The organism is Chelativorans sp. Marseille-P2723 (assembly GCF_902809845.1).
Taxonomy (GTDB): Bacteria; Pseudomonadota; Alphaproteobacteria; order Rhizobiales; family Rhizobiaceae; genus Chelativorans.
This window is the reverse complement of the sequence record NZ_CADDWI010000008.1, coordinates 618,800-676,470: the sequence shown is the minus strand read 5'-3', so window position 1 is coordinate 676,470 and position 57,671 is coordinate 618,800. Positions and strand designations below refer to the sequence as shown.

Annotated in this window: 50 protein-coding genes, 4 tRNA genes and 1 riboswitch (2 of these 55 running past the window's edge); of the genes, 24 read left to right on the top strand and 30 right to left on the bottom strand. The window is 59.0% G+C overall.

The window, feature by feature from the left end:
• The 6 genes from HUS57_RS05030 to HUS57_RS05005 form a co-directional block, all read right to left on the bottom strand.
• Positions 1-489: the beginning of a DEAD/DEAH box helicase gene (locus HUS57_RS05030; protein ID WP_173932289.1), read on the bottom strand. Its footprint begins 930 nt before the window's first position; only the first 489 of its 1,419 coding nucleotides appear in the window; it begins with the start codon at positions 487-489; the stop codon falls past the left edge of the window.
• A 205-nt stretch (positions 490-694) separates the two neighbouring features.
• Positions 695-1,471, bottom strand: a complete 777-nt coding sequence (locus HUS57_RS05025; protein WP_173931796.1) for an NAD kinase — start codon at positions 1,469-1,471, stop codon at positions 695-697.
• Positions 1,472-1,560: 89 nt separating this feature from the next.
• On the bottom strand, positions 1,561-2,196 hold the full coding sequence (locus tag HUS57_RS05020) for a sulfotransferase family 2 domain-containing protein (protein WP_173931795.1): 636 nt from the start codon (positions 2,194-2,196) through the stop codon (positions 1,561-1,563).
• Between the two features lie 773 nt (positions 2,197-2,969).
• On the bottom strand, positions 2,970-3,641 hold the full coding sequence (locus HUS57_RS05015) for a hypothetical protein (protein WP_173931794.1): 672 nt from the start codon (positions 3,639-3,641) through the stop codon (positions 2,970-2,972).
• Between the two features lie 438 nt (positions 3,642-4,079).
• Positions 4,080-4,155, bottom strand: a tRNA-Thr gene (locus HUS57_RS05010).
• Between the two features lie 305 nt (positions 4,156-4,460).
• Complete coding sequence (locus HUS57_RS05005) at positions 4,461-5,306, bottom strand: RNA methyltransferase (RefSeq protein ID WP_173931793.1); 846 nt, start codon at positions 5,304-5,306, stop codon at positions 4,461-4,463.
• 191 nt (positions 5,307-5,497) lie between these two features.
• Here HUS57_RS05005 and HUS57_RS05000 point away from each other — a divergent pair.
• The 7 genes from HUS57_RS05000 to HUS57_RS04970 all read left to right on the top strand — a co-directional run bounded on the left by HUS57_RS05000 (position 5,498) and on the right by HUS57_RS04970 (position 10,056).
• A tRNA-Tyr gene (locus HUS57_RS05000) sits at positions 5,498-5,582 on the top strand.
• Positions 5,583-5,586: 4 nt separating this feature from the next.
• Positions 5,587-5,660: transfer RNA gene (locus HUS57_RS04995), tRNA-Gly, on the top strand.
• Positions 5,661-5,846: 186 nt separating this feature from the next.
• A tRNA-Cys gene (locus tag HUS57_RS04990) sits at positions 5,847-5,920 on the top strand.
• Positions 5,921-6,249: 329 nt separating this feature from the next.
• Complete coding sequence (locus tag HUS57_RS04985; RefSeq protein WP_173931792.1) at positions 6,250-7,014, top strand: TIGR04290 family methyltransferase; 765 nt, start codon at positions 6,250-6,252, stop codon at positions 7,012-7,014.
• A 190-nt stretch (positions 7,015-7,204) separates the two neighbouring features.
• On the top strand, positions 7,205-8,305 hold the full coding sequence (locus HUS57_RS04980; RefSeq protein WP_173931791.1) for an inositol-3-phosphate synthase: 1,101 nt from the start codon (positions 7,205-7,207) through the stop codon (positions 8,303-8,305).
• Positions 8,305-8,922 carry a histidine phosphatase family protein gene (locus HUS57_RS04975; protein WP_173931790.1) on the top strand — a complete coding sequence of 206 codons (618 nt, stop codon included), beginning with the start codon at positions 8,305-8,307 and terminating at the stop codon, positions 8,920-8,922. Before HUS57_RS04980 ends, HUS57_RS04975 begins: the two co-directional genes overlap by 1 nt.
• A gap of 216 nt (positions 8,923-9,138) precedes the next feature.
• Positions 9,139-10,056 (top strand): beta-xylosidase, encoded by a 918-nt coding sequence (locus HUS57_RS04970; RefSeq protein ID WP_173931789.1) that lies wholly within the window; start codon positions 9,139-9,141, stop codon positions 10,054-10,056.
• 279 nt (positions 10,057-10,335) lie between these two features.
• Here the strand turns inward: HUS57_RS04970 and parE are convergent, their stop codons facing one another.
• The 5 genes from parE to HUS57_RS04945 all read right to left on the bottom strand — a co-directional run bounded on the left by parE (position 10,336) and on the right by HUS57_RS04945 (position 17,714).
• The gene (gene parE / locus HUS57_RS04965; RefSeq protein WP_173931788.1) at positions 10,336-12,378 is read right to left on the bottom strand and encodes a DNA topoisomerase IV subunit B; all 2,043 of its coding nucleotides are present in this window, start codon (positions 12,376-12,378) and stop codon (positions 10,336-10,338) included.
• A gap of 192 nt (positions 12,379-12,570) precedes the next feature.
• Positions 12,571-15,363, bottom strand: coding sequence for an aminomethyl-transferring glycine dehydrogenase (gene gcvP / locus HUS57_RS04960; protein ID WP_173931787.1), 2,793 nt, complete (start codon positions 15,361-15,363; stop codon positions 12,571-12,573).
• A 99-nt stretch (positions 15,364-15,462) separates the two neighbouring features.
• Positions 15,463-15,831 carry a glycine cleavage system protein GcvH gene (gene gcvH, locus HUS57_RS04955; RefSeq protein WP_173931786.1) on the bottom strand — a complete coding sequence of 123 codons (369 nt, stop codon included), beginning with the start codon at positions 15,829-15,831 and terminating at the stop codon, positions 15,463-15,465.
• A 7-nt stretch (positions 15,832-15,838) separates the two neighbouring features.
• The gene (gene gcvT, locus HUS57_RS04950) at positions 15,839-16,933 is read right to left on the bottom strand and encodes a glycine cleavage system aminomethyltransferase GcvT (protein ID WP_173932288.1); all 1,095 of its coding nucleotides are present in this window, start codon (positions 16,931-16,933) and stop codon (positions 15,839-15,841) included.
• A gap of 145 nt (positions 16,934-17,078) precedes the next feature.
• Positions 17,079-17,164, bottom strand: a riboswitch (glycine riboswitch).
• A gap of 94 nt (positions 17,165-17,258) precedes the next feature.
• On the bottom strand, positions 17,259-17,714 hold the full coding sequence (locus HUS57_RS04945) for a YaiI/YqxD family protein (protein ID WP_173931785.1): 456 nt from the start codon (positions 17,712-17,714) through the stop codon (positions 17,259-17,261).
• 195 nt (positions 17,715-17,909) lie between these two features.
• On the opposite strand from HUS57_RS04945, the gene dnaE reads away from it, so the two are divergent.
• Both dnaE and HUS57_RS04935 read left to right on the top strand, forming a co-directional pair.
• Entirely contained in the window at positions 17,910-21,428 is a 3,519-nt protein-coding gene (dnaE, locus tag HUS57_RS04940; RefSeq protein WP_173931784.1) for a DNA polymerase III subunit alpha, read from the top strand.
• A 180-nt stretch (positions 21,429-21,608) separates the two neighbouring features.
• Positions 21,609-21,995, top strand: a complete 387-nt coding sequence (locus tag HUS57_RS04935) for a MerR family DNA-binding transcriptional regulator (protein WP_173931783.1) — start codon at positions 21,609-21,611, stop codon at positions 21,993-21,995.
• Between the two features lie 90 nt (positions 21,996-22,085).
• Here the strand turns inward: HUS57_RS04935 and HUS57_RS04930 are convergent, their stop codons facing one another.
• A complete protein-coding gene (locus tag HUS57_RS04930) occupies positions 22,086-22,565 on the bottom strand; it encodes an isoprenylcysteine carboxylmethyltransferase family protein (protein WP_173931782.1) in 480 nt (159 codons plus the stop codon).
• Positions 22,562-23,551, bottom strand: coding sequence for a heparan-alpha-glucosaminide N-acetyltransferase (locus HUS57_RS04925; protein ID WP_246727739.1), 990 nt, complete (start codon positions 23,549-23,551; stop codon positions 22,562-22,564). Before HUS57_RS04925 ends, HUS57_RS04930 begins: the two co-directional genes overlap by 4 nt.
• A gap of 161 nt (positions 23,552-23,712) precedes the next feature.
• Here HUS57_RS04925 and HUS57_RS04920 point away from each other — a divergent pair, with 161 nt between their 5' ends.
• Complete coding sequence (locus tag HUS57_RS04920; protein WP_173931781.1) at positions 23,713-24,543, top strand: aldo/keto reductase; 831 nt, start codon at positions 23,713-23,715, stop codon at positions 24,541-24,543.
• Between the two features lie 21 nt (positions 24,544-24,564).
• On the opposite strand, the gene bmt is transcribed toward HUS57_RS04920, so the two are convergent.
• Complete coding sequence (gene bmt, locus HUS57_RS04915) at positions 24,565-25,581, bottom strand: betaine--homocysteine S-methyltransferase (RefSeq protein ID WP_173931780.1); 1,017 nt, start codon at positions 25,579-25,581, stop codon at positions 24,565-24,567.
• 276 nt (positions 25,582-25,857) lie between these two features.
• Here bmt and HUS57_RS04910 point away from each other — a divergent pair, with 276 nt between their 5' ends.
• The 10 genes from HUS57_RS04910 to chrA all read left to right on the top strand — a co-directional run bounded on the left by HUS57_RS04910 (position 25,858) and on the right by chrA (position 35,790).
• Entirely contained in the window at positions 25,858-26,160 is a 303-nt protein-coding gene (locus tag HUS57_RS04910; protein WP_173931779.1) for a Dabb family protein, read from the top strand.
• 279 nt (positions 26,161-26,439) lie between these two features.
• Positions 26,440-27,636, top strand: a complete 1,197-nt coding sequence (locus tag HUS57_RS18080) for a septal ring lytic transglycosylase RlpA family protein (protein ID WP_173931778.1) — start codon at positions 26,440-26,442, stop codon at positions 27,634-27,636.
• A 36-nt stretch (positions 27,637-27,672) separates the two neighbouring features.
• Positions 27,673-28,890 (top strand): D-alanyl-D-alanine carboxypeptidase family protein, encoded by a 1,218-nt coding sequence (locus HUS57_RS04900; RefSeq protein ID WP_246727738.1) that lies wholly within the window; start codon positions 27,673-27,675, stop codon positions 28,888-28,890.
• Between the two features lie 161 nt (positions 28,891-29,051).
• Positions 29,052-29,726: a dTMP kinase gene (gene tmk / locus HUS57_RS04895; protein ID WP_173931777.1), complete on the top strand. Its 675-nt coding sequence runs from the start codon at positions 29,052-29,054 to the stop codon at positions 29,724-29,726.
• Entirely contained in the window at positions 29,719-30,780 is a 1,062-nt protein-coding gene (locus HUS57_RS04890) for a DNA polymerase III subunit delta' (protein ID WP_173931776.1), read from the top strand. The genes tmk and HUS57_RS04890 overlap by 8 nt, the downstream gene beginning before the upstream one ends.
• Positions 30,781-30,853: 73 nt before the next feature.
• The gene (metG, locus tag HUS57_RS04885; protein WP_173931775.1) at positions 30,854-32,410 is read left to right on the top strand and encodes a methionine--tRNA ligase; all 1,557 of its coding nucleotides are present in this window, start codon (positions 30,854-30,856) and stop codon (positions 32,408-32,410) included.
• On the top strand, positions 32,410-33,204 hold the full coding sequence (locus tag HUS57_RS04880) for a TatD family hydrolase (protein WP_173932285.1): 795 nt from the start codon (positions 32,410-32,412) through the stop codon (positions 33,202-33,204). The genes metG and HUS57_RS04880 overlap by 1 nt, the downstream gene beginning before the upstream one ends.
• Before the next feature lie 2 nt (positions 33,205-33,206).
• Positions 33,207-34,019: an MBL fold metallo-hydrolase gene (locus HUS57_RS04875; protein ID WP_173931774.1), complete on the top strand. Its 813-nt coding sequence runs from the start codon at positions 33,207-33,209 to the stop codon at positions 34,017-34,019.
• A gap of 16 nt (positions 34,020-34,035) precedes the next feature.
• Complete coding sequence (locus HUS57_RS04870; RefSeq protein WP_173931773.1) at positions 34,036-34,506, top strand: YbaK/EbsC family protein; 471 nt, start codon at positions 34,036-34,038, stop codon at positions 34,504-34,506.
• A 39-nt stretch (positions 34,507-34,545) separates the two neighbouring features.
• Positions 34,546-35,790, top strand: coding sequence for a chromate efflux transporter (gene chrA / locus HUS57_RS04865; protein ID WP_173931772.1), 1,245 nt, complete (start codon positions 34,546-34,548; stop codon positions 35,788-35,790).
• Between the two features lie 1,001 nt (positions 35,791-36,791).
• On the opposite strand, the gene HUS57_RS04860 is transcribed toward chrA, so the two are convergent.
• The 3 genes from HUS57_RS04860 to HUS57_RS04850 are packed head-to-tail and all read right to left on the bottom strand — an operon-like array spanning position 36,792 to position 39,592.
• Positions 36,792-38,132, bottom strand: a complete 1,341-nt coding sequence (locus HUS57_RS04860) for an ATP-binding protein (protein ID WP_173931771.1) — start codon at positions 38,130-38,132, stop codon at positions 36,792-36,794.
• Positions 38,129-38,794, bottom strand: coding sequence for a response regulator transcription factor (locus tag HUS57_RS04855; RefSeq protein WP_173931770.1), 666 nt, complete (start codon positions 38,792-38,794; stop codon positions 38,129-38,131). The genes HUS57_RS04860 and HUS57_RS04855 overlap by 4 nt, the downstream gene beginning before the upstream one ends.
• Before the next feature lie 54 nt (positions 38,795-38,848).
• A complete protein-coding gene (locus tag HUS57_RS04850) occupies positions 38,849-39,592 on the bottom strand; it encodes a L,D-transpeptidase (protein ID WP_246727778.1) in 744 nt (247 codons plus the stop codon).
• A gap of 148 nt (positions 39,593-39,740) precedes the next feature.
• Here HUS57_RS04850 and dsbD point away from each other — a divergent pair, with 148 nt between their 5' ends.
• Genes dsbD through HUS57_RS04835 form a run of 3 tightly spaced genes read left to right on the top strand, consistent with a single transcriptional unit; the run spans position 39,741 to position 42,974 of the window.
• Positions 39,741-41,540: a protein-disulfide reductase DsbD gene (gene dsbD, locus HUS57_RS04845; RefSeq protein WP_173931769.1), complete on the top strand. Its 1,800-nt coding sequence runs from the start codon at positions 39,741-39,743 to the stop codon at positions 41,538-41,540.
• Position 41,541: 1 nt separating this feature from the next.
• Positions 41,542-42,348 (top strand): TlpA disulfide reductase family protein, encoded by an 807-nt coding sequence (locus tag HUS57_RS04840; RefSeq protein WP_173931768.1) that lies wholly within the window; start codon positions 41,542-41,544, stop codon positions 42,346-42,348.
• 20 nt (positions 42,349-42,368) lie between these two features.
• Positions 42,369-42,974: a DsbA family protein gene (locus HUS57_RS04835; RefSeq protein WP_173931767.1), complete on the top strand. Its 606-nt coding sequence runs from the start codon at positions 42,369-42,371 to the stop codon at positions 42,972-42,974.
• A gap of 341 nt (positions 42,975-43,315) precedes the next feature.
• On the opposite strand, the gene HUS57_RS04830 is transcribed toward HUS57_RS04835, so the two are convergent.
• The 7 genes from HUS57_RS04830 to HUS57_RS04800 form a co-directional block, all read right to left on the bottom strand.
• A complete protein-coding gene (locus HUS57_RS04830; RefSeq protein ID WP_173931766.1) occupies positions 43,316-44,293 on the bottom strand; it encodes a hypothetical protein in 978 nt (325 codons plus the stop codon).
• Between the two features lie 116 nt (positions 44,294-44,409).
• On the bottom strand, positions 44,410-45,855 hold the full coding sequence (locus HUS57_RS04825) for an MBOAT family O-acyltransferase (protein WP_173931765.1): 1,446 nt from the start codon (positions 45,853-45,855) through the stop codon (positions 44,410-44,412).
• A gap of 49 nt (positions 45,856-45,904) precedes the next feature.
• The gene (locus HUS57_RS04820) at positions 45,905-46,339 is read right to left on the bottom strand and encodes a hypothetical protein (RefSeq protein WP_173931764.1); all 435 of its coding nucleotides are present in this window, start codon (positions 46,337-46,339) and stop codon (positions 45,905-45,907) included.
• On the bottom strand, positions 46,336-46,764 hold the full coding sequence (locus tag HUS57_RS04815; RefSeq protein WP_173931763.1) for a hypothetical protein: 429 nt from the start codon (positions 46,762-46,764) through the stop codon (positions 46,336-46,338). Before HUS57_RS04815 ends, HUS57_RS04820 begins: the two co-directional genes overlap by 4 nt.
• A gap of 12 nt (positions 46,765-46,776) precedes the next feature.
• Complete coding sequence (locus tag HUS57_RS04810) at positions 46,777-47,073, bottom strand: type II toxin-antitoxin system MqsA family antitoxin (RefSeq protein WP_173931762.1); 297 nt, start codon at positions 47,071-47,073, stop codon at positions 46,777-46,779.
• 93 nt (positions 47,074-47,166) lie between these two features.
• Positions 47,167-48,144 (bottom strand): transketolase C-terminal domain-containing protein, encoded by a 978-nt coding sequence (locus tag HUS57_RS04805; protein ID WP_173931761.1) that lies wholly within the window; start codon positions 48,142-48,144, stop codon positions 47,167-47,169.
• Positions 48,145-48,194: 50 nt separating this feature from the next.
• Positions 48,195-49,403, bottom strand: a complete 1,209-nt coding sequence (locus HUS57_RS04800) for a thiamine pyrophosphate-dependent dehydrogenase E1 component subunit alpha (protein WP_173931760.1) — start codon at positions 49,401-49,403, stop codon at positions 48,195-48,197.
• A 937-nt stretch (positions 49,404-50,340) separates the two neighbouring features.
• Here HUS57_RS04800 and mazG point away from each other — a divergent pair.
• Positions 50,341-51,150: a nucleoside triphosphate pyrophosphohydrolase gene (mazG, locus tag HUS57_RS04795; protein WP_173931759.1), complete on the top strand. Its 810-nt coding sequence runs from the start codon at positions 50,341-50,343 to the stop codon at positions 51,148-51,150.
• 1 nt (position 51,151) lies between these two features.
• On the opposite strand, the gene hflX is transcribed toward mazG, so the two are convergent.
• The 6 genes from hflX to HUS57_RS04765 form a co-directional block, all read right to left on the bottom strand.
• Entirely contained in the window at positions 51,152-52,531 is a 1,380-nt protein-coding gene (hflX, locus tag HUS57_RS04790; RefSeq protein WP_246727737.1) for a GTPase HflX, read from the bottom strand.
• Positions 52,532-52,780: an RNA chaperone Hfq gene (gene hfq, locus HUS57_RS04785; protein ID WP_173932282.1), complete on the bottom strand. Its 249-nt coding sequence runs from the start codon at positions 52,778-52,780 to the stop codon at positions 52,532-52,534.
• 127 nt (positions 52,781-52,907) lie between these two features.
• On the bottom strand, positions 52,908-53,774 hold the full coding sequence (locus HUS57_RS04780) for a D-amino-acid transaminase (protein ID WP_173931758.1): 867 nt from the start codon (positions 53,772-53,774) through the stop codon (positions 52,908-52,910).
• 33 nt (positions 53,775-53,807) lie between these two features.
• Entirely contained in the window at positions 53,808-55,184 is a 1,377-nt protein-coding gene (gene trkA / locus HUS57_RS04775; protein ID WP_173931757.1) for a Trk system potassium transporter TrkA, read from the bottom strand.
• A 7-nt stretch (positions 55,185-55,191) separates the two neighbouring features.
• Entirely contained in the window at positions 55,192-56,553 is a 1,362-nt protein-coding gene (locus HUS57_RS04770) for a sigma-54 dependent transcriptional regulator (protein WP_173931756.1), read from the bottom strand.
• On the bottom strand, positions 56,543-57,671 hold the final stretch of the coding sequence (locus HUS57_RS04765; protein ID WP_173931755.1) for a PAS domain-containing sensor histidine kinase. Its footprint extends 1,154 nt past the window's final position; 1,129 of the gene's 2,283 nt are visible here — the last part of the coding sequence; its start codon lies beyond the right edge, outside the window; it ends in the stop codon at positions 56,543-56,545. Before HUS57_RS04765 ends, HUS57_RS04770 begins: the two co-directional genes overlap by 11 nt.

Below are 57,671 nucleotides of genomic sequence, written 5' to 3'. Positions count from 1 at the left end.
GAATCCCATGTCCAGCATGCGATCCGCCTCGTCAATGACGAGAATTTCCACGCCTGTAAGAAGCAGCTTGCCGCGCTCGAAATGATCCAGTAGGCGGCCCGGCGTGGCGATCAACACATCGGCACCACGCTCAAGCTTGCGCTCCTGCTCATCGAAGGAGACACCACCTATCAGCAGTGCAATATTGAGGCGGTGGTTCTTGCCGTATCTGGTGAAGTTCTCTTCCACCTGAGCGGCAAGTTCACGCGTTGGTTCGAGAATGAGCGTACGCGGCATACGCGCCCGAGCGCGGCCGCGTTCCAGTCTTGTCAGCATCGGCAGCACGAAGGAAGCGGTCTTGCCCGTTCCCGTCTGTGCAATCCCGAGCACGTCCTTCCCCTTAAGCGCATGGGGAATGGCCCCCGCCTGAATAGGCGTTGGAGTGGTGTAGCCTGCGTCATTCACTGCGGAAAGGACCTTTTGCGAAAGCCCGAGGTCCGCGAATGTCACAACGTCTTGTGCGATTTCCTGTGTGTCCGACACTTAAGTCTTTGCTGCTCGTTGGCCTGCGATGCTTGCTGCGCCGCAATCAGCACTTGACGCGGCCTAAGGTGTGGCAAGCCTAATGTCAACACCGAGAGTGACCGAAGCGCTCCGCTGTTTAGTGATTAAAGCTTCTTGGCAACATAGCAAGTCGCTCGTGTAGATGAATCTGCTAATAGCGGAATTGTTCCGAAAGGATGCGCTCGTCCCAGGAGTGGCTGGCATCGAAAAGAGTTGTTGCGGTGAAATCGCGGGATTCGCGTACTGTTACGGATATTACCGATTTTATCTCGGTATGATCAGCCACAGCGTTGACCGGGCGCTTCTCCGTCTCGAGAATTGAAAATTCGACCACCGACTGGTTGGGCAGGAGCGCGCCCCGCCACCGCCTCGGACGGAAAGGGCTGACAGGGGTGAGTGCCAGGAGCGGAGCATCCAGCGGCAAAATCGGACCGTGTGCGGAAAGGTTGTAGGCCGTCGACCCGGCTGGCGTCGCAACCATGATTCCGTCGCAGATCAACTCGTCGAGTCGCACCTTTCCATCAACGGTAATGCGGATCTTGGCGGCCTGGTAGGACTGACGAAGAAGCGAGACCTCGTTGATTGCAAGCGCCTCGAACGTCTCCCCCGCCGCATCCTTGGCCTCCATCTCCAGCGGCCGGATGGTTTCAGGGATGGCCTCCGCGATCCGCTCGCGCAAACCCTGCTCATGATATTCGTTCATGAGGAAGCCCACGGTGCCGCGATTCATCCCATAGATCTGTTTGCCTGTGCCCATTGTTTCGCGCAAAGTCTGGAGCATGAAGCCATCGCCGCCAAGAGCGACGATTACATCGGCATTCTCCAACCTTTCCTGGCCATAAAGCGCGGAAAGCCGGGCGGCGGCCTGCTGGGCATCATCGGTGTCCGCGGCGACAAAGGCCAAGGCGAGCGCTGATGGGTCTTTCATGAGGGGAAGAATGGCTCCAGAGGTTGCCGTAAGGGCTCAACTGGTATCACGAGGGCTACCTTATGCAAAGGCGCAGCCGGCGCAGAGACTCACTGGCGCGCTAGCGCCATCGCTTCGGCGCGGGAACGCTGCACTCGAATCTTCCTGCGCATGGCGTAGTCCACGCGATAAGCACTCTTGATCTTAAGGCGTGTGAGCCATTTAATTTCAGGATAAGGAAGATCGGGTGGGATCTGATCTTCCGCTGGCAAGGCAACTTCCGGCAAGCCGATCTCGCCAAGCATCTCGTTGAGTTGCTCCTCCAAACGCTCATACTCAAGTACATGGGTTACGCCAATCGAGCCATCGGAACGCTTCAAGCGTTCAACCTGCGGCATTGATCGTTCCGGAAAGGTGCGGCACCAATCTGACAGGAATTCGTCGAATGTCATGTTCCCCGTGTAAAGGGCACCATCCTTGAAGCCTGGATGAGCATGGCTACGGTAAAGTGATACAAGCCAATCAACCGGATCGCGCATGACAGCGAAAATCGTGAACTCCTCCAAGGGAACTTTGTCAAAGATCCAGGCGAAGCGCGTTTCAATGTCCGCAATCCCAAGATACTTTCCCCATTCCGCTTGGGGAAGGCTGATTTGCGCATGCGGGCGAAGCGCATTGTGAATGCAGGTGGATCCCACCTTCACGTTGGCCACATGAATAAACTTGTACGCAAGGCTGATCAGCATTGTCGTCCCATTGCCGATTCTCGAGAATGAGTCATCATGGCAGGAAGGAGCGGTTTTTGAAGTGGCGTTCCGCCGCGTATATGCCAATGCTCAAGGCACAATTTGTTACCGTTCTTTCCCGGCTGGTGTCCGCGCCTAGCCAGATACAGGGAGGATCAGGAACATTGTCGCTGATGACTAAGAGCGGAAATAGGTGACGTTTTGTACCGAATACATGGCTGACACTTATGGCTCGGCTGGAGGTATTGATGGTTAAGAAAGAGTGTTCGGTGATGGAGGAACGCCTTCATTTTGCCGCAGCCTACTCAGGGCAAGGATGAGGGGGGCGGGCCAAACACCTTGCATCCGCCTTTGGAATAGCTGGGAAGTGCCGCCGTTTCGTAAGCGACGTCATCCGTCTCGGTAATAAAGAAACTGTTGCCAGGATGTCGGGAGCGGTTACCACGCAAATAGTTTTCTTGTTCTGGATCATGGCCTTCGCCGCCCGTGTTTGAGGCAGAGGGCTATGTGAGACAGCTCCGTCATCCCGGTATATGACGGGATCGGCCTCAAAGGCGACAACATCGGCGGCTTCAGGGGACGGACGGCAAGCAACCGATCACTCGGTATCGGCTTCATGAGCGCTGGTCTCAAGGAGGTGACCGGACTTGAAGAACCTGCAAACTAGATCGATGAACAGCCACTCATGCAATTCGCTCGGCCGGCACAGTAACGGCGTTCCTGCTGATGCTGTCGGCAAGAGTCCTCGTTTCCGATCGAGATGTACCATTCGCTTATTTTGGGACGTATCCGTATTCGGCCGCCATTTCACGAAGTTCCGCGAGTTTGGACGGGAAAAGTTCCTCTATTCGTTCCCAGCTTGCAGGCACTCGCCTCGTGGCCGCTGGACGTGCATTAATGTTGGACGGGAGGTTGTCGATCAACTTGGTGGCGGCTGGGTTTGCGCCGATAGCTTCGCAGAATAGTGTTGAAGATTGTCCCTTGCTGGTAAAGTCTTCCAGTCGCAGAAGAATTTTCTCTCGACCGAAGGCGCGATTGTAGCGAAGCCAATAGTTCACTGCGCGCCCTAAGCGGATAACTGCATTATCCGCACCTTCGGGAATGAAGTCCGGCTCGCCCAATTTGCTTTCAATAAACTTGAACAGGGAATCGAGGTGCGTAGTGGCGGATTCAATTGCCTTCACCGGTTCACGCACCAAGTGAAATTGTACAGCCTTTTTCGCTGCATACTTAGGAGTTAGAAGTGACCACTTCCATCCAATGAGCCCATCATAATTGGCAAAGAGCCGCGGGTTTGCAGCAATGTACTTTATCCCTAGTTTCTGCGGGAACGGCCAATCATCGCCCATCTCGTGCAAAACGGAGATACCCATACTCGACAACGCGCGAGCAACATACTTACTGCCGCTGCGCCCGCAGCACGAAATGTGAAATGTTTTCTTCATTCTAAGCCTATGGAGTGATGATCCCGGGTAGGTTTTAGTCGCATGGTGCGCGGCGGGATTCAACCGGTCAACCCAGCTAGTAACCAAACAGAACCAAGTTTCTCATTCCCATGGTTACTGTAGACAGCTAGGGGCGTCGGTGCGAGACAAGAGAAAATGGGCCTGTTGTCTCCGTTGAGGAACCGCGAGCGGCATTAACATTGAATTCGGATTTCCCCGAGGGCGGCATGCGCAAGAGCTTCCTCGGAACAAAAAGAAGCTCATTCGCTTACCGAAGAAGGGGAAGACCACCAGAACACTCTTTACGGGTTTCAGGAGCGCAATGAATCCGACCGCTTTGGGTGTGCGATTCTTTACATGGTGGCTCGGCGATCGTTGTTTCCCGCCTTGCTCTCATTGCATTGGCCTGAAAGGCCAATCTGCCAAGTATTTTAGGTATGGTGCCCCCGGCAGGACTCGAACCCGCGACCCCCTGATTACAAATCAGGTGCTCTACCAACTGAGCTACAAGGGCATGGTCACGCGCATAGCATAATCGCGCGCGGAGTGAAATGCATTCTTCTCAGCAAAAGCATCCGGTTCTTCCGATAGAATGGCCGATCAGCTCGTTACCGAATCCTGCCGATGGCGTTCGCATTCCTGGCTTCCGCCACGTTCCGGATCCTCCTGACTCGTCTGTGCGGACACTGAAAGAGCGAATGAGGTCGTACTAACAATTGACGCACCGACCAGGAGGATTGCAGCGATGTGTCTGCGCATCGAACGCTTCCTCTATAACGCGCAAATAAAATACTCCAATGTGCGGACATTTGCACGAGCTTATCGCCGGCCCGGTACGGCTGTTTTCCTCCTAGCCTGGCGGGCGATGTAAAGCGCTACGGCAGCGGCGTTGGACACATTGAGGGAACGAATAGCGCCCGGCATGTCCAAGCGGGCGAGAGCCCGCACCGTTTCACGGGTTTTCCGGCGGAGACCTTTGCCCTCTGCGCCCAGGACCAGCGCAAGCCGGCCTGTACCCAGCGCTTCCTCTAGCGGGCCAGGCGCATCCGAATCGAGACCGACCGTGTGGAAGCCCGCGGCGTGAAGCTCCTCCAGGGATTCGGCAAGGTTGCGTACTTCTATATGGTCGATGTGTTCCAATGCACCAGAGGCGGCTTTCGCGAGAACGCCAGATTCCGCGGGGCTATGGCGGGCGGTAGTCACGAGCGCATCCACGCCGAACGCAACCGCCGAGCGCATGATGGCACCAACATTGTGCGGATCCGTGATCTGATCGAGCACTAGGACGAGGGAAGCTTTCCCGAGCGCCGAAAGCGTCTTTGGGGTACGGATCTCCGCTTCGATCAGGACACCTTGATGAACCGCGTCGGCGCCCGTCAACGAATCGATGGCTTTGGGCTCGACAAGCTCGGCCGGGAAGGGAAGGGCGGTAATGTCGGCAATTTTCAGACGCTGCGCTGCATTCCGCGTCACCCACATGCGCCGGATGGATCGCGCCGGATTGTCTAGCGCGGCGCGCACCGTGTGCAAGCCGTACAGGCGCACCAGGCCTTCATCAATTTCCGATGGGCCACCGCCTCCTTCTGAAGCGCGAGCACGGTGGGCTCGCCGCAACCTGGCGTAGTGGCTGTCCTTGGGAGTTCCTGTCTTGCGATCCTCGCTCATTCCTCTCCTATAACGGTCCGCGTGCGTGCAGACTATGTAGAAAGCAGCGATGGGGAAAATTCCCCTCAAATGCGCCTTGGCCCTGTTGACAGGGCAAGGCTCGCTGGCCATAAGGCGCATCGGAAAACGGTCGTGCCATTGAATGGCGGACCTAGATTTCCCAGATACGCGTTGCATGAATGCAGCCGTGAGGAGGGGTGTCCGAGTGGTTAAAGGAGACGGACTGTAAATCCGTTGGCTATGCCTACGCTGGTTCGAATCCAGCCCCCTCCACCACTCTGCGGGTATAGCTCAATGGTAGAGCAGCAGCCTTCCAAGCTGAATATGCGGGTTCGATTCCCGCTACCCGCTCCATTTGTTTGATGACTTGAAAGCACGGCGCCGAGCATTGCGGCTGGCCAGACGCTGTTGAGCAAGGCAAATGCTGTCGGCGAACCCGATCCGATCGCCAGAGCTGTTCATTGTCCAGTATAGGCGATCAGGGCGCTTGACGGGTGAGCCTGCCCAACCTATTGAACTCGTGACGCCAATCTGCGGCGTGGCCTCGTGGCGGAGTGGTTACGCAGAGGACTGCAAATCCTTGCACCCCGGTTCGATTCCGGGCGAGGCCTCCAATCAGCCACAGATGGTTCCGGGTTGCTCCGCGCCTAAAGTACCTTGCGTAGAGACGTATCGCGCTCATTGCGGTCTTTGGCGAGCAAGTACAGGATGAATTTGTGACGGCAGCCTTGGCCTTAATCTGTCCAACGGCCTCCCGATAGAAGCAGAACAACCTCCCTCCTTATCCGGCAAAGCCCTGACGCTGCCTCCTGCCGTCGGCGGAACATTCTATTTTCCGGCCTGTTCGGCATGCAAGGCCTTCTGATGCCTGACTTTGCCAGACCGGAAGAGCCCGGAACGTTTTGCTCCTGCTCTTCCTAACCACCACGGTAAAGAGGAAGAGATGAACACCCGTTTTCGCCCAGATGAGATTTCGCAGCGTATTGCAGAGTTGGGACCCTGGTTCCAGAACATGACGATAGGTGGGGTGGAAACGGCGCCCGATCATTTCTTAGGCGATTATCCGAACTGCAAGTGGAAGCGTTTCTGCCATGTCATTCCCCACGACCTTAGTGGCCAGACCGTTCTCGACATTGGCTGTAATGCAGGCTTCTACTCGATCGAGATGAAACGCAGAAATGCGCGCAGGGTGGTAGGAATTGATTCTGACCCGCAGTATCTGCGCCAGGCAGCCTTTGCAGCGCGACATGCGGGAGTGGACATTGAATGGCGGCAGATGTCGGTCTACGAAGTCGGGCGGTTGGAAGAAAAATTCGATCTCGTGATCTTCATGGGCGTTCTCTATCACCTGCGCTATCCGCTTCTGGCTCTTGATCTGATCCATGAGCACGTCGCAGGCGATAAACTGCTCTTCCAGTGCCTTCAACGAGGGGAGAATGGGGTTGCGGAAGTCGCTGCCGATTATCCCTTTGGTGAATGGGATATTTTTGACTGGCCGGATTTTCCGAAGCTGCATTTCATCGAGCACTGCTATTCAGAAGATCCCACAAATTGGTTTTTTCCCAACCGGGCGGCAGTAGAGGCAATGCTGCGTAGTTCGGGTTTTCAGATCAATGCTCATCCGGAGCCGGAGGTTTACCTTTGCACCCGTGGCCGGCGCGGCTATGCGGTTGATCCTCCGCCCGCTATTGCGTCTCAGGCGAAGTGAACAATCTCTGCTTAACATGGTTCGGCAGCAGCAGTGATGGAGCGGCTCACCCATGTGCGCCGCTGCACCTAACACCTTCTTGCTCTGGAACAAAGATCCACCTGTAACGGTTCGAACATGACCGGAAGGACCGTACCGGGCAAATTCCAGTTCGCCTTGACGGCCTTCTATACAGAATGGAGGCGAGAGAATGGATGGCGCACAAGTGCGTGTGGGGATCGTGGGTGTCGGCAACTGCGCGTCGTCGTTTGTACAAGGACTTTCCTACTACCGGGGTCTGCGTTCGAATAACCCGATCCCGGGTATCATGAACGCCGATATTGGTGGATATCTGGTTGACCATGTGGTCATCAGTTCCGCATTCGATGTGGGTGCCTCTAAAGTCGGACGCGATGTTGCAGAGGCCATCTACGCGCCTCCCAATAACACGATCCGTTTCGCAGATGTGGGACCAACAGGCGTAACGGTGGAGCGGGGCAGGACCCTCGACGGTCTTGGCAAATATCTGCGGGAGGAGATCGAGGAATCGGACGCGTCAGAGGCTGATGTCGCCGACGTACTGACCAGAACGCGCACGGATGTTGTCGTTTCCTACCTGCCAGTCGGCTCTGAGAAGGCCGCACAATATTATGCCGGCGAGGCGTTGAAGGCCGGTTGCGCCTTCGTTAACTGCATGCCCGTCTTCATCGCTTCGCATCCAGAATGGCAAAAGCGATTTGAAGAACGGCGCGTTCCCATTATCGGCGACGATATCAAGAGCCAGTTCGGCGCTACCATCGTGCATCGCGTATTGACGAACCTTTTCCGCGACCGCGGCATACGCCTCGATCGTACCTATCAGCTTAACTTCGGAGGCAATACGGACTTCCAGAACATGCTGGAAAGGGAAAGGCTCGAATCTAAGAAAATTTCCAAGACCCAGTCTGTGACGAGCCAACTGGGCGTACCCCTCGAACCGGGAAATATCCACGTCGGGCCAAGCGATCATGTGCCGTGGCTGACGGATCGCAAATGGGCGTATATCCGCATGGAAGGCACGACCTTTGGCGGTGTTCCGATCAATTGCGAGTTGAAGCTCGAAGTTTGGGATTCGCCCAACAGCGCCGGCGTTGTGATCGATGCTGTGCGCTGCGCGAAGCTGGCAATGGATCGGGGCGAGGGAGGGGCGTTGGTCGGGCCCTCCAGCTATTTCATGAAATCCCCACCCCAGCAATTTACTGACTCAGAGGCACGGCAGCGAACACTCCGCTTCATCGCAGGTGACGAGCTTCCCGCCGGTCTCAAACAGTGATGACAGTCTTCCACCTCCTACGCCACGCATCCCATGGCGAACTTGGGACGATCCTTACCGGACGCCGTTCGCAAATCGCTCTCACGGCAGCTGGCCGCTTGGAAGCACGGCGGCTCGGACGACACATCGCAAGACTTCAAGTCGACGCGCTGAAGACAAGCCCGCGCCTTCGTGCCCGCCAGACAGCCGAAATCATCGCCATGGAGACCGGTCTGGAAGCCGGAATAGCCGAGGAACTCGACGAGATAGATTTCGGATGCTGGTCGGGCCTTCCGTTCGAGGCGCTTTCAGCGGATCCTACCTGGAGGCAATGGAACGCTGAGCGAGATATCGCGGCAACGCCTGCCGGCGACACCATGGAAAAGGTAGCACTTCGCTTCGGCGATCTGGTGAACCGGCTACGGCAGGAACATGCTGGCCTGACGGTGGCGCTGGTGAGCCACAGCGATGTCATCAAGGCCGGGCTCTGTCATTTCCTCAACTGGCGTTTTTCCAGTGTACACGATTTTGAAATCCGCCCCGCATCGCTCACCACCCTTGTGTTCGGCGAGGAAGGTTGCAGCTTGCATCTGCTGGACTATAGCCCGCTCTCGGCCGGTACGGAGACGGCAGCATGAGGCTGTTGATCTTCAGCCTTAAGTTTCCTCTTCCTGGAAGATTGGCTCGAAACACAGTGGGGAGGGCGAACGTACTCCTGCGTCGGTGCACTGCAAAGCTGATCCGCGCCTGTTCGGTCGACCGCGCAGCCGTAAACGGCGAGCCGCAAAGTGCATCCCGCGCGTCAGCACCGGTGCGGCCATAGTTTCAAGCAAGCGAAATGAGGGATCTGAGTAATGATTGAAGCCGCGATGATCTGGAACGAGCCGAACAACAAGTCCCATTGGGACCTGGAAATCGATCCGGAATGGAACATGTTCGCCGAAATGGCGATGGGTGCTGCTGATGCAATCCAGCGCGTCAACTCCGACGTGGTCCGCGTTTTGGGAGGTATCTCGCCTATCGACCCACTGTTCATTCGTAATATGCAGGGCAAAGGCGTTCTCGATCATGTCGATGCCATTGCAGTGCATGGCTTTCCTCTGGACTGGAACCTCTGGCAGATCGATGAATGGCCGGCAAAGCTCGCTGAAATTCAGGCGCTGACGCACTTGCCGGTCTGGGTGAGTGAGGTGGGCGTATCCACTTTCGGCGCTGATGAAGTCCAGGAATGGGGGCTTGAACGTACCGCCACTCTTCTGAAAGGGCGTGCGCCGCGCATCCAGTGGTACAGTCTTTTCGACCTGCCTCAGGCTTGGGGTGCCACTACTCGCCACAGGGAAGCGGAGGGCTCTTCCTACTACCGCCATTTCTATATGGGTCTCATCCGCGAGGATGGCACACCCAAGCCGGCCTTGGAAAAGTTTGCCAGGCACACGCCAGAACTTGGCATCTGCCAATGGTTCCACTTCGAAGACCCTCGCCTCGATGAAGCCGTCGTCTGGCTAAAGCGGCTGGGAGTGAAACATCTTCGCACTGGTCTTTCCTGGGCGGATAGCTTCCGGCCCAATGCGCTTGACTGGTTCGACAGGCAGATGGAGAAACTTGCCGATTTCGATGTAACGCTCACCTTCTGCTTTACGCCAGAACATCGCGGCATCGCACCCCATCACACTAGCGCGCCGCTGGTACCGGAAGAGTTCGCCGAGTTTTGCGCCACCATGATCGAGCGCTATGCCGGGCGCGCCGAACGCCGCATCAAGGGCGCCGCCTGACGTAAACGGGGCATGTCTACCGTCCCGCCCCGTCGCCTGCGGGAGCCTTCTTAATAAGGCTCTGCCCGAGGGGAAGGTACAATGGCCGCCAGAGTTGGTGGCGGCCCATTACGCTCGTCCGATGACTTGAATTGCATTTCGCAACGTCAAGACGCTATACGTCTAGAGGACCTGCCCGCGCTATCTGGACATTCGCAAGCTAACCGGCAAAACCCGATGCCTGCCTTGCGATTGACCCGCATCGATCGGCGGACCCAAGCAAGGCGGGGCCTCGCTAGTCTAAATGTCCAGTTCCTCTACAAATTCCGCGTTCTCCTGAATGAAGCGGAAGCGGGCCTCAGGCTTCGTTCCCATCAACGCATCGACAGCATTGCTCGTTGCCTCCGAGCTTTCCAGCACCTCCACGCGCAGAAGAGTGCGGTGCCTGGGGTCCATTGTGGTTTCCTTGAGCTGTTTGGGCATCATCTCGCCGAGGCCCTTGAACCGGTTGATCTCCACCTTGCCCCGACCCGTGAACTCCGTCGTCAGCAGTTCATCCTTGTGCGCGTCGTCGCGCGCATACATGGTCTTGCCGCCCTGGCTGATGCGGTAAAGCGGCGGCACTGCCAGAAACAGATGGCCGCCGGTTATGAGTTGCGGCATCTCCTGGTAGAAGAAGGTGATGAGAAGGGAGGCGATATGCGCCCCGTCGACATCGGCATCCGTCATGATGATAACGCGTTCGTAACGCAAGTCGTCTTCGCGATATTTTGAGCGCGTACCGCAACCCAACGCCTGGACGAGATCGGCAATCTGCTGGTTGGAAGCAAGCTTGCCCGACCCTGCGCTGGCAACGTTCAGAATTTTGCCGCGCAGAGGCAGAACGGCTTGGGTGGCGCGGTCGCGCGCCTGCTTGGCGGAACCGCCTGCTGAGTCACCCTCGACGATGAAAATCTCTGCGCCCGCGGCCGCACCCACCGTACAATCGGCCAACTTTCCGGGCAGGCGGAGCTTGCGAACTGCCGTCTTGCGGCTCACCTCCCTTTCCTGCCGGCGGCGAAGACGCTCGTCCGCCCGTGCGATCACCCAGTCGAGCAGCTTGGTGGCTTCGGTTGGATTATCGGCGAGCCAGTGATCGAAGGGGTCGCGGACCGCATTTTCCACCATACGCATAGCGGCGGCAGTCGCCAGCTTATCCTTCGTCTGCCCTACGAATTCCGGTTCCCGAATGAAGACCGAGAGCATGCCCGCCGCGGAAATCATCACATCTTCAGCGGTGATGGCGGAGGCCCGCTTGTTACCGATGAGCTCGGCGTAGCCGCGCAGCCCCTTCAACAGCGCATTACGGAAACCGAGTTCGTGTGTTCCTCCCTCGGAGGTCGGAATTGTATTGCAATAGGAGTTGAGCAAGGCGTCGCCGCCATACCAGGTGACCGCCCATTCGACGGCGCCATGACCGCTGGATTTTTCTGTCCGCCCCGCAAAAACCTCCTGCGTTACCTGGAATTCGCCGGCGAGCGTAGCAGAAAGGTAGTCCTTCAGACCTCCGGGAAAGTGAAAGCTGGCCTTCTCTGGCGTTTCGTCATTTTTCTTAAGGAGGGATGGGGCGCAGTTCCAGCGTATCTCTACCCCGCCGAACAGGTAGGCCTTCGAGCGGGCCATCCGGTAGAGACGGGCGGGTTCGAACTTCGCAGCTGCGCCGAAGATCTCCGGGTCTGGCTTGAAGCGCACCCTCGTGCCGCGGCGGTTATGCACTTCGCCCAAGCTTTCAAGCGGCCCATGAACCTTTCCTCGCGAGAAGCGCTGGCGGTAAAGCCGGCGGCCACGCGCGACTTCCACCTCCAGTGACTCTGAAAGGGCATTGACGACAGATACGCCCACGCCGTGCAGGCCGCCCGACGTCTCATAGACCTTCGAGTCGAATTTGCCGCCCGCATGAAGCGTCGTCATGATGACTTCAAGCGCGGACTTGTCCTTGAATTTCGGATGCGGGTCGATTGGAATGCCACGGCCATTATCCGTGACGGTGAGGAAGCCGTCTTCATCGAGGTCCACCTCGATAAAGGTTGCATGGCCTGCGACAGCCTCGTCCATCGAGTTGTCGATGACTTCGGCGAAAAGATGATGCAGCGCTTTGTCATCCGTGCCGCCAATGTACATGCCAGGCCTGCGCCGTACGGGCTCAAGGCCTTCCAGAACCTCGATGTCCGCTGCGCTGTAGCCTTCCTCGCGCGCGGGCGAGGAAGCTTCTGACCCCCTACGCGTCGAAATGATCGGGTCCGGCTGCCTTACGCGCTCTGCAGTCGAAGTCAGGCCGGCAAAAAGATCGTTTGTATCGTCCATCAAACAGGTTTCCCCATCACCCGCGAATCATCCTTGATCTTGCCATGCTTGGCAGGGCAAAGCGAAGGCCGTTCCGGTTCCGTTCAGTGGGTGCGAGGCGTTCCTTACAGGACAGACGGCCATTCGCCAACAGCATAATGCGGCGTGCTCCTTAACGAGAGCGCACCGCCTTCGTTAATGTCAGGCTGAATGTCAGCTTGCCAAAGCCTCCATCGGAGGGCATGCGCAGACGAGATTGCGGTCGCCAGCCACATTGTCGATGCGGGAGACGGGCGGCCAATACTTCACGCTCCATTCCATCCCCCCCTTAGGGAAGGCAGCCTCCTGCCGCGAATAGGGATGCTCCCAGCCATCCGCCATCAACTCGGCGGGGGTGTGCGGGGCGTTGACCAGCGGATTATCGTCCCGCGGCCATTCGCCCTTTGCAACGCGCTCGGCTTCGCGGGCGATAGAGATCATCGCTTCGCAGAAGCGATCAAGCTCGCTCTTTGGCTCCGATTCGGTAGGCTCCACCATCAGTGTGCCGGCCACCGGCCAACTCATGGTGGGAGCATGAAAACCGTAGTCGATCAGGCGCTTGGCAATGTCCTCAACGTTGACGCCCGCCCGATCCTTAAGCACCCTCGTGTCCAGGATGCATTCATGGGCCACGCAGCCGTTGCGGCCTGCATAGAGCACCGGATAGTGCTCATTGAGCCGTTTGGCGACGTAGTTTGCGGCAAGGATTGCCGTTTCCGTGGCGCGCTTGAGACCTTCAGCACCCATCATGCGGATATACATCCACGTGATCGGCAGTATGGAGGCGCTGCCAAAAGGAGCGGCCGCCACCGCATTGGAGGTGCCAAGCGCCACATGACCCGGCAAAAATTGTTTTAGATGCGCTTTGACGCCAATGGGACCAACGCCGGGACCGCCGCCACCATGGGGGATGCAGAAGGTCTTGTGTAGGTTCATGTGGCAGACATCGGCACCCAGGTCTCCCGGCCGGGCAAGCCCCACCATTGCATTCAGATTCGCCCCGTCCAGATAGACTTGCCCGCCATGCGCGTGGACAAGCTCGCACATTTCGCGCACGCCTTCCTCGAACACGCCATGGGTCGAAGGATAGGTGATCATCAGTGCGGCTAGCCGGTCGGAATGCTCGGCTGCCTTTGCGTTGAGATCCTCAACGTCAATGTCGCCGTTCTCGGTGCAGCGCACCACTACCACGCGCATTCCCGCCATCGCAGCGGACGCCGGATTGGTGCCATGCGCGGAGGAAGGAATAAGGCAGACATCCCGCTCCGCTTCGCCGCGCTCGCGGTGATAACGACGAATGGCGAGCAGCCCCGCATATTCGCCCTGACTGCCAGCATTGGGCTGCAAAGACACTGCATCGAAGCCTGTGATCTCGGCTAGCCAGCCCTCAAGCTCGGCGGTCATGCGGCGATATCCGCCGGTATGCGCTTCTGGCGCGAAGGGATGCAGGCCGTTCACCTCGGGCCAACTGACGGGTATCATCTCCGCGGCGGCATTAAGCTTCATGGTGCAGGAGCCGAGCGGTATCATTGCCCGATCGAGCGAAAGGTCCTTGTCTGAAAGCTGGCGCAGGAAGCGCATCATCTCCGTTTCTGAGCGGTACTCGTGGAATGCGGGCTGAGTGAGGAAACCTCTTCCGCGGGGCTCCGACGGCGCAATGCTGGCGGCCTGTTCCGGCGCAGTGACGCCGAAAACGGCGGCAATGGCCTTAAGGTCCTCATCGTTGGAAGTCTCGTCAAAGGAGATGGCAAGCCGGTCCTCGTCAAGGACCCTCAGGAGTCTGCCACCCGCTTCGGCTTCCGCGGCGATGGCTGCGGCCCTGCCTGGCACGGATACCGTTACTGTATCGAAAATCCGTTCTCCGGCCATGTCGAGCCGTGCAGCCTTTAGTGCGGCATGAAGACGTGCGGCCAAACCATGCGCATGTAGGGCAATTTCCGTGAGGCCATCTGGCCCGTGCCATATTGCGTAGGCCGCTGCCATATTGGCGAGCAGCGCCTGGGCAGTGCAGATATTGGAAGTCGCCCTGTCGCGGCGGATATGCTGCTCGCGCGTCTGTAGTGCGAGACGATAGCCGGCCCGCCCATGAGCGTCGACCGATTGGCCAACCAGCCGCCCCGGCATCAGCCGCGTCAGCCGCTCGGACACGGAGCAATAAGCTGCATGTGGACCGCCGAATCCCATAGGCACACCGAAGCGCTGCATGGAGCCAACAGCGATTTCCGCTCCAAGGGCTGCCGGCGTTTCACTTAGAAGGAGACCGAGCGGATCGGCCACAAAAATAACGATAGCGTCTTTCTTCTTTGCTTGGGCGATGGCTGCGGAGTGATCTTCGTAGACGCCGAACGTGTCACCCCATGGGACGATGAGGGCGAACGTATCATCATCGATGGTGTCGGTCGCAACCTCCAGGCCAAGCGGCTCGGCGCGGGTCTCCACGACATCGCGGGTTTGCGGATGAAGTGCGCCTGCGATCACCAGCCTGTTGCGGCGGGAGCGGTGGTGCCGCCAGGCGATCCCCACGGCCTCGGCAACGGCGGTGCCTTCGTCCAGCAGCGATGCCGAGGCGACAGGCAAGCCTGTGAGTTCAGTCACCAACGTCTGGAAATGGAAAAGCATCTCCAGCCGGCCTTGGCTGATTTCCGATTGGTAGGGGGTGTAGGCTGTATACCAGGCCGGGCTTTCGAACAGGTTGCGCTGGATCACGGCCGGCACGTGGCAACCATGATAACCCGCCCCGATGAAGCTCTTGAGCACCCGGTTTTCACGCATATACCCCTGAAGCTCCGCAAGCGCTTCTGCTTCGCTCGCTGGTTCCGGAAGGGCGAGGGGACGCTTTAGCCGAATGGAATTAGGAACAGCGTGGCTGATCAGCGTCTCCAGTGAGGGAACGCCGAGGGCGGCGAGCATAGCCTTCTTGTCATCGGAACCAGGGCCGATATGGCGCCTGGAAAACGGTGCTGTCATGCTGAAATCTCCTGGGCGGGGTGCGCGGCGCGCTGGCCTATACGCGCTTCCGCTTCTGATCGTTTGCCAAGGCAGCCATTCCGCCTGCCATTCAATGCTCTACTCTATGGATGCCTTGTAGGCGTCCTCATCCATCAGCCCCTCAAGCTGGCTTTCATCGGTGATCCGCATCTTCCACAGCCAGCCGTCACCCATGGGCGCGCTGTTGACGAGCGATGGGTCGGACGAAAGAGCCTCATTGACTTCCGTTACCTCGCCATCCGCCGGGGCATATACATCGGATGCAGCCTTAACAGATTCAACCACGACGGCGGTATCTCCCTTCGCAAGCGATTTTCCGCTCTCGGGCAACTCTACATATACGAGGTCGCCGAGCTGTTCCTGTGCATAATCCGTTATGCCAACCGTTGCCGTGCCACCCTCAATGCGAATCCATTCGTGATCTTTGGTGAAATAGGTCTTGCTCATTGACTCTTTATCCTTTGCGGTATCGGTGGGGCATGAAGGGCAGGGGGTGCACCCGCAGAGGCACGCGGTTGCCGCGCACATCGGCAAAAAGGATTGTGCCCGGCTCACGAAGAGCTCTGGACACATACCCCATGGCCACGGGATGACCTGCTGAGGGCCCGAATCCGCCGGAAGTGACCCGGCCAACAGCCTCGCCGGCTTCGTTCATAAGTATGGCTCCTGCACGAACGGGCTGACGCCCCTCCGGCTTGAGCCCGACCCGCGTCTCCTCGACTCCCTTGGCAAGCAGGCCGCGCAATGCGTCGGCGCCCACAAAGCTGCCTTCCTCGCGAAGCTTCTTCGGGATCGCCCACAGTATGGCGGCGCGTGCCGGGTCCATGTTCTCGTCAAGATCCTGACCATACAGGCAAAGCCCGGCCTCAAGCCTCAGGCTGTCGCGAGCGGCAAGTCCGGCCCACATCACACGTTCGTCAGAGAATAATTTTTCAACGAACGCCTGCGCATGGGAAGGCGGCAGGGCAATTTCGAAACCATCCTCGCCCGTGTAACCTGATCGGGTAACGAACCAGTCCTGCTGCGGCTCAACAGCTGACATGAAGCTGAGATCCGACAAGTCGAGGCCTGCGCCAATCAGCACGCTTTCTGCTTCAGGCCCCTGAAGGGCAAGAAGAACCCGGTCAAGCGGCTTCAGTGAAACATTAAAACCCCTGGCTAATCCGCTGAGAATACGATGGTCTTTTTCGGCGTTCCCGGCATTCGCCACGATCATGAAACGATCGGTGTCCAGCCGCGTAACGATAATATCGTCAAGGATGCCGGCCTGCTCGTTCAGCAACATGCTGTATTTCGACCGGCCTGATTCCAAGGCCACGGCATCCAGCGGGCAAGCCAGTGAAAGAAAGGCGCAAGCATCAGCGCCCTCCACCTCGAAAAGGCGCATATGCGATATATCGAAAAGCCCGGCCTTTTCCCGCGTGTGCTGATGTTCTTTCATCACGCCGGCCGGATAGGTGAGCGGCATGCGCCAGCCGGCAAATGCGCCAAAACGCGCCCCAGCCTCCTCATGCATGGTCTCAAGCGGAAGTGTCTTCAAGTCCCTCATCATTCCTCCAAAGTTGCACGCACGCCGCTCGCGGCGGACGTGCTAGTGCCCCTCTGTCGGAAGCCTGAGAGACTCGCGCAACGGACTTTCGTCAGCAACGCTTACACCTTCGGCGCGGGAATAACCCCGACTTTCCAGAGTGTCTGACCCGTCTACGGTTCCTTTGCCTGAGAGATTTCGGGCGGTTTCCCCTTCGGCGGCAGCAACGCTGCTCTCTCCCACAGACAGGCAGGGCTAGCGCCCTCAACGGCCTTTACCTAGCGTAGGCGAGCGGACTTGTCACCTGCCACGGATGCTGGAACGAGAATTCCTGTGAAAACAGCGCTCATCTCTCTTCTTTCAAGGCACGCCGAGCGATCTTCTCCAACGCCTGAAGAAAGGCGCTGCGATCCTTTGCGGTGAAGGCAGAGTTGTAGCCCTTTATCTCTCCGGATTCCCGCAGGTCCTGTTTCAAATTGCGCATGGCAACGTCCATGCCGATGCTTTCGCGTGTGAAGACGCGGCCGGTCGGGCCGATTACATGCAGCCCGTTCTCTACCAGCCGCGCGGCAAGCGGCACGTCCGCCGTAACCGCAATATCACCGGCATTGGCGTTCTCCACGATCCAGTCATCCGCAGCGTCCGCCTTGCCGGGAACCACGACGTGGCGCACCATTGGATCGCGCGAGGGGCGAAGCCCGCCATTGGAGACGAAGATCACCGGCAGGCCGTGCCGCTCTGCCACGCGTACCACCTCCGCCTTCACGGGGCAGGCATCGGCATCTACATGGATGGAGATCATGGCAGGTCCAAGGTTAGCTTGCGTGGCGCATGGCTTAGAAGAATATTGCCTTGAGGGAAAGGGATGATGGATCGAGGAACCGGTGCCCGGCGCGGCAGAAAATCCCATGTGGCCTTCCCCAGGGAGGACTCGACCTTAGCTAAACGATCCGAAAGAATGAGCGCGGGTAACAAATCCGACTGAGAGAACGAATCGATGACGAGCGAAAGGCGATCGCGGGATCCCCTGATGGCCGAAGTTCTGCGGCTCCAGGCACGTCCGGAGAGGCACTTCATTCATCTGCGTGTGCATTCTGCCTATTCGCTTCTTGAAGGTGCGCTGCCGCTTGGCAAGATCATCAATCATGCCGTTAAGGACGAGGCGCCGGCGATCGCCATTACTGACACGAATAACCTTTTCGGCGCGCTTGAATTTGCGCAAAAGGCTGTGAAGGATGGCGTACAGCCCGTCATCGGCTGCCAGATCGGCATCAGCTTCAACGATGCTTTTGCCGAAGGGCGGCAGGGGAATGTGCGCAGACGGACGAGCGAATATGACCCGCTTGTTCTCATTGCGGCGACGGAAGGCGGCTACCAGAATCTCGTGCGGCTGGTCAGCCGCGCATACCTTGAGAACGAGGCCGGCGCAGCCGTTCATGTGCCCGCGGATTGGCTTGCCTTGCACCAAGAAGGCATCATCTGTCTAACGGGAGGCCCCCGCGGGCCTTTAGGAGCGGCCCTCAAGGCCGACCAGACCGAAGTTGCCGAGGCGCGCCTTCTGTTTCTCAAGGAGACCTTCGGCGACCGTCTTTACGTCGAACTGGAGCGACTTGCGGGTTATGATCGCGGGCTGGAGGCAGCGACCGTCAATCTTGCCTATCGGCACGATCTGCCGCTGGTCGCCACCAATGAGGCCTTCTTCCTGACCCGCGATGATTTCGAGGCGCACGACGCGCTGATCGCCATTGCCGAGGGCACGGTGATTGCCGTGGACGACCGCCGCAGGCTCACGCCCGACAATTATCTGAAGTCGCAAGCGGAGATGGCCGCTCTCTTCGCGGATCTGCCGGAGGCCATCGACAATACGGTCGAGATCGCGCAGCGATGCTCTTATTTTCCAAAGACCCGCGCACCCATTCTTCCCCGCTTCACCGGCGGCAATGCCGAAGATGCCGAAGCAGCCGAGAAGGCGGAGGCGGAAGAGTTGCGCCGCCAGGCGCGCGAGGGTCTCGAATGGCGGCTTTCCACGCAGGGGCTCGCCGAAGGCCACAGCCGCGAGGAGTATGTCGAGAGGCTGGAATACGAGCTTGGCATTATCGAAAGGATGAAGTTCCCCGGATACTTCCTTATCGTGTCGGACTTCATCAAGTGGGCCAAGGCGCATGAAATACCGGTCGGACCTGGCCGCGGATCGGGCGCGGGCTCGTTGGTCGCTTATGCGCTCACCATCACCGATGTCGACCCGCTGCGGTTCTCGCTGCTTTTCGAGCGCTTCCTCAATCCCGATCGCGTTTCGATGCCGGACTTCGACATCGATTTCTGCCAGGACCGACGCGAAGAGGTGATCCGCTACGTCCAGGATAAATACGGACGCGATCAGGTCGGCCAGATCATCACCTTCGGAACGTTGCAGGCGCGCGCCGTGCTGCGCGACGTGGGCCGCGTGTTGCAAATGCCCTACGGGCAGGTCGACCGGCTCTGCAAGATGGTTCCCTCCAACCCGGCCAATCCCACGCCGCTCCATAAGGCCGTTGAGGATGAGCCGCGCTTCGCCGAGGAGGTAGAGAAGGAACCCATTGTCGGCACGTTGCTCGAAATCGCACAGAAGCTGGAAGGTCTCTATCGCCATGCCTCGACGCACGCCGCGGGCATCGTTATCGGCGACAGACCGCTCTATAATCTGGTACCGATGTACCGCGACCCGCGTTCCGACATGCCGGTCACGCAGTTCAACATGAAATGGGTGGAGCCGGCGGGCCTGGTGAAGTTCGACTTCCTGGGCCTCAAGACGCTCACCGTGCTCGATAAGGCGGTGAAGCTCATCCGCCGGCGCGGAATCGAGATCGACCTGTCGAAAATCCCGCTCGACGACCCCGAAACCTACGCGATGTTGTCGCGCGGCGAGACGGTCGGCGTGTTCCAGGTGGAAAGTGCAGGCATGCGCAAGGCGCTGATCGGCATGAAGCCTGACCGCATCGAGGATATCATTGCTCTGGTGGCGCTCTACCGGCCCGGCCCCATGGAGAATATCCCCACCTACAACGCCCGCAAACACGGCGAGGAGGAGATCGCCTCCATCCACCCGAAGATCGACCACTTGGTGAAGGAGACGCAAGGCGTCATCGTCTATCAGGAGCAGGTGATGCAGATCGCCCAAGAGCTCTCAGGCTATACGCTGGGCGAGGCCGATCTGCTCCGCCGCGCCATGGGCAAGAAGATCCGCGCCGAGATGGACAAGCAGCGCGTGCGCTTCGTCGAGGGTGCCGTCGAGCGGGGTCTTGAGAAGGCACAGGCCGATTTCATCTTCGACCTGCTGGCGAAGTTCGCCGATTATGGCTTCAACAAGTCGCACGCCGCCGCCTATGCCATCGTCTCCTACCAGACGGCTTATCTGAAGGCGCATTATCCGGTGGAATTTCTGGCCGCCTCCATGACGTACGACATGGCCAATACGGACAAGCTCAATGACTTCCGGCGCGACGCCATCCGTCTCGGGATCGAGGTGGTTTCGCCATCGGTCATGACAAGCTATCGCGATTTCGAGGTGGGCGAAAACCGCATTTATTACTCGCTCGCCGCCATCAAGGGCGTAGGCGATGCCGCGGTGGAGCACATCGTGGAGCGACGGAAGGAAAAGCCATTCACAAGCCTGGAAGACTTTTGCGCCCGTGTCGACCCAAAGATCGTCGGAAAACGGGTGCTGGAAAGCCTGATCCAGGCCGGTGCGCTTGACTGTTTCGGCCATGACAGGGCCGCGCTCTTCGCCGGCGTCGACCGGCTCATGGGCATGGCGTCCCGCGCGGCCGAAGATGCGGCCATGGGGCAGGGCGACATCTTCGGTTCCGCGGCGCTGGAGCCTCAAAAGCTGCACTTGCCGGCCGGCGAATCATGGTTGCCGGCCGAGAAGCTGCATCGCGAGTTCCAGGTGGTCGGTTGCTATCTTTCCGCCCATCCGCTCGACGATTACCGGCAGACGCTGGAAAAGATGCGCGTCCAGAACTGGGTGGAATTCCAGGCCGCCGTCAAGCGGGGCGCCTCTGCCGGGCGGTTGGCTGGCACGGTGACAGCCAAGCAGGAGCGGCGCACGCGCACCGGCAACAAGATGGGGATCGTCCAGCTCTCCGATGCATCCGGTCAGTACGAAGCGGTCCTCTTTTCGGAATTGCTTCAGCAGTACCGCGATCTTCTGGAGCCGGGAATGTCCGTCGTGATCATGGTGTCCGCAGAGGACAGGCCTGAGGGGGTTAACCTTCGCATCCAGAGCGTGCAGTCGCTGGAAGAGGAGGCGAGCCGCGCCCAGAAGGCCCTGCGCGTCTATCTTCGGGACGCCGCGCCTGTTCCCGCCCTTTCCTCCCAACTGGTGAAGCAGGGAGAGGGGCAGGTGAGCTTCATCGTCATCAGGGAAGGGGGCAAAGGCGAGATCGAGATCGGGTTGCCGGAACGCTACCGCATCTCACCCCAGATCGCAGCTGCCATGCGTGCCGTGCCAGGGGTCGTTGAGGTGGAACTGGTTTAGGCGCTCGACACATTTTTCAACCGCCGCCTAGTTCCGCATGTGCCAGAAGAGAGTTGGGAGCAATGAAATGGCACCCGCCGGTCCTGCCCAAGGAATCGCTGATCAGCCTCCTTCCTGTGTCAGAATTGACTTTTACGTAAAGCAAATGGCACTCTTTCTCGCGAGGATTGCGGGCAAGCTATGCGCGACTACTACACGATCACCGAACTCACACGCGAATTTGGCGTCTCGACCCGAACACTGCGTTTCTATGAAGACGAAGGGCTGATTCATCCTGTGCGCCGAGGGCGTACCAGGCTTTATCGCCCGTCAGACAGGCATCTGGTGCGCCAGATCCTGCGCGGCCGGCGCCTAGGCTTTTCCATCAGCGAGATCCGCGAGATCATCCAGATCTACAAGACTCCGCCGGGAGAGGTCGGCCAGCTCCATCTGCTCATCGAGAAAATTGACGAAAAACGTCAGACGCTGCGGCAGAAGAGGCGGGATCTTGAGGATACGCTCCACGAACTTGACCGGGCTGAAGAAGCTTGTGTGGAACGGCTGGCGGAACTTGGCGTGAAGACGTAATTCGCTGCCCGGCCACGGTCCTGGTGCAATTCAAGGAAAAGCGGATACGGGTTTTCCGGCCGGAACTATGAGGAGCAAAGACCTAGGTCATCAGAACCAGCGCCGCACCCTCTTCTGGTAGTCACGATATTTCTTGCCGAAGCGCAAGGCAAGGTGCCGCTCCTCCGGCTCAATTGCGAGCTTCTGTGTTGTAAATCCAGCAATGAGGCCGAAAAGGAAGAACCAGGGCTGGCCGGCGATCATCCCGATCGCAAGCATCATCACGGTATTGCCAAGATAGATTGGATTGCGGCTGAAGGCATAGGGGCCCGACGTAACAAGGTGGCTGGCTCCTTTCGTTGGCATGATGGTCGTCTTGGCACGACGCAACGCCCTTAGCGAACCGACCCACAACAGCATAGCGGCCGCTGCCAGAATCCAACCGGCCGCGAAGAGGATGTGTGAAAGAGGCGCACCAAACCAGGGAAGGGGGACTGCATAGCTCAGAATTATGGCGCCTATGATTGCTGCCAGATAGATGATGGTTGGCCACGCAACGCGGCTTGGCACCTGGTCCAGCGGTTTACTCATAAGCCTCTCCCGGCGGCCGAAGGCGAGATTTCGCCATCCCGGCCATTGTTCTCCAGGCTACAGCGAAAGACAACCTCTTCCAGCCATTCCTGGGTAGCAGCATCAGGCCGAGGAGAGAAAAGGGCCTCTACCCTGTCGTCTGCAGCGGCCGCATCTACTACGCAGGCACAATAGGTCCGGCAGAAGCGTTCCTCACGGCTGGCCGAGCAACGTTCGGTGCAAGCGTCCAAGAATATCGCCGTACGGTCGGGCGTGGCGGGCGGAAGCACCTGCGCGAATGTCCAGAGGAGCGCAATCAGTACGGGCTGGTGCAGCAGGTAAAACAACAGGCTATGCCTGCCCGCCGCTGCAAGGAGCGGAAGCGTGTGAGGTCGAACGCTCGCCAGGCGTGCAAGTATGCCGGTCGACGCGGCCCATTTTGCCGCAGCGATACCTAGAAGCACCATGCCGAACCAGGGAAAAATTGGGATGTAATCGTTGCTCGGCGGTACGTTGCGGGAAAGCCCGGTCCACCAGAAGAGCGGCTGGTCAAGAAGGGAAGCCTGGATGAATCGGGAGGCTGCAATCACCGCACCCGCCAGGATCACAAGGGCAAATACCGGCAGCCGCATGACCGCAAGGCCAAGAATGCTTGCCAGTGCGATGTGGTGCAGGATGCCAAAAAAGATGAAGGCGTCGGGCGTGGCGTAATAGGTGACGACAGTAATCGCCAAGGCCGCACCGGCGATCATGGCGAGCCGTTTCCCAAAGGAGCGCCATCGGATACCATGGCCATGAGCCAGGAAGAGGCTGACGCCGACGAGGAAAAGGAACGAGGATGCAATGCAGCGCGCAAAGATCCTCCAGCCGCCCGTCACGGGGATCGTGGGCTCTATATAGCCAAAAAATCCAAGGTCCCAGGTGAAATGATAGATGGCCATCGCTACGAGCGCGGCGCCACGCGCAGCGTCAATGAGTTCTATGCGGGATAATCTTCGTGCCTGCACATGCTTCTCCTGCGGGCGTCAAGATGGCCAGGCAGCCATGCACGCGGGTTGATGATCAGACGAAAGCGCGTATTTTCCACTTGGGTCAATGGGCGCCGTGCCCGGGGCGGCCGAACTGGCATGGATTTCTGCCTGCCGCACTGCAGACGAGAGGAGGATTCATGAAGACGTTGCATGTGAATGGCGCAGATATCCCGGTAATCGGGCTTGGAACTTGGACACTACGCGGCGACGCCTGTGTTGATCTGGTCCGCCATGGCATCGATATCGGATACAGGCATATCGACACGGCCGCATCCTATGAGAACGAGGCGGAGATAGGAGAGGCGATTCGTAACTCCCGCGTTGAGCGCTCGGAAGTTTTTGTCACGACGAAGGTCTGGTGGACAAATCTTTCAGCCTCCGATCTGCTCCGCTCTGCCGAAAGTAGCCTCCAACGGCTCCGTCTTGATTATGTTGACCTTCTCCTCGTCCATTGGCCTAATCCAGAGTTTCCACTTCACGAGACAATGGATGCGCTCAGCCGGCTTCGCGAACGCGGACTGACACGGCATATCGGTGTAGCCAATTTTCCGACGAGTCTTCTTGCCGAGGCGGTGCGGGTATCACCGGTGCCTCTTGTCGCCAACCAGGTGGAGTCGCACCCCTACCTTGATCAGAGAAAGATTCATGAGGCTTGCCGCATGTATGGCATGGCGATGGTAGCTTATTGCCCTCTGCATCGTGGCGGCTCGCTTCTTGAGGAAGAGCCGATCCGGGCCGCTGCTGTTCGCCATGGCAAGACGCCGGGACAAATAGTGCTGCGCTGGCATATCCAGCAGGAGAATGTCGCTGCCATTCCTCGCACCAGCCGCAAGGAGCGGCTCGCTGAGAATATCGACGTTTTTGATTTCATGCTCGACGATGACGAGATGGAAGTCATCGGCAGCCTGCGCAGCGAGGGAAGGCGGATTTGCGACTATGATTTCTCGCCGCAATGGGATGAGCCCTGAGGCTTGCGGGGAAGCGCCGGATTAGCGTGTGCGGCGCCTTTCGCGGCGACCCGGGGCAGCACTATCGGCACCGCTCTGGGCGGCCTGCTTGTTACGCATGGGGCCGACACGCGCTTCGATCACCTCGATCGTGGGGCGGACACTCTTTTCATGCCCATCGAGCGCTTTCCGCATGGCGGCCAGATGCTCAAAGGACGTGCCGCAACATCCGCCGATGATCTTCGCCCCGCTATCGACAGCAAGGCGTACATATTCCGCCATGAGCTCCGGCGTGCCGGAATAGTGGATTTCCGAGCCGCGGAACTCCGGAATTCCGCAATTGCCCTTCACAATCACGGTCGCCTCAGGCCGGGCTTCGGTCATGTCTAGTAGAGCGGCCAGGATATCCGGCGCTCCGACACCGCAATTTGCCCCCACGGCGACTGGCTTTGAAGGAAGTGCCTCTCCAACGGAGTGGATGTCTTTCGGTGCGAGCCCCATCATGGTGCGGCCGGCCGTATCGAAGGAGCCGGTATAGGTGTAGGGTATTCCGACCCGGATCGCCGCCTCGGCCGCCGCGCGGATCTCTTCCGGGGAAGACATCGTTTCGATCCATGCGACCTCTGCCCCACCGGCCTTCAATCCTTCGATCTGTTCGGCAAAGGCATCCACTGCCTCGTCAAAGGCGAGCGCGCCAAGCGGCTGCAAGAGCTCGCCGGTTGGACCCACGGACCCTGCGACAATGACGCGATGCCCGGCGCGATCGGCAACACGGCGGGCAATCTCTGCCGCCTTCCTGTTGAGTTCGAAAACACGGTCTTCGGCATGATGCAACTTCAGCCGATGGCGCGTGCCGCCGAAGGAGTTCGTCAGAATGATATCCGCCCCGGCGTCGACAAAACCCTGATGCAGGGCCTCGACCTTCTGCGATGCATCCTCATTCCAAAGTTCCGGTGCCTCGCCCGATTGCAAGCCCATGGCGAAGAGATTCGTGCCCGTGGCGCCGTCAGCGAGCAAGATGCCTTTTTCCGCGATCAGCGCATCGATGGGATTCTGCATGGGGCGTCCACTTCATCGTCTTGGGGAGGGTCATAACGATATAAGGAACTCCTTATATCCGGTCAATGGCGTGAAGCCTCTGCTTTGCGATACAGCAAGATCGCCTAACCTCGGTGATATGCAAGGCGCTCGTTGTCAGTCGCGCACTAGCTTGAGCTTCTGCTATGACTGTTCGGGACAGTACCCGTCCGGCCAGGATCGGGCGTGACGTCTTGTATGATTGACAATTGCTACCCGAGCGCAAGTTTGCCCAGGAAGCAAATATGGAGGCTGCCTATGATTCGGCACATTGTTTTCTTCAGCGCGCGGGATAAGGAAAATGTCCAGCGGATTGCTGACGAACTGGGGGCGCTCGGACGCATCCCCCACTCGGAATATTTTGAAGTCGCGCTCAATCGTCGAGTGGACAAACTCTCTGGAGAGGTAGACGTGGTGGTTTATGGCGAGTTCCGGGACGAGGCGGCGCTCGAAGCCTACAAGGCGCACCCCATCTACGAGGAGACCATTGCGAAGGTGCGTCCGCTCCGTGAGATGCGTATCGCTGCCGATTTTCTCTCCGAAGCGGGAGGGCCGAAGTAAGGCTCGCGTCCAACTTCTGGAGTGCAGATTCTGACAAACGTTCGCACTCGCGTTGCTGCCTTTCGGCTCCAGGGTCGGCTTTCGCCGCCTCACGCTGTCATAACCCTACACTAAATGTGACTTTATCAGGTCATATTCAGTGCATATTAATGCCCATATCTGGCCACATAGCGTTTACATTCTGATAAGAATTCGATGCGCATGGGTAAGGTGGCTGCACCTTTTGATGCAGTTGTCCGAGTGTTTTATTCAATTGAGGGATAATCAAGGGACCAGCCCGTGACTGCAAGGGGATACGCATCGAAAGACACGAAGAAGGGGGATGAGGCTGAAAGGGGCGGGCGGCGCTCACGCGTTGCTGTCATTTCTGCTGGTCTAGCCGCTATCGTGACGGGGTGTAATGCTCCTGCGCCAAAGGCTGGGCTTGCTCCGGCGACGAGCGAATATTTCGCCGAGTCCGAATATGGCGTGAAGACGAGCCCACGTGTGGCATTCAATTCCTCCGGCTTACGTCGCGGAGGTGGGCGCTATCAGGTGGGAAAGCCCTATAAGATCAAGGGGCAGTGGTACAAGCCCAAGGTTGATCCGGATTATGTCGCCGAGGGCGCGGCCTCCTGGTATGGCGACGCTTTCCACGGCAGGCTGACCGCAAATGGCGAAGTCTACGACATGACGCATCTGACGGCAGCGCATCCGACCATGCCGCTACCCAGTTATGCGCGCGTGACCAACATGCAGAATGGCAGTTCGGTCCTTGTACGTGTTAACGACCGCGGTCCCTTTGTCCGCAATCGTGTCATCGACCTTTCGAAGCGTGCGGCAGAGCTGCTGGGCTACAAGCATGCAGGCGTCGCAAACGTCCGTGTCGAATATGTCGGCCCGGCACCTCTGCATGGGGAGGATGACGGCTTTCTCCTAGCCTCTTACCGCCCGAGCGGAGCTGCGCCGGATCCTTCGGACGGGCTTCCAACCGGCGTGATGGTAGCTATGTCCGGGCCGACGCCGAAGCAGCCTGTGTTAAGCACTGCTTCCGCATTTGCAATTCAGCCAAGCGATGGTTTCTCGGGGCTGCCCGCGATCGGGCCAATTGTACCGGACCGGCCTGCAGACGCAGTTCCTGCGGATGTGACCGAGGTTGCCCTCCTTTCCTATGCTGTGGGGAACTCCAGCGGGGCGGGGCGCGTTTTCGAGTCCATTATCGGGCAGACAGGCGATGGAGAAGATGCCGGTGGCATGTCACACGGCCTTGGTAACCCCGCGAAAATTCTTCTCGGAACCTGGTCGTCTCGGAACGACGCCGAACGCTTTGCACAAAAGCTTGCGGATCTCGGAACTCCGGTGGTGCAGGAAGACGACACGCGTGGCGGACCGCTTTACGTCGCAACCCTTCACCTTGATGGAAGGGCAGAGCCGGACCGGGTCTTGCGTGTGGCTTGGTCCGCTGGAGCCACGGACGCTTTCTTCATCCGCGATTAGAAATGTCCGGCACGACGGCCGTAACGGTTGGTCACCATGGTCGTTGACGACGTCACCTGCGACCTTCGCTCCATGAATGCGCAGAAGATTGCAGCATCCGTCCTCGCTCGGATCGCTAATCTCGCACTGGTGCTGCTTGCCCTCCTGATATTTGTTGTTCCCGGCCGCTCGGAACTCTTCGAAACGAAGGCTTCGAGCGCCTACATGATCGATGCCGAAACGGGCACCGTGCTTTTTTCCAAAGCACCCGATCAGCTTTTTCCTCCCGCCTCGCTCGCCAAGCTGATGACGATCGAACTGGTTTTCCAAGCGCTGAAGAACGGCCATCTCTCTCTCGATCAGACATTTCCGGTAAGTGAATATGCCTGGCGGACAGGGGGAGCCCCCTCACGCACCGCCACAATGTTTGCTGCTGTGAATTCCTCCGTTCCTGTTGAAGCTTTGATCCAGGGCATCATCGTGCAATCGGCCAACGATGGTTGCATCGTCATTGCTCAAGGAATGGCGGGCTCGGAGGAAAATTTTGCTCGGATGATGACTGAGAGGGCGCGGGAGCTTGGCCTGACAGCCTCCACTTTCGTCAATTCGACCGGGCTTCCCGCGGAGGGGCAATGGGTGACCGCGCGCGAACTGACACAACTGGCGCAGCATCTGTGGCAAACCTATCCCAGCTATTATCGTTATTTTTCGCAACCCGCATTCGAGTGGAACAATATCTTCCAGCGGAACCGCAATCCTCTCCTGACGCGCAATATCGGGGCTGATGGGTTGAAGACAGGCTTCACAGAAGAATCAGGCTATTCCATCGTTGCTTCGGCGGCGCGCGGGGGCAGGCGGCTTTTCGTCACGCTCGCGGGGATGGAAAGTGAGGAGGAGCGGGAGGAGGAGGCGAGCAGGCTCCTCGACTGGGGCATGACTGCCTTCGAGAAGCGCCAGATCTTTGCCGCAAACGAAATAGTTGGTGAGGCGCAGGTCTATGGAGGCGAGCGGGAAAAGGTAACGCTGCGTACCGATGCGGAGCTTACGGCGCTGGTGCCCACCGAAGAAGGTAGCATTTCCGGACGTATTATCTATGAAGGCCCGGTGCCAGCCCCAATCGAGGAAGGGAGCCAGATAGCCAGGCTGGAATTGCGCGTGGGCGATACACGCAGCCATCAGGCGCCTCTCTATGCCGCCGAAACGGTCGATCGGGGGAGTTTACGGCAAAGAGCCCAGGGTGCCGTGTGGGAACTGCTCGTCGGCTGGCTGCGATAAGTTCTTGGGTTCACCATCCTTCAGGATGCATAAAGGATGCGGTAAGCTGTTGCATTCGCATCGTGCCTTCCGGCGCGCCAATCGCAACGACATGAGTTGGCCATTCTAGCTGGAGCGATTATGAAAAGCCCGCAGATCACCAGGACCGGACAGGAGAAGCCTTGCGGCGCGGAGTATTCATAACGTTCGAGGGTGGCGAGGGTGCCGGCAAAACGACCCAGATCCGCCGCCTTGCCGGACGTTTGCGGGCGGAGGGCCATGAGGTTGTGGAGACGCGCGAGCCAGGTGGCTCGCCCGGTGGGGAAGCGATCCGCCACGTTCTTCTTTCCGGTGCTGCCGAGAAGTTCGGCCTTGCCATGGAAGCGATTCTGTTCGCAGCCGCTCGTACCGATCATATCGAACAAGTGATCGAGCCAGCGCTGAGCCGGGGGGCCTTGGTTCTGTGTGATCGCTTTGTCGATTCGTCTCGTGTCTATCAGGGTATTACGGGCGATCTGGATGAGGAGTTCATGGGGGTACTGGAGCAGGTAACTGTCGGAGAGATGATGCCAGACCTGACAATCATCCTCGATATCGATCCGGAAGAGGGCTTGCGCCGCGCGACGGAAAGGCGCGGCGGCGGGACGGTCGATCGGTTCGAGAAAGAAGACTTGGCAGTGCACCGCCTCCGCCGGCAGGCTTTCCTTGACATAGCAGAGAGGGAACCGGAGCGCTGCATCGTAATCAGTGCTCATCCTCCGGCCGAAGAGGTCGCCGAAGCAGTGGAAGAAGCGGTACGGGCGCTCATCGCGAAAGAGCCAACTAGAGGCAAAACGGCGGAGAAGGAGGATGTTTGAGCGGACCGCGCCCGAACAGCACGATTCGCTGCCGGATATACCCGAACCTGCCGAGAATCCATTGCTGGTGGGGCATGAAGGGGTACGCGACATGCTGGCGCGAGCCTATCACTCGGGAAAGCTGCACCATGCGCTCCTTCTGGCAGGGAGGAGGGGTATAGGCAAGGCGACGCTTGCCTTTCATATGGCGCATCACCTCTTCACATATCCTGATCACAGGCTTGCGCCGGCGGAATTGGCAAAGGTCGATGTTGCGTCCCCCGCTTTCCGCCTCGCCGCGCAGGGTGCCCATCCAGGCCTTTTGCATCTAACGCGCCCGTTCGACGAACGCGCCAAGAAGTTCAGGACGGTTATCACCGTCGACGAGATCCGCCGGGTTTCACGCTTTCTCAGCCTGACGCCGGCCGATGGCGGCTACCGCGTCGTCATCATCGATCCGGCGGAAGATATGAATCTCAGCGCCGCTAATGCGCTCCTCAAGAACTTGGAGGAACCGCCGCCGCGCACTTTGTTCATGCTTGTGGCGCACGCGCCTGGACGCCTTTTGCCAACTATACGGTCACGCTGCCAGGTCCTGAAGCTTGAGCCGCTGCCGTCAGATCTTCTGGGACGGTTGCTGGTAAGTCTAGGCGCTCAGTTGCCGGAAACGGAAAAGGAACGCCGCCTGTTGACGGAACAGGCAAAGGGTAGCGTGCGTGAAGCGATACTGATGACGCAGTTTGGCGGACTGGAAATCGCCTTAGCGCTAGATCGCATCATATCGGGCAAGAAATTCGACGTGATGGAGGCTGCAAGGCTGGCCGACGCGGCTGCGGGACGCGAGCGTCAGATACAGTTCGAACTCTTCAATCGCGCCGTTCAGGAGCATATTCTCTTGCATGCTTCCGAATTGGGCAGGGCTGGCGCGCTGGAACAGGCGGCCCAACTTGCTTCGCTATGGGAAAAAACGGCAGAAACCATTCGGCAAACCGAGATATTCAACCTCGACCGCAGGCAGCACGTCATGGCCATGACAGCGCGTCTGCACGAAGCGGCGCAAACTCTGACTGGTTAGTTTGCAGCATGGCATTCCCGGTCGCGATGCGCTATCTGGGCGCGGACGAATGCCTTTTTTGAGCACCGAGCCAATGACGCGCGAAACCTTTTATATCACTACGGCCATATCCTACCCCAATGGGGCGCCCCATATCGGCCACGCCTATGAGCTGATCGCCACCGACGCGCTAGCGCGTTTCCAGCGCCATGACGGCAAGGACGTGATGTTCCTTACCGGAACAGACGAACACGGGGTCAAGATGCTGCAGACGGCGCGCAAGGAAGGGATTTCCGCACGCCAATTGGCTGATCGCAACACGCCGCAATTCCAGCGCATGGCAGAGGCTCTGAACGCCTCGAACGACGACTTCATCCGCACCACGGAAGAGCGCCATCACATTGCTTCCCAAGCAATTTGGAAGGCAATGGCTGAAAAGGGCGATATTTATCTGGGCAGCTACTCGGGCTGGTACTCGGTGCGCGATGAAGCCTATTATGGCGAGGAAGAGACGACTGTTGGCGAAGACGCTGTGCGATACGGCCCACAAGGCACGCCCGTCGAATGGGTGGAGGAAGAGAGTTATTTCTTCCGCCTCTCGGCCTATCAGGAACGCCTGCTCAGGCACTATGAGGAGAATCCCGATTTTATCGGCCCCACCGAAAGGCGCAACGAGATCGTGAGCTTTGTCCGTCAGGGCCTGCGCGACCTTTCCATTTCCCGCACGACCTTTGATTGGGGCGTTGCGGTGCCGGGAGACGAGCGGCATGTGATGTATGTGTGGGTTGACGCGCTCACCAACTACATCACTGCCATGGGTTATCCGGATACGGACGCTGTACGCTGGCGCTACTGGCCCGCCGACGTGCATGTCATTGGCAAGGACATCACGCGCTTCCATGCCATCTACTGGCCGGCCTTTCTTATGTCCGCGGGCATTGCCTTGCCGAAGCGTATCTTCAGCCACGGCTTCCTGTTCAACCGCGGAGAGAAGATGTCGAAGTCGGTTGGTAACGTCATTGATCCGTTTGCGCTGGTGGACCATTACGGCCTCGACCAGGTGCGCTATTTCTTTCTGCGCGAGGTGCCGTTCGGGCAGGATGGCAGCTACAGTCACGAAGCCATCGTGAACCGGACCAACGCCGATCTCGCCAACGATCTGGGCAACCTGGCGCAGCGCTCCCTCTCGATGATCGCCAAGAACTGCGACGGCAAGGTGCCTGCGCAAGGCACGCTTTCGGACGAGGATAGAGCACTGCTGACCCAAGCGGCAGGCGCTCTCGGTGGCGCACGCGACGCCATGGAACGCCAGGCGATCCACACAGCACTTGCAACCATCTTCGAGGTAGTGGCAGAGGCAAACCGCTACTTCGCCAGCCAGGAGCCCTGGGCCCTGAGGAAGACCGACCCAAAACGCATGGAAACAGTGCTCTACACCACGGCCGAAACGCTGCGCCGCATTGCCATCCTCTGCCAGCCCTATATGCCAGGTTCGGCTGAGAAGTTGCTTGATCTTTTGGCAGTGGCCACTGAGCGGCGGACGTTTGCTCATATTTCCGACGACGCTGCGCTGGAACCGGGTACGCCACTGCCTCCCCCGCAGCCGGTCTTTCCGCGATATGTGGAAGAGGCAGTGGGGCAGGGCGGATGATGCTGGTCGATGCCCACTGCCATCTGGATTTTCCAGATTTTGAGACGGATCGAGATGAGATCGTGGCTCGTGCTGCGGCAGCCGGCGTTGCGCTGATGGTTACGATCTCAACCCGGGTGAAGCGGTTTGAGGCATTGAACGCCCTCGCCGAGAAGTACGACAGCGTCTATTGCACAATCGGGACTCACCCGCATAACGCCGGTGAGGAAACGGACGTCACCGCCGATGATCTCGTTAGCCTGGCTGAGCATCCCAAGGTGATCGGCATCGGGGAGGCCGGCCTTGATTACTTCTACGACAAGGCACCGCGGGACATCCAGGCAAAGGGCTTCCGGACCCACATCGAGGCGGCGCGTCGCACTGGCCTGCCGCTCGTCATCCATGCCCGGAATGCGGATGACGACATTGCCGCAATTTTGCGGGAAGAGACGGGGAAGGGCGCTTTTCCCTTTATCCTGCATTGCTTCTCCTCAGGCCCGGCCCTGGCCCATACAGGAGTAGAACTGGGCGGCTACATCTCCTTTTCCGGTATCCTGACCTTCAAGAAATCGGAAGCTTTGAGGGAAATTGCGCGCAACGTGCCGCGCGACCGGTTGCTGGTGGAAACCGATGCGCCATTTCTGGCCCCTGTTCCTAATCGTGGCAAGCGCAACGAACCTGCTTTCGTGGTCCAGACGGCCAAGGTCCTTGCAGAAATAATCGGCCTCCCTCTGGAAGAAACGGCCGCATTGACGACAGGAAATTTCTTTCGCCTGTTCGGCAAGGTACCCCGCCCTACGGAAGAAGGCGCCTGAACTTGGCTGACCGGATCCGTCTTACTATTCTAGGCTGTGGCTCCTCTCCGGGAGTGCCCCGAATAACCGGCGATTGGGGCGCCTGCGATCCCTGCAATCCGAGAAACCGCCGCTCACGCGCCGCGGCGATGGTGGAGCGCATCAAGCCTGATGGACGTGTCACACGTGTTGCCATCGACACGGGGCCCGATTTCCGCGAGCAGATGATCCGTGCGAAGGTGACGAGCCTTGACGCAGTGGTCTATACGCATCCACATGCCGATCATATCCATGGCGTCGACGATCTGCGCGGCTATGTTCTGGCGCAGCGCCGGATGATGGACATCTATGCGGACGAACGGACCATGGCGCGCCTGCGTGAAGGGTTTGGCTATTGTTTTGAAACCCCGCCCGGCAGCAGCTATCCGCCGATCCTGTTGCCGCACATCATCCGCGGGAAGTTCACGATTACGGGTGAGGGGGGGCCGCTCAGCTTCACGCCGCTGCTCCAAATCCACGGCGATATGCACTCGCTTGGGCTGCGGGTGGAGGACATCGCCTATTGCCCTGACGTGAGCGATTTCCCGGAGGAAACGGTGCCCCTCCTTTCGGGGCTTAAAGTTCTCGTCATAGATGCGTTGCAATACCATCCGCATCCGAGCCACTTTTCACTGGGAGAAGCGCTGCAATGGATTGAGCGGCTCGAACCCCGGCGGGCCGTGCTGACGCATATGCATACTCCGCTTGATTATGAGACTGTACGTCAAGAGACGCCGAGCCACGTTGAACCTGCATATGATGGTATGATTCTTGAAGAAATTAGTGCAACAGGCTGAAACGTAAGGGAACTTGATGTCAAAAAGCGTCGAGCGAGTCGCCCGCGCGGCTGCGATGGCAGGGCTTTCAATCGAGATCAGGCGGATGGGGGAATCGACGCGAACGGCGGAGGAGGCGGCCTGCCAGTGCGGCTGCGACGTTGACCAGATCGTCAAATCGCTGGTCTTTGCAGGAAAGGAGTCAGGCCACCTTTACCTGTTTCTCGTCTCCGGCAGCCATATGCTTGATCCGAACAAGGCCGCAGGTCTTGCTGGCGAGGAGCTGGAGCGAGCTGATCCGAGGAAGGTGCGGGAAGAGACCGGCTTTGCGATCGGAGGTGTCTCGCCCTTAGGTCACCCCGAAACGGTTCGCCGCTTTGCTGACGAGACCTTGCTTCGCTTCGATCGCGTCTGGGCTGCGGCCGGTGCGCATGACGCGGTATTTGCTGCTGCGCCCGACGCGTTAATCGAGGCGGCCCGGGCACAGGTCGCTGACATCGTGGTTTGAGCATGCAGGCAGCCATGGCCATTCAAGCAGATAAATTGGATGCCTGAACCGATCGATGAAAGCGATCACGGTGAAAACGCACCGAGTTCAGCTCAGCGGAGAAAGAAGGGCGCGCTCGGTGAGGTCTTTGCTGCTTTTTTGAAGCTTGGGCTTACATCCTTCGGCGGGCCCATCGCCCATCTTGGCTACTTTCGGGACGAGTTTGTGGTCCGCCGGCGCTGGCTCAACGAGAAGGGCTATGCGGATCTCGTTGCGTTGTGCCAGTTTCTCCCGGGACCTGCATCGAGTCAGGTAGGCTTTGCGCTGGGGCTTCTGCGAGCAGGGCCACTGGGCGCGGCAGCGGGCTGGCTGGCATTCACGCTTCCTTCCGCAATCATTCTGGTGCTCTTTGCATTAGGCGCGGCAACGTTCGGCGGCCCCGTTGGCTCAGGAATCCTCCACGGCCTGAAGGTTGTTGCGGTCGCTATCGTAGCGCAGGCCGTGTGGGGCATGGCAAGAAGCCTCTGTCCTGATAGGGAGCGCGCGAGCATCGCGCTTGCGGCAGCACTGATCGTGATCTTTATCGCAGGTTTCATGGGCCAGATCGCTGCCATTCTTGCAGGGGGCCTTGGCGGATTATGGCTCTGCCGGTCTGGGGCTGGGGACGGCGCTGCAAGCCATGTCCGCTTTCCGCTCACGCGTGCCTCAGGGCTGATCTCGCTAGGGCTGTTTTTCGGACTGCTTTTAGGGCTGCCATTGCTGGCTTCCGCCACAGCATGGCAAGGGGTTGCCGTTTTCGACGCCTTCTATCGAGCCGGCGCCTTGGTTTTCGGCGGTGGCCATGTAGTACTGCCGCTTCTGGAGACTGAAATTGTCCGTTCGGGCTGGGTTTCGGCAGATGCGTTCCTGGCCGGATACGGAGCTGCCCAGGCCATTCCGGGACCGCTTTTCACCTTTGCTGCCTATCTTGGAATGGTACTCGGCCCAGAGCCGAACGGCTTTCTTGGGGCCGGCATTGCACTTGCCAGCATTTTTCTGCCGGGATTCCTTCTGTTGCTCGGAGTTATTCCGTTCTGGGATTCATTCCGCATGCAGCCGTCTGCACAAGCCATGATGCGAGGCACCAATGCGGCCGTCGTCGGCATCCTTGCGGCTGCACTTTACGATCCGGTCTGGAGCAACGCCATTCGCGGGCCGTACGATTTCGCCCTGGCAATGTCGTGCTTCGTGCTGCTGATGGTCTGGAAACGCCCGCCTTGGAACGTTGTTCTGATCGCGGCATTAGGTGGGATCCTAATCGACTGAAGTTCGGACGCATTTATGCGCAAAGCATAATCGGCCTAGTCGATCGCAACGCATTTGCGCATACAGTCTCTCAATTCCCGCTAAGTCTGCGACGGAAAATGCGATCCGTTCTCATATGCAACGTGGAGCCCACTTAATGCAGAATCGGCTGCATGGTGAAGGGGGCGAGCCTGCCATCGCAACAATGGACAAGTATCAAAGCTCTTGTCGAAGCCCTACAGCATCCTGCTGCCAGTTCCATAATATATCTTATGCGACTTGTTATTTAGCAGTGCGCATCGTCGACAACCTCCCTGTGGGTTGCAAGCAAAAGAGTGTCCTCGTCTGTCACGAAATGAACCATCGGTCCGCCTGGTCACGCGGTTCGGAAATATGGTGCCACCTGGCCGAACTGCGCCTGCCGCGCCAGACGCCGCCATGACTGCCGGTTCGGCCCGGATCTATGGATTTTGAATCGTCCAGACGACGTCCACACGCGCTGCTTTATGGGCCATCTCCAGCGTTACCGCATAACAGAGACGGCCGGTGATCAATCGTGGCGGCTGATCAGTGACGTCGGCCCTGCCCCAATCTCCACTGGCCGCTTTTTTGCGTGCCGCCTTCTGGTGCTGGGTCTGTTGCGAGTATTTCGACGTCTTTCAATATGTGCTCCGCTGATCAGCGGAGTCGGCTGCGATCGCGCCGCGTGGCTGACTTGATCGCTGCGGATAGACCGGACCGGATTGCCTCCCCTACCCGCAAAACGATCAAGCGCTGTTCAGATGAAGGATGTTGTTATCAGGTTTCATAAACCCGGCCATCGTGAAACCGCTCGCGTCGTGGTTACGCCCTTGTATGATAGCGCCTGATGTCAGACCATGGGCACCCCGCTCCCTCGATAAATATCGCTCAAAATATCGCTACGGCGGCAAATAGCTGAGGAAGATTAACCATTGAGTGGGTTCGTAAATGCCTTGATGACATCTTAAGACTCGAATTCCAACAAGTCTGGCGGATGCTCCTCATTCCGTGAGCGTCGGGATCGATAGTATGGCAGAGAGCCCACGTGGCTCCCGGTTTCTCAATATCAACGTGCCTCCCATGCGAGCCACCGCCTCCTTTGCAATTGAAAGTCCGAGGCCGCTGCCGGATGAACACTTTGTCCGCCCTCGGAAAAACCGGTCGCTCGCGCGTGGCAGGTCATCGACGGGAATGCCGGGTCCCTCATCTTCCACCACGATTTCGATGCCGGCTGAGGTCTCGCCGATGCTGACTGAAACCTGTCCATCCGAGTGGCAGATAGCGTTTTCCAGGATGTTTCGAAGTGCAAGTGTAACAAGCACCGGATCGAGCCGCCCGGAAGCGTCCTCGCTTCCTTCGATCCTCACCCGTCGCTCCGCGGAAAGCGTCTCGGCTGCAACGCGCCTGACGAGCTCGAGCAGGCGTGCCTCCTGCAGCTCAGGGGTTCTGTCCGTCGCCTCGATCGCGGCGAGATCGAGCAGTTGACGGACAAGCCTTGACGTGCGGTCAACGCCGGCCGCAATCTGCCGAAGAGCATTTTCATGGACCTCCCCGTCCTGGCTCGCAAGCGCCACCTGAGCCTGGGTTTTCAGTCCAGCCAATGGCGTCTTCAGTTCATGGGCGGCGAATGCCGTAAAGCTCTTTTCGCGCTCGCGCGCGTCCTCCACCCGCCTGAACAGCCCGTTGAGAGCGTGGACGGCAGGCGCAATCTCCTCAGGCAAGTTTTCATCGGGAAGCGGGCGCAGATCGGTGGCCGAACGCGAAGACAGGGACTCCGCCATCCGGACCAGAGGCGACATGCCGCGCCGGACGCTGACCCAGATGACACCGGTGAGGAACGGCAGGATCAGCGCCGCGGGAATTGCAAGTCCTTTTACGACATCGCCGACGAGGCGGTTGCGTACCGCCATGCTGTCCCCGACCATGACGCGCACGCCCAAGGCTACGTTCTCGATCGCGTAAACGCGCCACGTCTCACCGTCCACGACGCTTTCGGAGAACCCATTGTCGGCATCCGTGAGCCGGTCGCCAGGTGCATGTTCCGAACGTCCCACCAACCGCCCGTCTAGGGACCAGATCTGGCACGACAACTGACGTTCGTAGGAGGGGTCCTCGATCTGGAACTCAGTCGCGGGGAGATCGCCGACATCAGGAAGTGCAATTTCGATCCGCCGCTCTGCCAGCAGCGAGTTGACCATACGTGCCGCCTCGGTGAGGCGCGCATCGAGCACCCGCTCGACTTCGGCTTGTGTGCTGACGTAAATCCAAGCCACCGCCAACAGCCACACCAATCCTGTTGAGGCGATAAGGATGGTGAGCAGCCGCGACCGGATCGACCTCACGCCTGTTCCTCCGCCAGCCTGTAACCCAGCCCCCGGACCGTCTTGATAAAGCTGGTTCCGAGTTTGGTCCTGAGATTATGAATATGGACTTCTACGGCGTTGCTTTCTACTTCCTCCTGCCATCCGTAAAGCGTCTCCTCAAGCACCGCCTTCGAAACCGTCGCGCCAGGGCGTTCCATGAGTGCTCGCAGGACGCCGAACTCCCGACGGGTCAGGGCAATCGGTTTTCCTTCGGCGTTGACGGTCTGCCCTGCCGGATCCAGAACCACGCCCCTCCATTCCAATACCGCTGAGGCATGGCCCGCTCCGCGGCGCGCCGCCGCCCGTACCCGTGCGGCTAGTTCGTCGAGATCAAAGGGCTTGCCGACATAGTCGTCGGCGCCGGCGTCGAGCCCGGCGATACGGTCTTCCACCTGGTCGCGTGCGGTAAGCAGGACAACCGGGGTTGCGTCCCGGCGTCTGCGAAGGGATTGAAGTACATCGAGGCCAGACCCATCCGGAAGCATCAGGTCAAGGACCACGGCGCGATAGCTGTGCGTTTCGAGGGCAGCAAAGGCATCCTCGCAAGTGGCGACGGCATCAACAGTGAAGCCGGCAAGCCCGAGGCCTGCCGAGAGGCCGTCGAGCAGCATCGGATCGTCTTCGATTACCAGTATCCGCATTGATCGAATTCCATGGAAAGCTCCTGAGCATCAAATCCCGCCCGTTTGGTGGCGTCAGCCAACGAGAAGATGCTTCATGGCGGGATCGGGAATGACCACGATCGGGCTGCCATCGCGGACCTCATCATGAAGATGAATAACATCCTGGTTGACGAGACGGATGCAGCCCGAGGACACGGCCTTGCCGATGCTCCAGGCTTCAGGTGTTCCGTGGACCCGGTAAAGCGTGTCCTTGCCGTCTTTGTGGATGTAGAGGGCCCGCGCGCCGAGTGGGTTTTTCATTCCAGGATCCATCCCCCCATTGGCAATGCTGTAGGGTTCGAGCTCAGGCTGCCGCGCGACCATGGAATCGGGCGGTGTCCAGCGCGGCCACTTGCGCCGGTAGGCCATGATCGCACGTCCAGCCCAGGAGAAACCGTCCCGACCAACGCCGATGCCGTAGCGGGTCGCGCGGCCGCCCGGCTTCACATGATATAGGTACTTGCCTGGCGTATCGACAATGAGAGTTCCCGGCTTCTCATCCGTTGGGTAATCAACCTCTGTGCGCCAGAATCGCTCGTCGAGCTGCGTCACGTCGACGGCGGGGATCGGAAAGCGCTCATGCGGCATTGCATAGTACATCGGCGGCACCGCCGGAGTGGGCTTGGCCGCCGGCGCTGGTACGGGCGCGACGCTGACCACAGGCGCCTGGCGCGGGGTTGCAACGCAGCCGGATACGGCCATAGCGCCTATTCCGACCAGGAACGATCGTCGTCCGACATTCTTGCTGCCCATCTTCGTTTCGCCTTGCATTGCCATGGTTCCGAAATCGCGCGTCATTGCCTGCCTCTCCTGAGTTTCCGTGACGCTCTGAAGCCTTCCTACCTTAAGGCTGCCTTAAGCTGCGTCGCCCAGTAGGCTCGAAGAACGAGGTTCTGCCTCCAGCACGGGACGTAAGGAGTGGGCAATGAAGAAGACAGCGGCAGGTATCCTGGCAGTGCTCGCAAGCCTGGGCATTGCGCTTACTGCCGCAGTGGCCGATGAGCCGCTTCCCGTGGATCAGGCTTTCAAGATCGCGGCTTCGCAAGGTCCCGGCGGATCGCTCGAAATAGAGTGGGAAATCGCCGAGGGCTACTACTTATACCGCGACAGGATCGCTGCGCGGGCCGCGGACGGCGCGGCACTGACGGTTGAGACACCGCCGGGCCTCCAAAAAGACGATCCCAACTTCGGACCTTCCGAGATCTATTACGGTCGTGCCGAGGCGGTGCTTTCCGATCGCGTATCCAACCCCATCGAGATCTCCTATCAGGGGTGCCAGGAGGACGGCATCTGCTATGCCCCCGAGAGGCGTCTGGTTGATCCGGTGACCTTCGCGATCACCAACCCGACGCCGATGACGAGGGCTCAGGTCGCCTGGAGTTCGGAACCCGCCGTCGAGCCGAAGAGCGGGCTGGAGTCTCCAGGTTTTCAACTTGCGGCGGACGAGGGCCTTGTCCAGTCGCTCCTGGGCAAGGGCGGAATAGCCTTGATGCTGGGCATGTTCACGCTGTTCGGTCTGCTGCTCGCCTTCACCCCATGCGTGTTTCCGATGTATCCCATCCTGGCCGGAGCCTTGGCGCGGGAAGGCGAGCGCCTCACTCCAGGGCGGGGCTTCGCCCTCTCCGCCGCTTACGTAATTGGCCTTGCTTCCGCGTTCGCGCTGCTTGGTGCTGCGGCTGGATGGTCGGGCCAGAACCTCCAGATGGTCTTGCAATCCTCCTGGACGACAGGCGTCATCGTGGCGGTATTCATCGGCCTGGCGCTTTCCATGTTCGGGCTGTTCGAGCTCCAGCTTCCCTCGGCTTGGACGAGTTGGATCGCGGCGCGCACGGGCAGGCGGGGAGGATCGACTGGTTCGGCTGCCGCCCTCGGCTTCTCGTCCGCGCTTATCGTCGGCCCCTGCGTTACCGCTCCGCTCGCGGGCGCACTGCTATACATCGCGCAGACAGGCGACACTGCGCTCGGTGCGGCGGCTCTTTTCGCGCTTGGAATCGGAAAGGGACTGCCGCTCCTCGTTCTCGGCGCCTTTGGCGGCAAGGCTCTGCCGCGCGCAGGCGCCTGGATGGAACAAGTCAAGCGTGCCTTCGGCTTCGCGTTTTTGGGAACAGCCATATGGCTGGCGACGCCGCTCGTTCCAGCGGGCGTCGATCTCGCGCTATGGGCGGTCCTGTTGATCGGCGTTGCGAGCTATGCATTCTCGGCCATTCTGCCGCGCGGCCTTGCGCTGACGGCAGGACGTGCATTGGGAACCATTTCGCTGATTTATGGCGCAATTCTCATGATCGGAGCCGCTGCCGGGGCGACCGACCCGCTCACGCCTCTTGCAGTGTTCGCGGATCGCGGGCAGGCCTCTGCCGTCAGCAGGGACCTTGACTTCGGCTCCGTCACGTCGGCCGCTGATCTCCAGGCGAAGATGGACGCGGCAGGCATGCCGACGCTGGTCTACTTTACGGCCGACTGGTGCGTTACGTGCCGGAGCATCGAGCGCGGAGTGCTTCCTGACGCGGGCGTGCGGGAAGCCCTTTCAGGCTTCCGGCTCTTGAAGGCGGACGTGACTGATTTTGACGCGCGGGACGCCGAACTGATGAGGCAGCTCCGCGTGGCCGGGCCTCCAACCATGCTGTTCTTCGACGCGAACGCGCGCGAGATTGCCGGAACCCGGCTCGTCGGCAATGTGAGCGTCAATTCCCTGACTGCGTCTGCTGCCCGGCTGGCGGGGTACTGACATGAATGCTGTTTCCCTTGGACCGCTCGTACTGGCTGCCGACCGCTTTGCGGTCACCCTGGGCGTCGTCACCTTCATTCTCGTGACGGGCATCATTACGAGCCGGATCGACGACCGTTTTCATGTCTGGTCATGGTGGGTCCTGCTCGGCGGCATCGCGGCGGCTCGTTTAGGGCACGTGGCTCAACATTGGCGGAACTTCGTTGGCGAGCCGCTGCGCATCTTTGCCCTGTGGGAGGGAGGCTTCAGCTGGGTGGCTGCGCTTGCCGCAGTCGCCCTGAGCGTCTTCCTTGTGCTGCGCTCCGCTCGGCTGCGCCTCTGGGCCATGTTGCCCTTGGCGCTGGGCCTCATGGTCTGGAATACGGCGTGGCAACTGACCGGGGGAACGCAGGCGATCGCGCTCCCGGCCAGCGCATACCGGACGCTTTCCGACGACACCTACTCGCTGACCGCGGCACCCGGAAAGCCGATGGTCATCAATCTCTGGGCGACCTGGTGTCCGCCCTGCCGGCGCGAGATGCCGATGATGGCCGACGTGGCGAGGTCCACGGAAGGAGCCGAGTTCGTGTTCGCCAACCAGGGCGAGGGCCGGGACGCCATCGAACGTTATCTCACCGAAAACGGGATTTCTCTCGACCACGTGCTGCTGGATTCATTCGGCGAACTTGCCCGCCACTACGGCGCTCCGGGGCTGCCCGCCACCCTTTTCATCGGCACGGACGGAGTGCTCAGGCACGCGCATCTCGGCGAGATCTCGCGCGAGGCGCTGCAATCGCGAATTTCCGGACTGCTGACCGAGAATGACTGACCAAGGAAAGGAGTAGAAGAATGTTGAACAGACGAGACCTGCTCAAGACGACAGCCGCAGGCGCCGCCATTGCGGCGCTCACGCGGCCTGCTCTGGCGCAATCCTATCCGACCGTGGAGGAAGTGCTGTTCGATCCGCAGATTCCCGCCCTGGGCAATCCCGACGGGAACGTGACGATCGCCGAGTACTTCGACTACCAGTGCCCCTTCTGCAAGCGCGGTCATGAAGAGTTGCTGGACGTGGTGCGGCAGGATGGAAACGTGCGGCTTGTGATGAAGGACTGGCCGATTTTCGGTGGCGCTTCGCTTCACGCGTCAAGCCTGGTGCTTGCTGCCGGCGAGAATTACGAGAAAGCGCTGAACGCCGTGATGGCAACGCCTGGCAGGCTCAAAAAGGAGGATGTCGATGCCGCCATCGCAGGGGCGGGCCTCGACCCCAAGGCCTTATGGGAGGCGTTCCGGAAGGACATGGAACGCGTTGACGGCATCATCGCGCGCAATATGGATCAGGCGAACGCCTTCGGCTTCGGCGGCACCCCGGCCTTCATCGTCGGCACCCGCATCTACCACGGCGCGATGGACCGCCAAGGGCTCATCGACGCCATCGCTGCAGCGCGTCAAAACTGAGCAGAGGCGGCAAATTACAGCTGCACGGTCAGTGGATGATGCGAGCTGGCGCGAAACGGCAGGAAGCACGGGTGGTGCACGGCCCTATAATCCGGCGGAACGTTCGTCATAACATAGTCAGTCTGGCGCCCGTCCTGATGGCCGCCGAAGCCTCGGCGTTTAGTGAACATGGTGCATACCACCTGCAATTTCCTCAAGAAAAACCAGGGTGAAGCGGTAGACTGAACTTGTTGAAGTTGTAATGCGGATGTACCCGTCCAAGGGCGCGTAAACCGCTTCCAAAAGCTTCCTTTCGCTTTCGGAGAACACGACGCACGCAATCTGCCAAAGTGCGCAGACGCTTACCTGATAGCGCTAATGAGTTCGGCCAGATGCTCGTCGATAACCTTTAGCGCGCCGTCCCGATTGAGATGATCGGTGTCGTAGTAGTAGTCGTCCTCCGGCAGCGTCTCAGACAGATCATAGTGTTCGATCCCCTCCTCCTGAAGCAATGGCTGGAGGAATTGCTCGAAGTCGGCTTCGTAGGGCAGCAACTCGCGATAACGCTCAGGTGTTGGCAGCTCAACCGTAACCAGTTCCATTCCGTGCTGGCGAACCAGTCTGGCCAGATCGCGGAACTCCTCCCCGTAGTGCGCCAGAATCCCGGGATCGGGGTTTTCGGGATAAAGATACTGCACCCGCCGGCGGTCAATCTGAGCAATCGGGCGATAGGTACGCGTAAAGTCCCGCTCGGCGTCCGGAATATCGGGCGCAAAACGGTCTGGATTGTTAATTTTTCCGAAGCCTGACACATAAACGGGAAGGAGCCGGCGTGCCCATGGGTAACTCCAGAGCGTTCTGATCAGTGCCGGGTCGAAGGGCGCCCTGCGCAAGCTTGCATCGTCCAGCCGCTCTTCGTTCCACTGCGGTGAATAGAAGGCGAAGGAATCCACAACCATCATCACGTGCGAGGCACTGTGACGCTTGAGAAAGTAATCCAGAAGCAGGCGGTTCGGAAGTATGCCGGCCCCTTCCGTCGAAAGGTTCATGATTTTCGCGCCACTCGCCGCCTCCAGCCGCTCATTCATGTCTTCGAAGTCGAGCGGCATGGCATGCGAAGCGCCAAGCACGACAACATCGAAATGCTGGCTCGGCATTGAGTTGATCATGAAGAAGCGGTTCTTCTCGCCGTAGGATTCGACGAGATGCTCGGACCAGACATAGAGGCAAAGATAAAGCACCAGGCCGACAAGTACGAAAGCACCCCACTGCCGAAGGATTGAATTGCCTTTCGCTCCCTCGCGGGCCTGTTCCGAATCTTTCACCTTTTCAAGCACCATTCGGGACAGCCTTTTCTACCTCTCCGATGCGGTACGCAGCCCTGTTCATTTCTTCGCCTGATCCCGCAGCTAACTGAAGTTGCCCCCTCCCCGGCACGTCCCCTATTCGGGCCATGCTAGAATCGCATATAGACAAATTCGCTCAACCCCCACTGGCCGACAACAACGAGGCAGGCCAGGACCGTGTAGTAGAAGCCCCATCGCAGGGCTACCGGCCGTTTCTCCAGCCATTGCCAGAGGCCGCGCTTCTCATCCAGCGCTTCGAAGCCGATGAGGAACACGATCAGCCCAAGCGCCAGCCAGAATTCGCCCGTCCAAGGATGGGCAGCGAGCAAGGTCGGCATCTGGAGCAGCGAACCCTGAATTCGTCCGATCACCGCCCAGGCCTGGGCAAAGCTGTCCGCGCGGAAGAATATCCAGGAAAGCGTGATCAGGTGGAATGTGAGGAGGACGGCCAAGGTGTTCCAAAGCCATGCGGGCAGCAGCGCAGCAACCCGCGTACGTAGGCCGCCAAGCATGAGATAGACAATCTGGTAAAGGCCATTAAGCCCACCCCAAACGACGAAGGTCCAATTCGCGCCGTGCCACAGACCGCTGATCAAGAAAACGATCATTACGTTGGCGTACCAGCGCGCCGTAGACACACGGTTGCCACCGAGCGGGATGTAAACATAGTCGCGGAACCAGGCCATCAAGGAAATGTGCCAACGGCGGCTCCAAAATTCCGGCACGGATTTCGCGAAATAGGGCCGGCGGAAATTCTCCATCAGCTTGATCCCGAACAGGGCGGAAGCACCGATGGCCATGTCGGAATAGCCGGAGAAATCGCAGTAGATCTGGAAAGCGTAGAAGTAGACTGCGACCAGCACGGTGGCAGGTGATTGAAAGTCCGGGCTGCTGAAGCCGGCATCCACGAATGCGGCGAGCCTGTCGGCAATCACCACCTTCTTGAACATGCCCCAGAGCAAGAGCTGCAGACCGAAGGTGAACACCGCAGGCTCAAAGCGCGCTTTCTGCTCAAGTTGGGCCAAGAAGGGCCCTGCCCGCTCGATCGGCCCGGCAAGGAGCTTGGGGAAAAAGGCAATGTATAGCGCTAGTTTTCCGAAATGGCGCTCCGGAGGTATCGATCCGCGCCGGACATCCACCAGGTAGCTGATTGCGGAAAATACATAAAAGGAAAGCCCGGCCGGCAGCAGAAATTCCAGCCGGGGCAGCGCGATTGGCTCGGCTGACAATGCCAGCCAGCCGAAGGCCCCCTCAATGGATGCGGCCAGAAAATCGAAATATTTGAACAGGGCGAGGACGGACAGCTCCCCTATAACGCCCAAAGCCAGCAGGATCCGGCCAAATCGCGTTCCACCTCGCCCCGTCAGTCCCAGTCCCACGAGATAAGCGACGCCGGTCGCGTAAGCGAGCAGCAACAGATAGGCAGGTTGAAAGGTGCTGTAGAAATATCCGCTTGCAACCAGCAACAGCAACCAGCGCCAGCGGTGGGGCAACACATAATAAGCTGCCACCACCAGCGCCAGGAAACCCAGGAAAGCAAAGGAATTGAACAGCACCGCTCGACCTGTTTTTCGATCGTGGCTGGGTTAGACGTAGCCTTTCGGATCAGTAATCGGTCAATGCTTCGATGATCTCGGGAGGCAGTTCGGGTGGCTCACGCTCCGGATTGAACTTCGCCGCCAGATAGTGCCGAATGGTCTCGACCTCTTCATCCGATAGGTGCGACACACGTTCCCTGTGGCGGTTCAGCAGGCTCTTCCAGCCACCTTCATCATACTGGCGCAGAACGATCTGCACGAATGCATGGCAGGCAACGCAATTCGTGGTAACAAGCTCCCGCCCCACATTGCATTCATCCAGCGGCAACGTGGACTGATCCTCACAGGTGAAGATCTTTTCCAGATCAAGCTGCTGCGCCGCAGCCATGTGCGCGCCAAATTGAGCAAGAGGTGACAATCCCAAAGCAACGAGTGCCACAAGACCCGAAAGGAGAGCGGATCTTGCTGCACCAACACCCATTTTCTGATCGGATGGTCTCACTGTGGAATATCCCCTAACGCTTCAAGTTCAGGAGGAAGCTGTGGCGGCTCGTTTTCGGGGTTGTAGTGGGCCTTCAGAAAGACTGCTAACTTTTCATAATCCTCATCGCTCACTTCAGGCAGGCGCGCCCGATGAGATTGAAGTGTCGCGTTCCACGCGCCATCATCCTTCCGAGCTTTCACAATCGGTACAAAGGTGTGGCAGCCGGTGCAATTGGTGAGCACCAGCTCACGCGCGGTAGCGCATTCCTCCGGTGTCTGCGGTCCTAACGGGCCGTCGGCCGAACAATTGAATACTGCTTCAATATCGACGCCCTGCGCAGTAGCAAAAGTGGATTGCCCCACATATGCAGCAAGAAGGGCAGTGGCACCCCCCAGGAACGCGATTGCTCTCCTGGAAAGGGAGACTTGGGTACGCCTTGTCACGTTTATCTTCTCCTAAATCCCGTGGTCTTCAGGCAGCGCGGGTGTTGCTCCCTCTTTTAGCGAGTAGATTGGCACCTTGATTTCTCGAACGAGTCGGCTGCTCGGAAAGCCCTGGCTGACCAACTCCTGGATCTTCATGGCTGCGTCTTTTTCATAGAACTGCTCCTGGCAGTCTTGGCAGACCTGTGCGGGTACATTCTCGATGACGACAAGGCCGCGACCTGTCCACATCGTGACGTCGACGAGCTTGTCTTCCAACTTTCCGCCGCAACTGCCGCACTGCGGCGAAGAACCATTTGCTTCGGGCACGCCATTCACTTTCTGGCACTAGGGTTGAATTGTAATGACAGTTCGGAAAGCGGGGGCGGATGCGCCGCCCCCGGCAAGACAATGCTAGGTGGCTTATGCTGCCACGAGCTTTCTTGCAGCCTCTACGATCTTGGGCGCGTCCGGTCGCATCCACTCGATCATCCTGCGCGCACCTGGAGGCGGTGCGTCGGGGAAGGCAAGCCGGGCAAACTTTGCGCCTGGCACCCCGATCGCGCAACGGGCGATTATCTCCGTCGCGCCGCAAAGGGTCTCGTGACCATGATCGACCGCCAAGAGCCTGCCCGTCTTACGCACGGACTGGAGGATCGTATCCATCGGCAGCGGCTTCAATGATCTTGGATCGATGATCTCGGCGCTAATGCCGGCTTCCTTGAGGCCTTCGACTGCGCGGTTGATCTCAACTGCCGCCGGTCCATAGCCAACAATAGTGATGTCATTGCCTTCCTGACGGGTGATCGCCTCCCCAATCTTGACTTCGTAAGCCTCATCGGGGACGTCGACCCGGACGCCGTTGATCTCGGCATAGTGGAAAAAGATCACCGGGTCAGGATCCCGCAACGAGGCATGCATCAGCCCCTTGGCATCGTACGGGTCTGCTGGAACGACCACCTTGACGCCTGGCAGAGCGGCATAGAGCGACTCCTGTCCTGCGTCTGCGTGCTGTCCCGCCGGACCTGCAGCACGGCCTGCGCCGTCCTGCCAGATGACGAGCGGCATATGAGCCTGTCCGCCTGTCATATGGCGAAGCTTGCCGATCTGGTTGAACACAAGGTCAAATGCCCTGACCGGGGTCATTGACGGTGTGCGTGCAATGGTGGGTACACCTGACATGGCGGCGCCTGCCGCAGCGCCGATGTACCATTCTTCGTTGATCGCAGTACCGAAGGGGACTCGCGGATCGCCAAACTCCGCGAACAGGTCGATGACCTGCCCCATGGGGCTGACCGCTACGGGCTTGCTGCTCTGCCACCAGAAAGTCAGGTGGGGTTGAGCGCGCATTTCATGCTGAACTGCTTCCAGTATCGCATATGTACCGGGTTTCGGTGCCATGGCTCTTCACAGCTCCTTAAATTAGAGTGCAACGGTGTGGTGAGGGTTTGTCAGGCGAAGAACTGGCTCGCCGCGACCTTCCCTTCAGCGTAAACATTGGCAAGGCCTGCATCCTCGTCTGGATCAGGGCTCTGGCGCGCGTAGTCAAAGGATGCCAGTACCTCATCCTTGACCTTCTGCACCATTTCGTCTGCCTGTTCGTTGGTGAGCACACCGAGTGCAATCAATGTAGCCCGGAATTTCTCGATCGGGTCATTGGCGATCCACGCATGGACGTCCTTGTCCGACCGGTATGGAAGCCCGAACGCGCCGAACTGCCCGACCTTTGCTCCGGCGAACATCGCGTGGTCGTAGAAGCGATAGGTCTTGGCCTCGATGAGCGTCGGCCCTTCGCCATTGCGGGCTCTTTCGACAGCCTGCTTGGTCACCGAATAGACGGCGAGCGCATCCTGCCCGTCCACCACGTAACCCGGCACTTCGAATCCTTTCGCCATCGTGGCGAGGTCCTTCAGCGGGTTGGTGTTCTCCGTCGGGTTGGAGACCTGCCAGCCATTGTTCTCAATGATAATGATCAATGGCAGTTTGTAGAGGGCGCCGTTCCGGAGCGCATCGTAGAACCACCCCTGGTTGACCGACCCGTCGCCGCCGAAGGCTACGGAAACCTGCTGGGTGCCCCGGACCTTGATGCCATAGGCAGCGCCCGCGGCAAGGATATGCGAGGACCCGACGATACCGTTCATGCCAAGGATGCCCTTCGACGTGTCGGTAATGTGCATCGAGCCGCCATAGCCCTTGTTGTAGCCGGTGCTCTTGAACCAGATTTCGGCGGACATCTTGTTCAGGTCGCCGCCCTTGGCGATTAGTTGCGCATGACCGCGGTGCGTTGAGGCGATGAAGTCGTCTTCGTTGAGCGCTGCGATCGCACCTATTGAGACGGCTTCCTGACCAATGCTCAGATGAACATAGCCGTAAAGGTCGTCCTCGCCTGCCAGCCAAGCGTCTTTAAGAAGCTCCTCCCACCAGCGCGACTTCAGCATTTTATCGTACATATCGACCAGCTGTTCATTGGACAGCTGATCCAGGGCCCCGGCATTCCAGCCATTGGCTGCGTGGGCCAGATCAATTTTCGACATAATGCCAACCCCGGCGGCAACCCCGCCTAGGGTCTTCAGGAACGTGCGCCGCCGCATACCGGGTTGCTTATCGCGTTCCTGATTACTTACTGTCGATTTCTCGGATACATGCAAGGTGTCGGACATCGAGTCTCCTCCTCTTGGACCAACGCCTGTTGATCAACAGCGTGTTCTTTCAGGAAGGAAGATCTCGCTATATCTAAGCTAAACCTTCTCTCCTGCAGAAGGCTGTCATCTCAGGCTGACCTACATAACCACTTCTGTCAAGGCAATGAATCTTGAACCGGGGAACATGATAGTAGTCCAGTTAGATACCAACACTTGGACCAGAGCACGTTATAGGTATCTAAGGCATAACCGCTGTATTAGGCGGCGATGGAATCGGAGACCAATGGGTGGGTGGCTGCCCCCACCACTCCTGCGTTGACCAAATGCCAGCCCCAAGCTCGTCACGTACCTCCCAATAGCCAATTCCCTGGAGAAATCCATCTTCGGTAAGCAGGCCTAGAAGTATAGTCTTGTCCTTAGGAGCGGTTTTTATGGAGTGCCAAGCCGATGGAGCTGGATCAACAGCGCAGTTCTTAACAGGCGAACCGGTTTCGACATAGGCGGAAGTCGTTGCTGACAACAGAGAGAGCGTGGCAACGGACCAACGGATCATAGATGGCTCCTTTGCTTTGAGGCGAATTTACTCAAGTATGTAATAAGCAGTGGGAAGGCGGAAGCCTAACATTCTAGCCTGCGGTATCATCCTCGTCTTGCTTCGGTGCATTGACGGGGGAAGCCGAGTGGCGGGCGGCGCTTTCTTACACGATCTGCCATAGCGATCGGTGTTAAGGAAGATGGCCGCACCGGTCGAAGACGCACCGTCCGCAGGCAGCATTTGCGGCCAGGTCCTTTTACCCAGATGCCAACTTTTGCAAGATTGCAGAGCGTGCCGCAATCCTGTTGCCGGCGATGACGGTGGTCGTCGAACGTGGCGTTGTATGCTCAAATGTGGTTGAAGCGGCAGGGGGCCGGTATCATTGCGGCAGCCTGTATGGTCCACACGGATGGAGTTTTCATGAAGCCTTCGAGGGATATAGCCCGGTTGATCGAAATCATGGCTGCACTGCGCGATCCCGAGAGCGGTTGCCCATGGGATGTGGAGCAGGATTTCTCCAGCATCGCACCCTACACGATCGAGGAAGCTTACGAGGTTCTCGACGCCATTCAACGCAACGACATGCGGGATCTGCGCGAAGAATTGGGTGACCTCCTCCTGCAGGTGGTCTTCCATGCGCGCATGGCGGAGGAAGAAGGCAGCTTCGATTTCGGCGATGTGGTGGAAGCCATCACGTCCAAGATGATTCGTCGCCACCCGCATGTCTTCGGAGACATGGATGCACAGCAGGCGGGCATGGCGAAGGGAATGTGGGAACGCATCAAGGCCGAAGAGAAGAAGGCGCGACGCGCAGGGGACGATGGAGGAACTGACGGTCCTCAAGGCTATCTCGACGATATGACGGTAGCTTTGCCCGCCCTCACCCGTGCTCTTAAGCTACAGGCAAAGGCAGCGCGCGTCGGCTTCGATTGGGGAGAGGCAAGACCAATTCTCGATAAGATCGAGGAGGAGATCGGCGAATTGCGCGAGGCAATGGACAATGGCCAGTATGAAGCCATCGCTGAAGAGTTCGGCGATTTGCTTTTTGCCATCGTGAACCTAGGACGCCATCTCCAGATCGATCCCGAAGCCGCGCTGCGTGGGGCCAATGACAAGTTCCGCAGCCGCTTTCATGCGATAGAACGCGGCCTGAAGGCGAAAGGAAAAAGCCTCGAACAGGCGCAACTGGAAGAAATGGAAGCCCTATGGCAGCGGGAGAAAGACAGGTAACCTACCTACCCGTTGCCCCACTTCCCTTCTCATTGCCGGACAGCTTGCGAATGATCTGTTCCCGTGTAGCTGCCGTCGCCCTGACGCGGAATGAGGCGCTTCCATCATCCTGGTCCGTCCGCTCCCTCACCTCGCCATGCTGGTATATCCAATCGGCCAGACCGAGCTGATTCGACCCCAGCGTGAAAGAAAATTCCTCTACGGGCCCTGACAAACGCTCCTCGATCACGGTCAGAAGGTCGTCAATCCCCTCCCCAGTCTCCGCGGAAATTGCGACCGGCGGACGCTTGTTGACCTCGTCGTGCAAAAGCCGCTCGCGCTCAGCCTCGTTCAGAAGATCGATCTTGTTCCATGCCTCGATGACGCGCTGGCTATCGGAGACATCCACGCCGAGACTTGCCACCACGTCCTCCACATCCCTGGCATGAGCCGCCGTGTCGGGATCGGAGATATCCCTTAAGTGAATGATGAGGTCGGCCTCGACCACCTCCTCCAGCGTGGCGCGGAATGCGGCGACCAGATGCGGCGGCAGATCGGAAATGAAGCCGACCGTGTCTGACAGGATCACCTCCGTTCCATACGGAAAGCGAACCCGCCGCAATGTCGGGTCGAGTGTGGCAAAAAGCATATCCTCGGCAAGGACAGATGCGCCTGTCAGCCTGTTAAATAGCGTGGACTTACCGGCATTCGTGTAGCCGACGATAGCGACCACCGGAAACGGCACCTTGCGTCGTTTGGACCTGTGAAGCTCTCGTGTACGGCGGACAGTCTCCAGTTCCCTCCTGATGCGCACGATGCGATCCTGAAGAAGCCTGCGGTCCGCTTCGATCTGTGTTTCGCCCGGGCCCCCCATGAAACCGCCGCCCCCGCGCTGACGCTCCAGATGGGTCCAGCTTCTGACGAGGCGTCCGCGCTGGTATTCCAGATGCGCAAGGTCGACCTGCAGCCGCCCCTCCTTCGTGCGGGCGCGCCGGCCAAAGATCTCCAGGATAAGACCGGTGCGATCAAGCACCTTAGCCTTCAACTCGCGCTCAAGATTGCGCTGCTGCACGGGGGTTAGCTGGTGATCGACAATGATGAGTTCGGTATCGGTCTCGTCCACAATCTTCGAAAGAGCCTCTACCTTCCCCTTGCCTATCAGGGTTGCAGGCCGCGGTGCAGCAATCTGCACCACTTCGCTGTGAACGATTTTGAGATCGATTGCCTCGGCAAGCCCGATCGCTTCCTCGAGCTTTGCCTGGGGAGAAAGAGCCATTCGCGGCTTGGAGCCACCGTCATCTGACGATGCGCGCTGTCGGCCCGTATGCACGGGGACTACGACGACGGCACGAGTAAGTTCGTCCGTATCGCCATTCTCGGCTGCATGGTTCTTGTTCGCCAATTAACCTTCCCGGCTGCTTTCCTCCGGATCGAACAGCTGCACGGGCTGGCTCGGCATGATCGTGGAAATGGCATGTTTATAGACGAGCTGCGAGTGGCCATCCCGACGTAGGAGGACGCAGAAATTGTCGAATGATGTGACGACGCCTGTAAGTTTAACACCGTTGATAAGAAAGATCGTCAACGGGTTCTTGCTCTTACGAACGGTGTTCAGGAACAAATCTTGCAAATTCTGGGAACGTTCCGCCATTGTTTTTATTTCACCATCCCCTGCGCTTCGGGCAAGTAGCGCAAATATCGCCCCGTCAGTCAAGCGCGGTGACTGCCCTTGCATCCGCACCCGGCCGGCAAGCTCTCTTTACCAGCCCCAAAGGTCGTTAACAGGCAGGGAGCTTTTCCGCAACGTCAAAAAATGCCTGCCGTAGAGACAGTGCGACGGAACCTGGCCGGCCATTGGCGACCGTCTGTCCGTCTATCTCGACCACCGGCGTCACCACGCTTGTGGCGGACGTGATGAAAGCTTCGCGTGCTCCCTTCGCCTCCTCCACCAAGAAGGCTCGTTCTTGGACGTCGAGGTTCAGTTTCGCTGCGACATCCATCAGCGTCGTTCGCGTTACACCGCGAAGAATTCCTAATTCAGCGGGGCGAGTGACGAGCTTGCCGTCTGCGGTGACGATCCATGCATTGGTGGAAGAACCCTCAGTTACAAAGCCTTCGTTGTCGACGAACCAGGCTTCCGCTGCTCCTTCTTCACGCGCCTTCTGCTTCGCAAGCACATTGGGCAGCAAGCCCACAGTCTTGATGTCCACCCTCTCCCAACGGTTCTCCGGTACCGTGATCACCTTGACACCACTCTCTGCCCGCATTGCCGCAATATGCGGAGCAACCCGCTTGGCCGTCACCACCAGGGCAGGACGGATGCCGGGCGGGGGGAAGGCGTGATCGCGAGGGGCGACGCCGCGGGTAACCTGCAAATATACAAGACCATCGCGCACACCATTGCGCCGAACCACTTCGCGCATGACAAACTCCAGCGCCCGGCGGTGCAGGGGCCAATCGATCTTCAGTTCGCGCAACGAACGGTCAAGACGATCAAGGTGCCGCGTCATGTCCATGATGAAGCCGCCGGAGATTTCGCATACCTCATAGACACCGTCGGCGAATTGATAGCCCCGGTCTTCGATATGTACGGCGGCGTCTGCGTGGCGGACATAACGTCCGTTGACATAGGCGATGCGCGGCATTTCGCTCTCCTCAACAAGTACAACAGTAATAGCTCAAAAAAATTCTAGGCTTACGCGGAAAAGCCGCTCGACCTGCCGTACAACGCCTTCAAGGGCGAAGATTACGAGCCGGTCGCCCGGCTTGATGCGCAACGAACCGCTTGGGGCTATGACGTTGCCATCGCGGAAAACTGCACCGATGCGCATGCCTTCAGGTAGGTCCTGCTCGCTGAGCGGAGGTCCGACAAGCGGTGATGTTTCGAGCGCCTCGGCCTCGATAATTTCTGCGCCCCCTCCCTGGATGTTGTGGACCGCGCGTATCCGCCCGCGCCGAACATGCTGCAGCACGCGCGAAATGGTGATTGCCTGTGGATTGACCTGGGCCTCGATGCCCAACGTTCCTGCGAAATTGTGATAGGTAGGATTGTTGATCAGTACCAGATTGGACTTGCAGCCAAGCCGCTTGGCGATGACGCTCGACAGGATGTTGACCTGATCGTCATTGGTGAGGGCCACCATAAGGTCTGCATGCCCTATGTCTGCCTCCAGAAGCAGCTTCTGATCGAGAGCGCTGCCATTCAGAACAACAGTGCGGCGAAGCCGTTCCGCCGCCGCTACCGCATGATCACGATTCTTCTCGATAAGCTTCACCTTCGTCTGGCTCTGCCTCGTTTCGATCGCCTTGGCTACGTAAAGTCCGACATGCCCTCCACCGGCTATGACGATGCGTGTCGCTGCGGTCTCCTCATGGCCGAATAGTCCTAGCGTGCGGCGTACCTGCTCCTTAGTGGTGACGACATAGGCCAGGTCCCCCGCCAGGAGTTGATCGCTCGAACGGGGAACGAAAAGACTGCCATTTCGCGACAGGCCAACGACTGTCGAAGGCAAGTCAGGAAAAAGTTCGGTGAGCTGGGCCAGCGGCGTGTTGATCACCGGGCACTCCTCGAGGCATTCGATGGCCACCATGACCACCTTGCCATCGGCAAAGGTAACGACATCCGTGGCCCCCGGCAGCGCGATGCGCCGCAATACCATCTCGCCCACCTCGATTTCCGGCGAGATGATCACGTCGATCGGCAGATGATCGCGCGAGAACAGGTCCATATAGTGGGGCTGCAGATAGGATTGCGAGCGAATCCGCGCGATCTTGGTCGGCACCTCGAAAAGTGCATGCGCAACCTGGCAGGCGATCATGTTGACTTCGTCGTGGAGAGTCACCGCGATGATCATGTCGGCCTGCTCGGCGCCGGCGGCAGCGAGCACCTCAGGGTGTGAGCCGTGGCCGACGAAGCCGCGCACATCGAGCGAATCACGGACTGTCCGGATGAGATCGGCAGATGTGTCGATAATGGATACGTCGTTCTGCTCTGCCGCGAGCCGCTCGGCGATGCCATAGCCGACCTGCCCAGCTCCGCAAATGACGACCTTCATTTTGTCCTCAGACGCCCAACGACTTCAGCTTCCGGTGAAGTGCCGAACGCTCCATGCCGATAAATTCCGCGGTGCGAGAAATATTGCCGCCAAAACGGTTGATCTGCGCCAGAAGATACTCCCTTTCGAACATTTCACGCGCCTCGCGCAGCGGAAGCGCCATGATATGCTGATCCGATTGGGTTGGGACGCGCGGCATCATATCCCCAATTTCGGCCGGCAACAGGTCGGCTGTGATCAGCGCGTCATCGTCGTCGCCGCGGGTAAGGATCATCAGCCGTTCGATGTTATTGCGCAACTGGCGGATATTACCCGGCCAGTCATGAGCCTGCAGCACGGCGAGAGCATCATCCCCTAGCCTACGCGGACGGATCCCGACCTGCTCGACGATCTGGTGCATAAAATGCTGGACGAGCATCGGAATGTCTTCCCGCCTTTCTGCCAGAGGTGGAATGGGAACCGGCACTACCGCCAAGCGGTGATAGAGATCCTCCCGGAAACGTCCCTCAGCGATCATGGTTTCCAGATTGCGCGCAGTGGATGAGATGATGCGCACATCGACCTTTACCCGCTTCGTGCCCCCTAGCCGTTCGAATTGCTGGTCGACAAGAACGCGCAGGATCTTGCCCTGCGTTTCGCGCGGCATGTCGGCAACCTCATCGAGGTAAAGGGTGCCCCGATGAGCTTCCTCCAGCGCTCCAACCTTGCGCTCCCCGCCATTGGATTCGGTGCCGAAAAGTTCCATCTCCATACGCTCCGGCGTTATGGAGGCCGCATTTACACAGACGAATGGCGCGTTAGCCCGATGTGAAGCAGCGTGAATCGCTCTTGCCGCCAGTTCCTTGCCAGACCCGGATGGACCGATCAGCATGACGCGGCTGTTTGTGGGCCCTATCCGTTCGATCGTCTGACGCAGCTGGTTGATGGCATGGGAAGTGCCGATCAGGTCGAAGGTTTCGCCGCTGCGTCTCTTGAGGTCCTCAACCTCACGCCTCAACCTCGAAGTTTCAAGGGCCCGCTCGCAGATTAGAAGCAGCCTGTCTGCCTTGAAGGGCTTCTCGATGAAGTCGTAGGCACCGCGCTTGATGGCCGAAACTGCCGTCTCGATGGTCCCGTGGCCGGAGATCATCACCACTGGAAGTTCCGGATGCATCTCCTTGATCTTGTCGAGGAGCGCCAGCCCGTCAAGCGTCGAGCCCTGAAGCCAGATGTCGAGAAGCACCAGCCGCGGCACGCGTTCGGCTATCGCGGCAAGAGCCGTATCGCTGTCACGGGCGGTGCGCGCTTCATGGCCCTCGTCGCTCAGAATTCCGGCAACTAGTTCCCGGATGTCTTCCTCATCATCGACGACCAATATGTCAGACGCCATTTTCGACCTTTTCCGTTACTTCCGCTGAACTATCCGCCCGCGCCCTCTGCCCTTCGCCTGCCTTTGCGGCAGGCAGAAGTATCTGGATCATGGCTCCTACACCTCCGTGAAAGCTGTCAGGTGCGTCATGCAATTCCAGGCTTCCGCCATGGTCCTCGACGATCTTCTTGACAATTGCGAGGCCGAGCCCAGTCCCCTTTTCGCGAGTCGTCATGTATGGCTCAAGCAGCCTCTGCCGGTTCTCTCTTGGCAAGCCCCTGCCGTTATCCACCACCAGTACCGCGATATTGTCGCCAGCGCGGCGCGCAGTGATGCGTATCACCCCATGACGTTGATCATCGCGCTGCGCCGCATCAATGGCTTCTGCTGCATTCTTGATGATATTGCCGAATGCCTGGCTCAGCAGCCGCGTATCGAAGCGGCCGTAGAGGGGTTCGTTACCGAGGTCGCGCTCTATCCTGATGTTGGGCCTGCTCACTTCGACGAGGAAGGAAGCCTCCCGCAGTGGATCGCGCAGGTCCAGCTTCTGGAAATCCGGTTTGGGCATTCGCGCAAAAGCGGAGAATTCGTCCACCATGCGGCCAATATCGCCTACCTGGCGGATGATGGTATCCGTACATTGATCAAAGATTTCCCGGTCTTCGCTAATGACACGGCCGAAACGCCTACGGATGCGCTCCGCTGAAAGCTGGATGGGCGTGAGCGGATTCTTGATCTCGTGCGCAATACGCCGTGCAACATCCGCCCAGGCCGTGGAACGTTGTGCCTGCACCAGATCCGTGATGTCATCCACCGTGACCACAAAGGAACGTTCTGCCGTATCGCCGACGCTCTCCTCCGTCGTGATCTGAATGTTGAAGGTGCGCTCGATGCCAGCACGGAAGAGCGTGACCTGGTCCCGGTGAACTTTCCGCCCATAAATCCTTGCCTGTTCGAGCACTGCGCCTAGCCTCGGCAGTACATCGGAAAGGTTTTTGCCCACCGTTTCCTGCGCTCGGATGGCGAGAATGGTTTCGGCTGAACGATTGACGATGGTCACGGTGCCGCTTGCAGCCACGCCCACCACGCCGGCTGTAACTCCGGAAAGCACAGCTTCGGTGAAACGGCGTCTTTCGTCG

Excerpts from the sequence above, each read along its gene's own strand:
- HUS57_RS05015 (WP_173931794.1), bottom strand. The coding sequence starts at position 3,641 with ATGAAGAAAACATTTCACATTTCGTGCTGCGGGCGCAGCGGCAGTAAG.
- HUS57_RS04880 (WP_173932285.1), top strand. The coding sequence starts at position 32,410 with ATGCTGGTCGATGCCCACTGCCATCTGGATTTTCCAGATTTTGAGACG.
- HUS57_RS04770 (WP_173931756.1), bottom strand. The coding sequence starts at position 56,553 with ATGGCGTCTGACATATTGGTCGTCGATGATGAGGAAGACATCCGGGAA.
- dnaE (WP_173931784.1), top strand. The coding sequence starts at position 17,910 with ATGACGAGCGAAAGGCGATCGCGGGATCCCCTGATGGCCGAAGTTCTG.
- HUS57_RS04780 (WP_173931758.1), bottom strand. The coding sequence starts at position 53,774 with ATGCCGCGCATCGCCTATGTCAACGGACGTTATGTCCGCCACGCAGAC.
- HUS57_RS04970 (WP_173931789.1), top strand. The coding sequence starts at position 9,139 with ATGATTGAAGCCGCGATGATCTGGAACGAGCCGAACAACAAGTCCCAT.
- HUS57_RS04800 (WP_173931760.1), bottom strand. The coding sequence starts at position 49,403 with ATGTCCGACACCTTGCATGTATCCGAGAAATCGACAGTAAGTAATCAG.
- trkA (WP_173931757.1), bottom strand. The coding sequence starts at position 55,184 with ATGAAGGTCGTCATTTGCGGAGCTGGGCAGGTCGGCTATGGCATCGCC.
- metG (WP_173931775.1), top strand. The coding sequence starts at position 30,854 with ATGACGCGCGAAACCTTTTATATCACTACGGCCATATCCTACCCCAAT.
- HUS57_RS04835 (WP_173931767.1), top strand. The coding sequence starts at position 42,369 with ATGTTGAACAGACGAGACCTGCTCAAGACGACAGCCGCAGGCGCCGCC.
- hfq (WP_173932282.1), bottom strand. The coding sequence starts at position 52,780 with ATGGCGGAACGTTCCCAGAATTTGCAAGATTTGTTCCTGAACACCGTT.
- HUS57_RS04805 (WP_173931761.1), bottom strand. The coding sequence starts at position 48,144 with ATGGCACCGAAACCCGGTACATATGCGATACTGGAAGCAGTTCAGCAT.
- HUS57_RS04930 (WP_173931782.1), bottom strand. The coding sequence starts at position 22,565 with ATGAGTAAACCGCTGGACCAGGTGCCAAGCCGCGTTGCGTGGCCAACC.
- HUS57_RS04920 (WP_173931781.1), top strand. The coding sequence starts at position 23,713 with ATGAAGACGTTGCATGTGAATGGCGCAGATATCCCGGTAATCGGGCTT.
- HUS57_RS04870 (WP_173931773.1), top strand. The coding sequence starts at position 34,036 with ATGTCAAAAAGCGTCGAGCGAGTCGCCCGCGCGGCTGCGATGGCAGGG.
- HUS57_RS04830 (WP_173931766.1), bottom strand. The coding sequence starts at position 44,293 with ATGGTGCTTGAAAAGGTGAAAGATTCGGAACAGGCCCGCGAGGGAGCG.
- HUS57_RS04850 (WP_246727778.1), bottom strand. The coding sequence starts at position 39,592 with ATGGCAATGCAAGGCGAAACGAAGATGGGCAGCAAGAATGTCGGACGA.
- HUS57_RS04910 (WP_173931779.1), top strand. The coding sequence starts at position 25,858 with ATGATTCGGCACATTGTTTTCTTCAGCGCGCGGGATAAGGAAAATGTC.
- chrA (WP_173931772.1), top strand. The coding sequence starts at position 34,546 with ATGCCTGAACCGATCGATGAAAGCGATCACGGTGAAAACGCACCGAGT.
- HUS57_RS05020 (WP_173931795.1), bottom strand. The coding sequence starts at position 2,196 with ATGCTGATCAGCCTTGCGTACAAGTTTATTCATGTGGCCAACGTGAAG.
- HUS57_RS05025 (WP_173931796.1), bottom strand. The coding sequence starts at position 1,471 with ATGAAAGACCCATCAGCGCTCGCCTTGGCCTTTGTCGCCGCGGACACC.
- HUS57_RS04935 (WP_173931783.1), top strand. The coding sequence starts at position 21,609 with ATGCGCGACTACTACACGATCACCGAACTCACACGCGAATTTGGCGTC.
- HUS57_RS04980 (WP_173931791.1), top strand. The coding sequence starts at position 7,205 with ATGGATGGCGCACAAGTGCGTGTGGGGATCGTGGGTGTCGGCAACTGC.
- HUS57_RS04975 (WP_173931790.1), top strand. The coding sequence starts at position 8,305 with ATGACAGTCTTCCACCTCCTACGCCACGCATCCCATGGCGAACTTGGG.
- mazG (WP_173931759.1), top strand. The coding sequence starts at position 50,341 with ATGAAGCCTTCGAGGGATATAGCCCGGTTGATCGAAATCATGGCTGCA.
- HUS57_RS04900 (WP_246727738.1), top strand. The coding sequence starts at position 27,673 with ATGGTCGTTGACGACGTCACCTGCGACCTTCGCTCCATGAATGCGCAG.
- HUS57_RS05005 (WP_173931793.1), bottom strand. The coding sequence starts at position 5,306 with ATGAGCGAGGATCGCAAGACAGGAACTCCCAAGGACAGCCACTACGCC.
- parE (WP_173931788.1), bottom strand. The coding sequence starts at position 12,378 with ATGGACGATACAAACGATCTTTTTGCCGGCCTGACTTCGACTGCAGAG.
- gcvT (WP_173932288.1), bottom strand. The coding sequence starts at position 16,933 with ATGAGGGACTTGAAGACACTTCCGCTTGAGACCATGCATGAGGAGGCT.
- bmt (WP_173931780.1), bottom strand. The coding sequence starts at position 25,581 with ATGCAGAATCCCATCGATGCGCTGATCGCGGAAAAAGGCATCTTGCTC.
- HUS57_RS04840 (WP_173931768.1), top strand. The coding sequence starts at position 41,542 with ATGAATGCTGTTTCCCTTGGACCGCTCGTACTGGCTGCCGACCGCTTT.
- HUS57_RS04945 (WP_173931785.1), bottom strand. The coding sequence starts at position 17,714 with ATGATCTCCATCCATGTAGATGCCGATGCCTGCCCCGTGAAGGCGGAG.
- gcvP (WP_173931787.1), bottom strand. The coding sequence starts at position 15,363 with ATGACAGCACCGTTTTCCAGGCGCCATATCGGCCCTGGTTCCGATGAC.
- HUS57_RS04890 (WP_173931776.1), top strand. The coding sequence starts at position 29,719 with ATGTTTGAGCGGACCGCGCCCGAACAGCACGATTCGCTGCCGGATATA.
- HUS57_RS04855 (WP_173931770.1), bottom strand. The coding sequence starts at position 38,794 with ATGCGGATACTGGTAATCGAAGACGATCCGATGCTGCTCGACGGCCTC.
- HUS57_RS04985 (WP_173931792.1), top strand. The coding sequence starts at position 6,250 with ATGAACACCCGTTTTCGCCCAGATGAGATTTCGCAGCGTATTGCAGAG.
- dsbD (WP_173931769.1), top strand. The coding sequence starts at position 39,741 with ATGAAGAAGACAGCGGCAGGTATCCTGGCAGTGCTCGCAAGCCTGGGC.
- gcvH (WP_173931786.1), bottom strand. The coding sequence starts at position 15,831 with ATGAGCAAGACCTATTTCACCAAAGATCACGAATGGATTCGCATTGAG.